General features: G+C 67.3%; 49 protein-coding genes (1 of these 49 cut by a window edge). 23 read left to right on the forward strand and 26 right to left on the reverse strand.

The window, feature by feature from the left end; all coding sequences use genetic code 11:
• The 7 genes from ROA7023_RS04120 to ROA7023_RS04150 form a co-directional block, all read right to left on the reverse strand.
• Positions 1–566, reverse strand: partial view of a FadR/GntR family transcriptional regulator gene (locus ROA7023_RS04120; protein ID WP_159458437.1) — the 5' portion only. 181 nt of this gene lie to the left of the window's left edge; the window shows 566 of its 747 coding nt (coding positions 1–566); its start codon is at positions 564–566; the stop codon falls past the left edge of the window.
• Positions 556–1428, reverse strand: coding sequence for an SMP-30/gluconolactonase/LRE family protein (locus tag ROA7023_RS04125; protein WP_085877751.1), 873 nt, complete (start codon positions 1426–1428; stop codon positions 556–558). The genes ROA7023_RS04120 and ROA7023_RS04125 overlap by 11 nt, the downstream gene beginning before the upstream one ends.
• Positions 1425–4016, reverse strand: a complete 2592-nt coding sequence (locus tag ROA7023_RS04130) for an ATP-binding cassette domain-containing protein (protein ID WP_085877752.1) — start codon at positions 4014–4016, stop codon at positions 1425–1427. The genes ROA7023_RS04125 and ROA7023_RS04130 overlap by 4 nt, the downstream gene beginning before the upstream one ends.
• Positions 3997–5085, reverse strand: coding sequence for a substrate-binding domain-containing protein (locus ROA7023_RS04135; RefSeq protein WP_085877753.1), 1089 nt, complete (start codon positions 5083–5085; stop codon positions 3997–3999). Before ROA7023_RS04135 ends, ROA7023_RS04130 begins: the two co-directional genes overlap by 20 nt.
• A gap of 57 nt (positions 5086–5142) precedes the next feature.
• Positions 5143–6105, reverse strand: coding sequence for an ABC transporter permease (locus ROA7023_RS04140; RefSeq protein WP_085877754.1), 963 nt, complete (start codon positions 6103–6105; stop codon positions 5143–5145).
• Positions 6102–7274 carry a galactonate dehydratase gene (gene dgoD / locus ROA7023_RS04145; RefSeq protein ID WP_085877755.1) on the reverse strand — a complete coding sequence of 391 codons (1173 nt, stop codon included), beginning with the start codon at positions 7272–7274 and terminating at the stop codon, positions 6102–6104. Before dgoD ends, ROA7023_RS04140 begins: the two co-directional genes overlap by 4 nt.
• A gap of 287 nt (positions 7275–7561) precedes the next feature.
• The gene (locus ROA7023_RS04150) at positions 7562–7801 is read right to left on the reverse strand and encodes an accessory factor UbiK family protein (protein WP_085877756.1); all 240 of its coding nucleotides are present in this window, start codon (positions 7799–7801) and stop codon (positions 7562–7564) included.
• A gap of 101 nt (positions 7802–7902) precedes the next feature.
• Between ROA7023_RS04150 and lgt the strand changes: the two genes are divergently transcribed.
• The 5 genes from lgt (at position 7903) to ROA7023_RS04175 (ending at position 11990) form a co-directional block, all read left to right on the forward strand.
• Positions 7903–8793, forward strand: a complete 891-nt coding sequence (gene lgt / locus ROA7023_RS04155; protein ID WP_085877757.1) for a prolipoprotein diacylglyceryl transferase — start codon at positions 7903–7905, stop codon at positions 8791–8793.
• Positions 8790–9848 carry a class I SAM-dependent methyltransferase gene (locus ROA7023_RS04160; protein WP_085877758.1) on the forward strand — a complete coding sequence of 353 codons (1059 nt, stop codon included), beginning with the start codon at positions 8790–8792 and terminating at the stop codon, positions 9846–9848. The genes lgt and ROA7023_RS04160 overlap by 4 nt, the downstream gene beginning before the upstream one ends.
• Positions 9845–10600, forward strand: a complete 756-nt coding sequence (gene pgeF / locus ROA7023_RS04165) for a peptidoglycan editing factor PgeF (protein ID WP_085877759.1) — start codon at positions 9845–9847, stop codon at positions 10598–10600. Before ROA7023_RS04160 ends, pgeF begins: the two co-directional genes overlap by 4 nt.
• 143 nt (positions 10601–10743) lie before the next feature.
• Complete coding sequence (locus ROA7023_RS04170; RefSeq protein WP_085877760.1) at positions 10744–10923, forward strand: hypothetical protein; 180 nt, start codon at positions 10744–10746, stop codon at positions 10921–10923.
• Positions 10924–11207: 284 nt separating this feature from the next.
• A complete protein-coding gene (locus ROA7023_RS04175; RefSeq protein WP_085877761.1) occupies positions 11208–11990 on the forward strand; it encodes a Hint domain-containing protein in 783 nt (260 codons plus the stop codon).
• Positions 11991–12014: 24 nt separating this feature from the next.
• Here the strand turns inward: ROA7023_RS04175 and ROA7023_RS04180 are convergent, their stop codons facing one another.
• The gene (locus tag ROA7023_RS04180) at positions 12015–12515 is read right to left on the reverse strand and encodes an Lrp/AsnC family transcriptional regulator (RefSeq protein WP_085877762.1); all 501 of its coding nucleotides are present in this window, start codon (positions 12513–12515) and stop codon (positions 12015–12017) included.
• Between the two features lie 166 nt (positions 12516–12681).
• Between ROA7023_RS04180 and trxB the strand changes: the two genes are divergently transcribed.
• The 3 genes from trxB (at position 12682) to ROA7023_RS04195 (ending at position 17430) form a co-directional block, all read left to right on the forward strand.
• Positions 12682–13677 carry a thioredoxin-disulfide reductase gene (gene trxB / locus ROA7023_RS04185; RefSeq protein ID WP_085877763.1) on the forward strand — a complete coding sequence of 332 codons (996 nt, stop codon included), beginning with the start codon at positions 12682–12684 and terminating at the stop codon, positions 13675–13677.
• A 274-nt stretch (positions 13678–13951) separates the two neighbouring features.
• Entirely contained in the window at positions 13952–15664 is a 1713-nt protein-coding gene (locus ROA7023_RS04190; RefSeq protein ID WP_370739199.1) for a bifunctional sulfate adenylyltransferase/adenylylsulfate kinase, read from the forward strand.
• Positions 15665–15831: 167 nt separating this feature from the next.
• Positions 15832–17430, forward strand: a complete 1599-nt coding sequence (locus ROA7023_RS04195; protein WP_085877765.1) for a mucin-associated surface protein — start codon at positions 15832–15834, stop codon at positions 17428–17430.
• 62 nt (positions 17431–17492) lie between these two features.
• Here ROA7023_RS04195 and ROA7023_RS04200 read toward each other — a convergent pair whose 3' ends face one another.
• Positions 17493–18215, reverse strand: coding sequence for a GNAT family N-acetyltransferase (locus ROA7023_RS04200; RefSeq protein WP_085877766.1), 723 nt, complete (start codon positions 18213–18215; stop codon positions 17493–17495).
• Positions 18212–19990, reverse strand: coding sequence for an aspartate--tRNA ligase (gene aspS, locus ROA7023_RS04205; protein WP_085877767.1), 1779 nt, complete (start codon positions 19988–19990; stop codon positions 18212–18214). Before aspS ends, ROA7023_RS04200 begins: the two co-directional genes overlap by 4 nt.
• A gap of 223 nt (positions 19991–20213) precedes the next feature.
• On the opposite strand from aspS, the gene ROA7023_RS04210 reads away from it, so the two are divergent.
• Positions 20214–21512, forward strand: a complete 1299-nt coding sequence (locus ROA7023_RS04210) for a glycosyltransferase family 87 protein (RefSeq protein WP_085877768.1) — start codon at positions 20214–20216, stop codon at positions 21510–21512.
• Between the two features lie 55 nt (positions 21513–21567).
• On the forward strand, positions 21568–24897 hold the full coding sequence (carB, locus tag ROA7023_RS04215) for a carbamoyl-phosphate synthase large subunit (RefSeq protein WP_085877769.1): 3330 nt from the start codon (positions 21568–21570) through the stop codon (positions 24895–24897).
• A 22-nt stretch (positions 24898–24919) separates the two neighbouring features.
• Here carB and ROA7023_RS04220 read toward each other — a convergent pair whose 3' ends face one another.
• Together ROA7023_RS04220 and ROA7023_RS04225 are read right to left on the reverse strand one after the other, a co-directional pair.
• Entirely contained in the window at positions 24920–26287 is a 1368-nt protein-coding gene (locus tag ROA7023_RS04220; protein ID WP_085877770.1) for a sialate O-acetylesterase, read from the reverse strand.
• Complete coding sequence (locus tag ROA7023_RS04225; RefSeq protein WP_085877771.1) at positions 26287–26544, reverse strand: spike base protein, RCAP_Rcc01079 family; 258 nt, start codon at positions 26542–26544, stop codon at positions 26287–26289. Before ROA7023_RS04225 ends, ROA7023_RS04220 begins: the two co-directional genes overlap by 1 nt.
• 190 nt (positions 26545–26734) lie before the next feature.
• Here ROA7023_RS04225 and ROA7023_RS04230 point away from each other — a divergent pair, with 190 nt between their 5' ends.
• Both ROA7023_RS04230 and ROA7023_RS04235 read left to right on the forward strand, forming a co-directional pair.
• Entirely contained in the window at positions 26735–27853 is a 1119-nt protein-coding gene (locus tag ROA7023_RS04230; protein WP_085877772.1) for a beta-ketoacyl-ACP synthase III, read from the forward strand.
• A 71-nt stretch (positions 27854–27924) separates the two neighbouring features.
• Entirely contained in the window at positions 27925–28524 is a 600-nt protein-coding gene (locus ROA7023_RS04235) for a thymidine kinase (protein WP_085877773.1), read from the forward strand.
• Here the strand turns inward: ROA7023_RS04235 and ROA7023_RS04240 are convergent.
• The 5 genes from ROA7023_RS04240 to ROA7023_RS04260 all read right to left on the reverse strand — a co-directional run bounded on the left by ROA7023_RS04240 (position 28521) and on the right by ROA7023_RS04260 (position 35266).
• Positions 28521–29120: a nicotinate-nucleotide adenylyltransferase gene (locus tag ROA7023_RS04240; RefSeq protein WP_085877774.1), complete on the reverse strand. Its 600-nt coding sequence runs from the start codon at positions 29118–29120 to the stop codon at positions 28521–28523. The two genes, ROA7023_RS04235 and ROA7023_RS04240, sit on opposite strands and share 4 nt — an antisense overlap.
• Positions 29121–29159: 39 nt before the next feature.
• Complete coding sequence (locus tag ROA7023_RS04245; RefSeq protein WP_085877775.1) at positions 29160–29978, reverse strand: TolB family protein; 819 nt, start codon at positions 29976–29978, stop codon at positions 29160–29162.
• 29 nt (positions 29979–30007) lie between these two features.
• On the reverse strand, positions 30008–31621 hold the full coding sequence (locus tag ROA7023_RS04250) for a glycoside hydrolase family 43 protein (protein ID WP_085877776.1): 1614 nt from the start codon (positions 31619–31621) through the stop codon (positions 30008–30010).
• A gap of 63 nt (positions 31622–31684) precedes the next feature.
• Positions 31685–32719: an L-glyceraldehyde 3-phosphate reductase gene (mgrA, locus tag ROA7023_RS04255; protein WP_085877777.1), complete on the reverse strand. Its 1035-nt coding sequence runs from the start codon at positions 32717–32719 to the stop codon at positions 31685–31687.
• A gap of 102 nt (positions 32720–32821) precedes the next feature.
• Positions 32822–35266, reverse strand: coding sequence for a methyl-accepting chemotaxis protein (locus tag ROA7023_RS04260; protein WP_085877778.1), 2445 nt, complete (start codon positions 35264–35266; stop codon positions 32822–32824).
• A 306-nt stretch (positions 35267–35572) separates the two neighbouring features.
• On the opposite strand from ROA7023_RS04260, the gene ROA7023_RS04265 reads away from it, so the two are divergent.
• The gene (locus ROA7023_RS04265; RefSeq protein ID WP_085877779.1) at positions 35573–37456 is read left to right on the forward strand and encodes a putative bifunctional diguanylate cyclase/phosphodiesterase; all 1884 of its coding nucleotides are present in this window, start codon (positions 35573–35575) and stop codon (positions 37454–37456) included.
• A gap of 144 nt (positions 37457–37600) precedes the next feature.
• Here the strand turns inward: ROA7023_RS04265 and ROA7023_RS04270 are convergent, their stop codons facing one another.
• Genes ROA7023_RS04270 through nthA form a run of 3 tightly spaced genes read right to left on the reverse strand, consistent with a single transcriptional unit; the run spans position 37601 to position 39238 of the window.
• Positions 37601–37942 carry a nitrile hydratase accessory protein gene (locus ROA7023_RS04270; protein WP_143535437.1) on the reverse strand — a complete coding sequence of 114 codons (342 nt, stop codon included), beginning with the start codon at positions 37940–37942 and terminating at the stop codon, positions 37601–37603.
• Positions 37929–38588: a nitrile hydratase subunit beta gene (gene nthB / locus ROA7023_RS04275; protein ID WP_085877781.1), complete on the reverse strand. Its 660-nt coding sequence runs from the start codon at positions 38586–38588 to the stop codon at positions 37929–37931. The genes ROA7023_RS04270 and nthB overlap by 14 nt, the downstream gene beginning before the upstream one ends.
• On the reverse strand, positions 38588–39238 hold the full coding sequence (nthA, locus tag ROA7023_RS04280) for a nitrile hydratase subunit alpha (protein WP_085877782.1): 651 nt from the start codon (positions 39236–39238) through the stop codon (positions 38588–38590). Before nthA ends, nthB begins: the two co-directional genes overlap by 1 nt.
• Before the next feature lie 108 nt (positions 39239–39346).
• Between nthA and ettA the strand changes: the two genes are divergently transcribed.
• From ettA to ROA7023_RS04300, 4 genes are all read left to right on the forward strand, one after another.
• Complete coding sequence (gene ettA / locus ROA7023_RS04285; protein ID WP_085877783.1) at positions 39347–41002, forward strand: energy-dependent translational throttle protein EttA; 1656 nt, start codon at positions 39347–39349, stop codon at positions 41000–41002.
• A 249-nt stretch (positions 41003–41251) separates the two neighbouring features.
• Positions 41252–41458, forward strand: coding sequence for a cold-shock protein (locus tag ROA7023_RS04290; protein WP_085877784.1), 207 nt, complete (start codon positions 41252–41254; stop codon positions 41456–41458).
• A gap of 126 nt (positions 41459–41584) precedes the next feature.
• Positions 41585–42013, forward strand: a complete 429-nt coding sequence (locus tag ROA7023_RS04295) for a BLUF domain-containing protein (RefSeq protein WP_085877785.1) — start codon at positions 41585–41587, stop codon at positions 42011–42013.
• Between the two features lie 497 nt (positions 42014–42510).
• Positions 42511–42717: a cold-shock protein gene (locus ROA7023_RS04300; RefSeq protein ID WP_085877786.1), complete on the forward strand. Its 207-nt coding sequence runs from the start codon at positions 42511–42513 to the stop codon at positions 42715–42717.
• A 45-nt stretch (positions 42718–42762) separates the two neighbouring features.
• Here the strand turns inward: ROA7023_RS04300 and ROA7023_RS04305 are convergent, their stop codons facing one another.
• Together ROA7023_RS04305 and ROA7023_RS04310 are read right to left on the reverse strand one after the other, a co-directional pair.
• Positions 42763–43374: an SOS response-associated peptidase gene (locus ROA7023_RS04305; protein WP_085877787.1), complete on the reverse strand. Its 612-nt coding sequence runs from the start codon at positions 43372–43374 to the stop codon at positions 42763–42765.
• 1 nt (position 43375) lies between these two features.
• On the reverse strand, positions 43376–44056 hold the full coding sequence (locus tag ROA7023_RS04310; RefSeq protein ID WP_085877788.1) for an arylesterase: 681 nt from the start codon (positions 44054–44056) through the stop codon (positions 43376–43378).
• Between ROA7023_RS04310 and ROA7023_RS04315 the strand changes: the two genes are divergently transcribed.
• The 4 genes from ROA7023_RS04315 to ROA7023_RS04330 all read left to right on the forward strand — a co-directional run bounded on the left by ROA7023_RS04315 (position 44055) and on the right by ROA7023_RS04330 (position 49339).
• On the forward strand, positions 44055–44747 hold the full coding sequence (locus ROA7023_RS04315; RefSeq protein ID WP_085877789.1) for an ABC transporter ATP-binding protein: 693 nt from the start codon (positions 44055–44057) through the stop codon (positions 44745–44747). The two genes, ROA7023_RS04310 and ROA7023_RS04315, sit on opposite strands and share 2 nt — an antisense overlap.
• Positions 44744–47272, forward strand: a complete 2529-nt coding sequence (locus ROA7023_RS04320; RefSeq protein ID WP_085877790.1) for an ABC transporter permease — start codon at positions 44744–44746, stop codon at positions 47270–47272. Before ROA7023_RS04315 ends, ROA7023_RS04320 begins: the two co-directional genes overlap by 4 nt.
• Entirely contained in the window at positions 47269–47862 is a 594-nt protein-coding gene (locus tag ROA7023_RS04325) for a gamma-glutamylcyclotransferase family protein (protein WP_085877791.1), read from the forward strand. The genes ROA7023_RS04320 and ROA7023_RS04325 overlap by 4 nt, the downstream gene beginning before the upstream one ends.
• Before the next feature lie 70 nt (positions 47863–47932).
• The gene (locus ROA7023_RS04330) at positions 47933–49339 is read left to right on the forward strand and encodes a hypothetical protein (protein WP_085877792.1); all 1407 of its coding nucleotides are present in this window, start codon (positions 47933–47935) and stop codon (positions 49337–49339) included.
• A gap of 309 nt (positions 49340–49648) precedes the next feature.
• Here the strand turns inward: ROA7023_RS04330 and gltX are convergent, their stop codons facing one another.
• Positions 49649–50968: a glutamate--tRNA ligase gene (gltX, locus tag ROA7023_RS04335; RefSeq protein ID WP_085877793.1), complete on the reverse strand. Its 1320-nt coding sequence runs from the start codon at positions 50966–50968 to the stop codon at positions 49649–49651.
• A gap of 60 nt (positions 50969–51028) precedes the next feature.
• Here gltX and ROA7023_RS04340 point away from each other — a divergent pair, with 60 nt between their 5' ends.
• Both ROA7023_RS04340 and ROA7023_RS04345 read left to right on the forward strand, forming a co-directional pair.
• Complete coding sequence (locus ROA7023_RS04340) at positions 51029–51421, forward strand: metallopeptidase family protein (protein WP_085877794.1); 393 nt, start codon at positions 51029–51031, stop codon at positions 51419–51421.
• A gap of 62 nt (positions 51422–51483) precedes the next feature.
• A complete protein-coding gene (locus ROA7023_RS04345; RefSeq protein ID WP_085877795.1) occupies positions 51484–52431 on the forward strand; it encodes a 1-phosphofructokinase family hexose kinase in 948 nt (315 codons plus the stop codon).
• Between the two features lie 38 nt (positions 52432–52469).
• Here the strand turns inward: ROA7023_RS04345 and ROA7023_RS04350 are convergent, their stop codons facing one another.
• The 3 genes from ROA7023_RS04350 to ROA7023_RS04360 form a co-directional block, all read right to left on the reverse strand.
• On the reverse strand, positions 52470–52898 hold the full coding sequence (locus ROA7023_RS04350; protein WP_085877796.1) for a DUF1801 domain-containing protein: 429 nt from the start codon (positions 52896–52898) through the stop codon (positions 52470–52472).
• 349 nt (positions 52899–53247) lie between these two features.
• Positions 53248–53943 (reverse strand): hypothetical protein, encoded by a 696-nt coding sequence (locus ROA7023_RS04355; protein WP_143535438.1) that lies wholly within the window; start codon positions 53941–53943, stop codon positions 53248–53250.
• A gap of 702 nt (positions 53944–54645) precedes the next feature.
• On the reverse strand, positions 54646–56304 hold the full coding sequence (locus ROA7023_RS04360; protein ID WP_085877798.1) for an NAD+ synthase: 1659 nt from the start codon (positions 56302–56304) through the stop codon (positions 54646–54648).
• Between the last annotated feature and the right edge of the window lie 173 nt (positions 56305–56477).

Here is a 56477-nt window from a genome sequence, read left to right on the forward strand (position 1 = left end):
GCGTCGATGATGCTCTCGAACTCTTGCAGCACGGGATTGCCCGAGGCCATCAGGACCGCGTAGTGAAACGCCGCATCCGCATTGACGCAGGCCTCCATGTCGTCGGGCAGCGAGGCGCTCATGATCGCCAGGGCGCGTTCCATCTCGGCCAGGTCGGCCGCGCTCGCCCGGACAGACGCGAGGGCGGCGGCCTTCGGCTCCACGATCCGGCGGGCCTCCAGCAGATAGGCGAGAAAGGCGGTATCCGGCCCGTTCGCCAAGCTCCAGCGCACCACGTCGGGGTCGAGCCTTCGCCATGTGCTGGGGTCGGTCACGCGGGCGCCGGTGCGGGTGCGGACCTCGATCAGGCCCTTGTCGCTCAGCACCCGCATCGCCTCGCGCACCGAGGACCGGCCGACGCCAAGCTCCTGGCCGAGATCCGCCTCGATCGGCAGGCTGTCGCCCGGCTGGAAGCGCCCCTTGACGATATCGAGCGCGACCGCCTCGACGACGACCTGGTGCAGCCCGCGCCGGGCGCTCTTGGCGCCGACGCCGCGGACGCGACCGCCTTGTCGATCAGCCGGCAAATCGTGTCTCTGGCAATCCCGCCACCCCGACATCGAGCGCCAGCAGAGAGCCCGCCCAGGGCTGGTCCGCGAGGGTCCGTTGATCGAGATCCCAGATCGCCGTCGTGACATAGAGCGTTTTCAGGTCGGTCCCTCCGAACATGCAACTCGTCGGTTTCTGCACCGGAAGATCGACCACGCGGTCCACACTGCCGTCCGGCGCATAGCGCACGAGCCGCCATCCATCCCACTGAGCATTCCACATAAAGCCTTCCGCGTCGATTGTGGAACCGTCGGGCTGGCCCGGCTGGTCATGGGTCGTGGCAAAGACCCTGCGGTTGCCGATGGCCCCGCTGGCCGCGTCGTGGTCGTAGACCCAGATTTCCTGCTGCAGGGTGTCGGCGAAATAGAACAGGCGGTCATCGGGGCTCCAGCACAGGGCGTTGGAAATGCCGACGCCGGTCTCCATCCTGTGCACCGTGAGGTCGGGATCGAGCCGGTAGAGCGACGCGGTCCGGTTGCTGAGGGAATCGTCCATGGTTCCCGCCCAGAACCGACCCCTGCGGTCGACCTTTCCGTCGTTGAACCGGTTGCCCGGCAGGTCCGCCTCGGGCCGCGCGATCCAGTCGACGGCGCCGGTCTCGAGATCATAGAAGGCGAACCCGCTGGCAAAGGCGCAGACCACGCCGCCGCCCTCGCGCAGGGCGAAGGACCCGATGCGCTCGGGCAGGGTCCAGACCCTGATCTCGCCGCTGGGCTGGTGAAGCCGTTGCAGAAGCCGGCCCTCGATATCGACCCACCAGAGCGCCTGGCTCCGCGGATCCCATACCGGCACTTCACCCAGCGTGTTCTCGGCCTTCGCGGCCAGTCTGACCTCGGTCATGGCGGATACCTCCCGGACGGTTTGGAGCGGTTGAAACGGATCAGCCGTCGCGCGGCCCCGGCCATGGCGGCCCGGCGATCCGGCGACCGCAGGCCGTGAAAGCCCACGGCGGCCAAGGTCAGCACCCCGGTCCAGACATATTGCCAATAGGCCGAAACATAGAGCTGGTTGAGCACGTTCTGCATCAGGATGATCAGAAGCGCCCCGATCAGGGTGCCGACCGCCGTTCCGACCCCGCCGAAGACGGAGGTGCCGCCGACCACGACCGCCGTCACCGTGGCCAGCGTGAAGGTCGTGCCGGCCTGCGGATCGCCCGAGCCGATCCGCGCCGCGATCATCAGCCCGGCGACCGCCGCCATCAGCCCCGAAAAAAGGTAGGCCCCCGCCCGAAGCCGGCCCGACCGGATGCCGGCCGCCCGGGCGGATTCGTCGCTGGCGCCAGCGGCGTAGAACCGCGCCCCCAGCCGGCCGCGCAGCAGCAGGATCTCGACCGCGACATAAGCCGCGATGGCGAGCGCGAAGGCGAGGGGTACCATCATCACGCGCTCGTTGATCGCCGAGGCGACCTCGGGCGAGACGCGGCCCCCCGGCGACGGCCGCACGATCAGGGCCGCGCCCTGGACGATGGAGAATGTCGCCAGCGTCGCCACAAGGTCGGGGATCCGGAACACCGTGATCAGGGTCGCGTTCATTGCCCCCACCGCAAGGCCCGCGCCCAGGCAGATCGCGATGCCGACGCCGGCCGGAAGGGCACTTTCGGGCGACAGGACGAAGGAGGCCACGGCCGTCACCAGGCTGATCGTCGGGCCGATGGACAGGTCGATCCCGCCGAGCAGGATCGTCGCCATCTGCCCGAGCGCCGCGATCGCCAGCGGGGCCGCCTGCCCACCCATGGAGGCAAAGTTGCGCGGGGTCAGGAAGTAGGGCGCGATCACGCTGGCTACCGCGACGATCACCGCCACGAGGCCCAGCAGCAGCAACGCGGGCAGATAGCGCATCAGAAGCGGCCGACCGGGCCCCTGGACCCTGCGCCTGGCTTCGGTCCGGTCCGCGCCGGCGCCGCCGCCGCTCACGGCCTGGCGGATCACGCTTTCCTCGGTCGCCTGGGCCGAGGGGATTTCGGCCACCGCCCGGCCCTCGGAAAAGACCACGATCCGGTCGGTCAAGCCGATCAGCTCCGGCAGGTCGGAGGACAGCACCAGCACCGCCGCGCCGCCCTCTGCCAGCCGGCGGACCAGGGCATAGATCTCCTGTTTGGTCTCGACATCGACGCCCTGGGTCGGCTCGTCCAGAACATAGATGTCGGCCGAGCCGATGAACCAGCGGGCAAAGACGACCTTCTGCTGGTTGCCGCCCGAAAGGTTGCCCACCGGCGTCTCGGGGCCCGGCGCCTTGATCTGCAACCGCTGCATCTGGGCGCCGACCGCCTCAAGCTCCTGCCGCCGGTCGATGATGCCGCGCGATGTCCAGCCGCCGATATTGGGCAGCGCCGCGTTCTCGCGGATCGAATGGGGGCCGAACAGGCTCTCGGCGCGCCGGTCGGCGGGGATATAGACCAGCCCCGCGGCGATCGCCTCGGTCGGAGAGGTCGGGTTGACGGTGTGCCCGTGGATGCGGATCTCGCCGCCCCGCCGGCCAAGCCCGAACAGGGCGCGGGCCGCTTCCTGCTGGCCCGATCCCTCGATCCCGCCGAGGCCCACGATCTCACCCGAGCGCAGGGAGAAGCTCACGTCCCGGGCGCCCGCGCTCGAAAGCCCGCTGACATCGAGCACGACATCGCCAAGCTGCGAGGCCCGTGGCGGATAGGACAGACCCATCTCGCGCCCGACCATCATCGACACGATCCGGTCCTCGGTCGCCTCCTCGGCGGTCAGCGTCCCGGTGATGGCGCCGTCCTTCATCACCGTGATCCGGTCCGAGATCTCCTGCACTTCGGGGATCCGGTGCGAGATAAAGACGATGGCCGTGCCCTCGGCCCGCAGATCGGCGAGCACGGAAAACAGGCTCGACGTCTCGGCCGGGGTCAGCGCCGATGTCGGCTCGTCAAGGATCAGGACCCGGGTGTCGCGCGACAGGGCGCGGGCGATTTCCACCTGCTGCAGCTGCGCCCGGGAGAGATCGGTCGGCAGCGCCTGTGGATCGACGTTGGAGCCGATCCGCGCCAGCGCCCGGCGGGCCACCTCGATCATCTTGCGCCGGTCGACCAGCACCGCGCCGCCCGGCTCATGGCCGAGCCCGATATTCCAGGCCACGTCCAGCGTCATGGCAAGGCGCGTGTCCTGCCAGACCATCGCGATGCCGCGCCCGAAGGCGTCCTGCGTCGAGGTCAGCCGGACCGGTTCGCCATCCATCAGGACGGTGCCGCCGTCCGGTGGATGCGCCCCGGACAGGACCCGCATCAGGGTCGATTTTCCCGCGCCGTTCTCGCCGACCAGGGCGTGTATCTCCCCCGGGCGGATCTCGAACGAGATGGATTTGAGGGCGTGAACACCCGGAAAACGCTTGTCCACGCCCTCGACCGCGAGGACGGGCGGCGCCGTTTCCGGCACCGCGCGCGACCCCGCCGCTTCAGGCACTGAAGATGTCACGCAGCTGATCGTCGGTCAGCGATGTGTCGGTGAACACCCCATCGGGCAGATCAGGGCGGATATAATCCTGGTAATTCGCCGCCGTGATGATCTGCGGCTCCAGGATCTGCTGCTTCGGCACCGCCTCGCCCTTGAGCAGGCTGACCGCGGCGCGCATGGCGAAGATGCCCTGCCAGGTCGGTTCGCTCATCAGACCGATGTCGAAGCCGGGGTGGCTCTCCTTGTGCTCGTCGTAGAGCTTCAGCATCCCGTTGTAGTCGTCCCCCGTGACGGGAACCAGGGGCCGGCCCGCGTCGAGCAGCGCCTTGATCGCCCCCGCCCCGACCTGCGCGCCGTCGCACCAGATGCCGTCGATCTCGGGGTAGGCGGCGATCATGTCGGCCATGATGACCTTGGCCCGGTCCTCTTCCCAATAGGCATCGCGGAACGCCAGGACCTCGATCCCCTCGGCCATCGCCTCCTGCGCGCCCGCCCAGCCCGCGGCGGTGTAGGCGTTGCCCGGAAGCCCGCCGAGGGCCACGATCTTGCCGGTGCCGCCCAGCGCATCTGAAAGCCACTTGCCCAGGGACGCGCCCTTCTTCTGCGGATCGGTGCCCACATAGGTCGACCAGTCGGTGCCATCGACGGGCAGGTTGAACGGCGCGGTGACGATCCCCTCGTTCGTCGCGTCCCGCAGGATCGGGGCGACGGCCGAGCCGGAGTTGGCGATCACCAGGATCGCGTCGAACTGCTGGTTGATCAGCCCCTCGATGTCGTTGACCTGCTTGTTGATGTCGCCCTGCCCGTCCACCGTCACGAACTCCGCGATCTCGGGCGTGGCGGCGGCCTCGGCCTCCAGCGCGGCGATGGCCATGGCCCGCCAGGAATTGCCGGAAAAGCCGTTCGAGAAGGCGATGCGGTAGGGGCCATCCTTGGCCATGCCCTGCACCATGTCGCCGACCGGCGTCAGCATCGCGCCCTCCTGCGCCATGGCCGGCAGGATCAGCTGCCCCCCGAGCGCCCCGATACCGAGCGCGCTGGCGCTGCGGGACATGAACCTGCGCCGTGTAAGGTGTCTGTTGCGTTCCATCGTGGTCTCCTCCCTTGATGACTTGCCCCGCCCGGATCGCGCCGGTGTCGCGGGTCGTTACCGTGCCGGCCCCGAAAGCCGCCTGTATGCGATGACCGACAGCACGATGATCGCGCCCTGAAGCACGAACTGGGTGCCCGTCGAGACCCGCACGATATTGGTGAAACTGTTCAGTTCGGTGATGAAGATCGCCCCGCCCACAGTGGCCAGGACTCCGCCGATCCCCCCGGTCAGCGCGGCCCCGCCCACCACCACCGCCGCCACCGAGGTCAGCAGGAACTGGTTTCCGATGCCCAGCGACGGCGAGCCGATATAGGCCGTCAGCAACAGGCCCCCGAAAGCCGCCATCAGCGCCGAAAGCCCGTAGGCGCCGACGGTGACCCGCTCCACCGGTACGCCCATCAGCTTTGCGGCCACCGGGTTCGCGCCGGTCGCATAAAGCCACCGGCCGAAGACCGTCAGCCGCGTCAGCACGAACAGCAGCGCGGCCAGGGCGATCCAGATCAGCGTCGGGGCCGGGATGCCCAACAGCTTTCCGGTGCCCAGCAGCTCGAACGCCGCGGCGGCCTCGCCGCGCGGCGCCCCGCCGGTATAGACCAGCGCCGCCCCGAACAGGATCGAGTTCACGCCCAGTGTCGCCACAAGCGGCGTGATCCCGACGACCACAACCAGCACGCCGTTCAGCAGCCCCACGAGCAGGGCCAGCACCAGGCAGACCGCGACGGCGAGGGGGATGTTTTCTGGCTGACCCAACATGAGGCTGGTCGCGACGATATTGGTCAGGGTGATCAGCCCCGCCTGGCTCAGGTCGATCCCGCCGGTCAGGATGACGATCACCTGCCCCAGGGCGATGACGCCGAGGAAGGACGCCACCTGCAGGATGTTCACCACCTGGCTCAGCTGGAACATCGACGGCGAAATGAGACCCGAGATCCCGTAGAGCAACACCACCGCGATCCACACGGCGCCGAACGACCGCAGGACCCGGCCGACGGCCTGCTGGCGCACCGTGCCGCTCACCAGTCCACCACCGTGCCGTCGTCGAGCACGGCATTCGCGGCATGCTGCACCTCGGGCGCATAGGGGTGGGCGGCGCAAGCGGCCTCGTTGACCTCGACCCCGAGGCCCGGCGCCGTAGGGACCATCCAGGCGCCGTCGACCCGCTCGACCGGTCCGTCCACCACGTCGTCATACCAGGGCACCGCGCCCGTCATCTCTTCCTGGATCAGGAAATTCGGCGTCACCACGTCGAAATGGAGGGCGGCGGCCGAGGCAATGGGCCCCAGCGGGTTGTGCGGGGCTATGGCGATGCCGGCGGTCTCGCACATGGTGGCGATCTTGCGCGCCTCGGCCATGCCGCCGGTGTGGCAGATGTCGGGCTGGGCGATGTGAAAGGCCCGACGCGCGACATGCGGGGCGAACTCGCTGCGCCCGATCAGGCGCTCGCCGGCGGCGATCGGCACCGGAGAGCGCTCCGTCACCTCGCGCATCATCTCCGCATCGCCCGGCTGCACCGGCTCTTCGACGAACATCGGCCGACCCGGCGCCACCGCGTGGATATAGTCGAGCGCGGCCGCCGTGGTGCCGGGCCGCCCGTGGAAATCGAGCATGATCTCCACGTCGTCGCCGACCGCCCCGCGCAGCGCCTCCATCAGCCGGCCGACGTGATCGACCGCCCGCCGGGGCGCGTGCATATGCGTGTAGGGCACCATGACCACCTTCAGCGCCTTGTAACCCTGCGCCACCACACGGGCCCCCAGCTCCGCCAGCTCATCGGGCTGCGTGGTCTCGTAGACCGACCGCATGTCGCCCAGACCCAGGTGGGTGTAGACGGCGACCCGGTCGCGCACCTTGCCGCCCAGCAGACGCCAGACCGGAACGCCAAGCTCCTTGCCAAGGATATCCCACAGCGCCAGTTCGATCGCCGAGATCGCGCTGGTTCCGATCACACCCATGCGCCAGAACCCGTGCTTGTGCATGACCCGGACGGCATTCTCGATGTCCCTGGGGTCGCGGCCGACCATGAGCGGGGAGAGGTCCTCGACCGCCCCCGCGACGGCGCGGGTCTTCCACTCCAGGGTGCCTTCTCCCCAGCCGTACAACCCGGGCTGGTCGGTCTCGACCCTGACAAACAGCCAGTTGCGCATCTGCGCGTTCACCAGCGTCGTCTTGATTGCAGTGATCTTCACGACGGCCCCTGATCCCGATTCCTTTGTTCAGACTAAGGGGAGCCATTTATCAGATCAATGATTCAATTCGCCTGCCCAAGCCGACAGGCGCAAGCGCCGCTGCAAACGACGCCGCCCGCGCCCGAGGACGCGACGCACAGGAAAACCCCGCGGCAAACCATGCCGCGCGGCCGCCCTTCTTCTGGTTGGGAAACATCCTCGGGGGGTGAATTGCGCAGCAAGAGGGGGGCAGACAGCCCCCCTTCGGACCGGTCACACCCGGCGCTCACCCACAGCCTTCGAGGTGGTCACTTCGCTTCGAGCGCCTCGATCCGGGCGCGAAGCGCGTCGTTCTCTTCGCGGGCTTTCTGGGCCATGGCCCGCACGGCCTCGAACTCCTCGCGGGTCACGAAGTCGCGATCCGCGAGCCAGCGGTCGACGACTCCCTTCATCGCGGTCTCGGCCTCTTCGCGGGCCCCCTGCGCCACGCCCATGGCGTTGGTCATCAGTTGCGAGAGGTCGTCGAAAATCTTGCCTCTGGTCTGCATTGTCAGCCTCCGGTCATGTCTTCCTACTATATGGGTCAGCAGGCGGCCCGGCTCAAGTCGCGCCATTGACAATCCCCCCGCACCCCAGCACGACAGGTGCCATGTCGACCGGCCTGCCCTTCCCGGATTTCCTGTCTCCGGACGTCTTCACCCTGCCGATTTTTGGCATGGAATTCGCCCTTCGCTGGTACGCCCTCGCCTATATCGTCGGCATCCTCATCGGCTGGCGCCTGATCGCCGTGGCAGTGGCCCGCGACCGCCTCTGGCGCGGCACGGCGCCGCTCGACCGCGCCCAGGTCGAGGACCTCGTGACCTGGATGATCCTCGGCATCATCCTCGGCGGCCGGCTGGGCTTCGTCCTGTTCTACCGGCCCGACTATTACCTGCAGAACCCGGCCGAAATCCTGATGGTCTGGCAGGGCGGCATGTCCTTCCACGGCGGCTTCCTGGGGGTGGTCGTCGCGGTGATCTACGTGGCCCGCAAGGCCGGCGCCCCGCTGGGCTCGGTGGCCGACCTGTTGGCGATGGCCACGCCGCCCGCCCTGTTCCTGGGGCGCCTGGCGAACTTCGTGAATGCCGAGCTCTGGGGCCGCCCGACGGACCTGCCTTGGGGCGTGATCTTTCCCGGCCCCTACGCGCAGGATTGCCCCGGAGTCGCCGGCCTCTGTGCCCGCCATCCCAGCCAGATCTACGAGGCCCTGCTCGAGGGCACCCTGCTGGGCACGATCCTGCTGATCGGCGCCTTTCGCCGCGGCTGGCTTCGCACGCCCTGGCTTACCACCGGGGTGTTCCTGGCCGGCTACGGCCTGTCGCGGTTCTTCGTCGAACTCTTCCGCCAGGCCGACGCGCAATTCATCACCGCCACCAACCCGATGGGCTACGTCATCCAGGTCGGCGCCTACGGCATTTCCATGGGTCAGGCACTGTCGCTGCCGATGATCGCGGCCGGGCTGGTCGCGATCGCGGCATCGGTGCGCCGCCGGCCGTCATGACCCCGCTCAAGCGGATCCTGCTGCGCCAGATCGCGCTGACCGGCCCGCTGACCCTGGCCGACTACATGGCGCTGTGCCTGTCGCACCCCGAGCACGGCATCTATGCCAGCGCCGATCCCCTCGGGGCGGGCGGGCATTTCACCACCGCGCCCGAGATCACCCAGATGTTTGGAGAGCTGGTGGGCCTCGCCCTCGGGCAGGCCTGGCTCGACCAGGGGGCGCCCGACCGGATCGTGCTGGCAGAGCTTGGCCCCGGGCGCGGCACCCTGATGCAGGACGCCCTGCGCGCACTTGCCCGGGTGCCCGGCTTTGCCGACGCGGCCGCCCTGCATCTGGTCGAGACCTCGCCCGCCCTGCGCCGCGAACAGGCCCGGCGCCTGCCGGGGGCGCAGTGGCACGACCACCTGGCCGGATTGCCCGAGGCGCCGCTCTTTCTGGTGGCCAACGAATTCTTCGACGCCCTGCCGATCCGCCAGTTCCAGCGTGACGGCGACGCCTGGCGCGAGCGGGTGGTGGGCGCGAGCGGCGAGCGCCTGACCTTGGGCCTGACCGCCGCCGCCGCCCTGGCCGAGCTGGAGCATCGGCTGAACGATACCGAGGACGGCCAGATCGTCGAGACCTGCCCCGCCCTCCCCGCCATCGCCACCGAGATCGGACGCCGTGTCGCGGCCCATGGCGGGGCGGCACTGGTGGTCGATTATGGCGACTGGCGCAGCCGGGGCGACACTTTCCAGGCCCTGCGCCACCACGCCCCCGCCGATCCCTTCGCCGAGCCCGGCACGGCGGATCTGACGGCCCATGTGGATTTCGAGGCGCTCGCCCGCGCCGCGGCCCCCGCCGCCCACACGGCCCTCACCCCGCAGGGCGTGTTCCTGGAGCGCCTCGGGATCGCCCAGCGCACCGGGCAACTGGCCGAACGCCTTGCCGGGGACGCCCTGGAGTCGCATCTCGCCGCACACCGCCGCTTGACCCTGCCCTCCGAGATGGGGCACCTCTTCAAGGTAATTGGCCTTTTTCCGGACGGGGCCGCACCGCCCCCGGGGCTGGAGACATGACGCTCGACATCATCACCTCCGACCTTCTCGGTCCCGTGACCCATGGCTTTTTTGGCCGGGCCGGCGGGGCGTCCTCGGGCGTGTTCCGCGGGCTCAACTGCGGCTTCGGCAGCTCGGACCAGCACGAGGCGGTGGCGCTGAACCGTGCCCGCGTGGCCGCGGCGCTGGGCCTGGGGGCCGAGGCGCTGATGGGGGTGCATCAGGTCCATTCCGCCCGGGTCGTCACCGTCGACAGCGGCGACGCGCCTGTCGCAGAGGCCGATGGCCTGGTGACCCGGACCCCGGGCCTCGCCCTCTCGGTGCTGACCGCCGATTGCCAGCCCGTGCTTTTCGCCGATGCCGAGGCCGGCGTGATCGGCGCGGCCCATGCCGGCTGGCGCGGGGCGCTCGACGGCGTGCTGGAGGCCACCGTCGACGCCATGGTCGCGCAGGGAGCCCGGCGCGAGGCCATTGTCGCCGCCATCGGACCCACCATCAGCCAGCGCGCCTACGAGGTCGGGCCGGAGTTCCTGGACAGCTTCATGGACGAAGACCCGGGCCACGCGCGGTTCTTTGCCCAGGGCAAGGGCGACCGGCTGCAGTTCGACCTGCCGGCCTTCGGCCTTTCCCGACTGCGCGAGGCCGGCATAGCCGACGCGGCCTGGACCCGCCATTGCACCTATTCCAACCCGGAGAGGTTCTTCAGCTACCGCCGCAGCGTCCACCGGCGCGAGGCCGACTACGGCCGCCTGATCGCCGCCATCCGCCTGTAGGCTGCGGCGTTTCCTGGGCGGCCACAATCCCTACCATGCGCCCCCAAAGTTGCCCCCGACCCGCCCAATTCCTGACGTCCCGGCGCTGTTCTCTACGGGTCGATGGGCCCTGGCGCCCGACGATGGCAAGAGGGGGCCACAGTATGAAGAACCGCACCAAGGTCATTGACCGCATCCGCTCCGAAGCCGACCGCACCGGCGTCAGCCTGCCCTGGGAACGGGGCGCACGCCGCGCGGCGATGATCGCGCGGCGCCGTGCGACAGGGCTGGGGACCGTCCGGATCCGGGACCTTGCGCGGACGGCGCAGGGTCTGAACGCCTGAAAGGCCGGCGCGGGGCCGAGATACACCCAAAGACCCGGCATCGGCGCGGCATCCGAAACATCCGGGCCCGATTCGGCCCACTGTCCCTCGAATTATGGCAAATCTGTTGACCCCGCCGGGACAGTTCCGGCCGTTCCCGCGCCATTGTCGGCGAAACCTGGCCCCAAGCCGGGCCAATTTGACCTGGCCGGCGGGCTCCTGCGAGAAAGAGACACCTCAGAAACTATCATCTGACGTTGTCGGTGGGGGCCGACGGACGATGTGACCAACCGCAAGGTGATCGCATGACCATGACCCCTGCCCAAGCGCATCGGGCTTCCGGCACCGCCAGCTTTCGTGTGCAACGCGCCTCCTCGGCAGAGATACGGCCCGCCCGCACCCTTATGCGAAAATACGATGTCACCTGGCTCGACCAGGCCGGCAACATCCACGACCTGAGCCGCGCCGCCCCCGCCATAGCCGCCTTCGAGGACGCTTTCGCCGCCTTCGCCCGCGGCACCATCGTCTCGACGGAACACGGTCCCGTCGCGGTCGAGGATCTGCTGCCCGGCGACCGGATCAAGACGGTGGAGGCCGGTTTCCAGCCCCTGCTGTGGCGCGGTGCGACGACGCTGGTGCCCCGCGCGGCCGGCCAAGCGCCGCATATGGGGTCCCTGACCCGGATCGCGGCGGATGCGCTGGGGGTCGGGCGGCCGATGCCGGACCTCGTGCTGGGGCCCAAGGCGCGGACCTACCACCGGTCCCAGGCGGCCCAGCGCCTGACCCGCGCCGACGGCGCCTTCCTGCCGGTGCGCGACCTGATCGACGGCTGCAACGTGATCGAACTGACCCCCATGAGCCCGGTGCAGGTGTTCCACCTCGGGCTGGCGGGGCATCACCGGATCCTCGCCAACGGGGTGGAGCTTGAAAGCCACCACCCGGGCACGCTGCACGACCTGGCCCTGCGCGGAGAGACGCTGGAGCTCTACATGTCGCTGTTCCCGCACATGGGCGATTTCGCGTCCTTCGGCCCGGCCCGCTATGCCCGCCTGCGGATGTCGGATCTGGAGATGGTCGGCGTCGCCTGAGCGGCGCGACGCCGCGACGCGGCCCTAGGCCTGACGCGCCAGCCGCTCCTCGAGCACGTCGAAGGGCACGCCCGGCTCGCCCTTGCCCTGGCGGATCACCAGCGATGTCTTGACACTGGCCACGTTCGGCGCGGCGGTCAGATGCTCGGTCAGGAAGGTCTGGAAGGTGCGCAGGTCGGGCGCCACGCATTTGAGGATGAAGTCCACCTCGCCGTTCAGCATGTGGCATTCGCGCACGAGCGGCCAGCCGCGGCACCGCTCCTCGAAGGCGGACAGGTCGGATTCGGCCTGGCTCATCAAGCCGACCATGGCAAAGACCTGCACCTCGAAGCCAAGCTCTCGCGGGTCGACATCGGCGTGGTAGCCGCGGATGTAGCCCTGCTCCTCGAGCGTGCGGACCCGGCGGAGGCAGGGCGGCGCCGAAATGCCCACCCGCTTGGCCAGCTCCACATTGGTCATCCGTCCGTCGGCCTGAAGCTCGGACAGAATCATGCGATCAATCGCGTCTAGACGCGTGCCCGGCATCCGGACCTCCCTGATTTTCGGTTTCATACGCGAGGCGGCTGGCTGGCGCAATAATATTTCACCAGTGCGCAATTTTCTTGCAGTTTGAGGAGGTGCCGACACGGGGTTTCATCACGCTCGGACAATCCCTATATCCCAAGGCCTGTCACGTCGGAAGGGGTCCAGAATGTCCACGACTCGCCACACCAAAGTCCTCATCATCGGATCGGGCCCCGCGGGCTATACTGCGGCCGTCTACGCCAGCCGCGCGATGCTGGAGCCGCTGCTTGTCCAGGGGCTTGAACCCGGCGGGCAGCTGACCACCACCACCGAAGTCGAGAACTGGCCCGGCGACACCGAGGTGCAGGGCCCCGACCTGATGGTCCGGATGGAGGCCCATGCACGTGCCATGGGCACCGATATCGTCAGCGACATCATCACCTCGCTGGATCTGTCGCACCGGCCCTTCACCGCGCAAAGCGACAGCGGCACCGTCTACACCGCCGACGCGGTGATCCTGGCCACCGGGGCCCGGGCCAAGTGGCTGGGCCTGCCGACCGAGGACAAGTACAAGGGCTTCGGTGTCTCGGCCTGCGCGACCTGCGACGGCTTCTTCTACCGCAACCAGGAGATCGTGGTGATCGGGGGCGGCAACACGGCCGTGGAAGAGGCGCTGTTCCTGACCAACTTCGCCTCGAAGGTCACGCTGGTCCACCGCCGGGATGAGCTGCGCGCCGAGCGCATCCTGCAGGACCGCCTGATGAAGAACCCTAAGATCGAGCCGCTCTGGTTCCACCAGCTCGAGGAAGTCATGGGCGAGGACAGCCCCCTCGGCGTGACCGGCATCCGCGCGAAGAACGTCAAGACCGGCGAGATCAAGGAGATCCCGGCCAAGGGCGTCTTCATCGCCATCGGCCACGCCCCGGCGAACGAATTGGTTAAGGACCAGCTCGAAACGCACATGGGCGGCTACGTGGTGACCCAGCCCGATTCCACCGCGACCTCGATCCCGGGCGTCTTCGCCGCCGGCGACCTGACCGACCACAAGTATCGCCAGGCCGTCACATCGGCCGGGATGGGCTGCATGGCCGCGCTTGAGGCCGAGCGTTTCCTGGCCGGGGTGGGTGAGCACGAAGCGATCCCCGCCGACGTGGCGCAGGTCGTCTCCGCCGAGGCGGGCTGAGCCACTGCCCCGCCTTGCTCGGCGGGGCCACCGAGGCTTGTCTTGTTGCTGCGGCGCAACAAGCCCGCGGTAAGTTGACGTCAGGGCAGGAAGACCGCGCCGCGTCGGAAATGCTGCAAAGCAGCATTTTCCGAGGACTATGCGTCGGGCAGGTGCCCTGCACGGCCGCGCTAGCTGCCATGCGCCGTCAGATTTCCCGCTTATCCCGCTTGAAACCTTTCGCGATACAGGTCTAGGACCGCCGCAACAGCCATTGGACAGAGCGCGTATGAACATGCCCATTACAAACCTAGCCCCGATCCCCGAGCTCTATGTTTCCTACGAATCGTCGCAGAAGCTGAAGGTCGAGGCCGCTGACCTCACCTCCTGGGACATGACGCCGCGCCAGATCTGCGATCTGGAGCTTCTGATGAACGGCGGGTTCAACCCGCTCAAGGGCTTCCTGAACGAGGCCGATTACGACGGCGTCGTCGAGAACATGCGCATGGCCGACGGCACCCTCTGGCCGATGCCGATCACCCTCGACGTCTCCGAGAAATTCGCCGAAACCGTCGAGCTCGGCCAGGACATCGCCCTGCGCGACCAGGAAGGCGTGATCCTCGGGACCATGACCGTGACCGACAAGTGGGTGCCGAACAAGTCGCGCGAGGCCGAGAAGGTCTTTGGTGCCGACGACCAGGCCCACCCGGCGGTCTATTACCTGCACAACCAGGCAGGCTCGGTCTACCTCGGCGGCCCCGTCACCGGCATCCAGCAGCCGGTGCACTACGACTTCCGCGCCCGCCGCGACACCCCGAACGAGCTGCGCGCCTTTTTCCGCAAGATGGGCTGGCGCCGCGTCGTGGCCTTCCAGACCCGCAACCCGCTGCACCGCGCCCACCAGGAGCTGACGTTCCGCGCGGCAAAGGAAGCGCAGGCCAACCTGCTGATCCACCCGGTCGTGGGCCTGACCAAACCGGGCGACGTCGATCACTTCACCCGCGTGCGCTGCTACGAGGCGGTTCTGGACAAGTATCCGGCGTCGACCACCACCATGTCGCTGCTGAACCTGGCCATGCGCATGGCCGGCCCGCGCGAGGCCGTCTGGCACGGCCTGATCCGCGGCAACCACGGCTGCACGCACATGATCGTCGGCCGCGACCACGCCGGCCCCGGCAAGAACTCCGCGGGCGAGGATTTCTATGGCGCCTATGACGCGCAGGATCTCTATCGCACCTACCAGGACGAAATCGGCGTCGAGATGGTCGATTTCAAACATATGGTCTGGGTCCAGGAACGGGCCCAATACGAGCCCGCCGACGAGATCGAGGACCGCGACAACGTCACGATCCTCAACATCTCGGGCACCGAGCTGCGCCGCCGTCTGGCCGAGGGCCTGGAGATCCCCGAGTGGTTCTCCTTCCCCGAGGTGGTCAACGAGCTGCGCCGCACCCGGCCGCCGCGGGCCCAGCAGGGCTTTACCGTGTTCTTCACCGGCTTTTCCGGCTCCGGCAAGTCGACCATCGCGAACGCGGTCATGGTCAAGCTGATGGAGATGGGCGGCCGTCCGGTGACGCTCCTGGATGGTGACATCGTCCGCAAGAACCTCAGCTCCGAGCTGGGCTTCTCGAAGGAGCACCGCGACCTGAACATCCGCCGCATCGGCTATGTGGCTTCCGAGATCACCAAGAACGGCGGGATCGCGATCTGTGCGCCCATCGCGCCCTATGCCACGACCCGCCGGGCCGTGCGCGAGGACATCGAGGCTTTCGGCGCCTTCGTCGAGGTCCATGTCGCGACCTCCATCGAGGAGTGCGAAAAGCGCGACCGGAAGGGTCTCTACAAGCTGGCCCGCGCCGGCAAGATCAAGGAATTCACAGGGATTTCCGACCCCTACGATGTGCCCGAAAGCCCAGAGCTGCGGCTTGAAACCGAAAGCGTGGACGTCGACAATTGCGCCCACCAGGTCATCCTCAAGCTCGAAAGCATGGGTCTGATCGCGGGCTGACGTCCCGAAAATCGGCCAATGAACATTGCGCGGGCCGCTCCTCCATCGAGGGGCGGCCCGTTTTATGTGCGCAACATTGTCGCACCCAACCCAAGGTCACAGACAAGGATTTCTCGCGTTTCAGGGGACCGGCGTTACCCTCTCCCCGTTTTCATCGGAAGTTCGTCATGTCCTTTCGCTCTGCCTTCCTGTCCTCTCTGGCCATCGCGCTTGCGCCGGCTGTCGCGCTGGCTTGCACGCCTTACGCCCCGACCGGACTGCTGGTTTTTCCGGACTCGCCTTTCCTGCAGTCTTCGCCCGGCGGTTCGAGCTCGACCTTCAAGATCACGGTGCGCGATGTCTTTGGCGTTCCGATCCTGCGCACATCCTCCACCGGCCCGGAGATTTGCCGCGGGGCCGCCTGCATCGGCCAGGAGATCACCACGGATGTGATCTTCGTGGACGCCAAGTCCGCCTCGTTGCGCGACATGGACGGGACCATTGTTCTTGGCTGTTTCGATACCGCGAATCCCGGATCCGCGGGAAGTAGCCCGCCCGCGGGATCAGGAGGATCGACAGGTTCGGACGACGCAGGCGGTGCGGCGGAGCCCGAAGAGACCCCGGATACGGACGAAACGGACGACCCCACGGAAAGTGACCGAAACAGCTCAACCGGCGGGTCCGACAGTGACGAGGACAGCGGCCAAGAGGACGAAATCACGGCACCCGGCGACGATGCCGACCAGTTCGAATACGATACCGAGAGCGATGATCCCGCGCCCGAAAAGACAGCGGAAGAGCGGCGGAACGAGCGTCTGTTGCGTGAAGCACGGCAGGCGCGGGAGCGCCGGGTGCGCCTTGAGGTCGAGGCGCTCGAGAGATCCAGAAGCATTCGGCTGCTGACACCTGCCTTCCAGCGCGAGATTTATGGCATTGAACCGGTCGACGTCTTCTTTTCGCGCCCCACGCCGCCCGCACCGGACGCGGGTGATCTTGCCGGCGCCGGCAGCGTGCAGCGCAACGCGCCGGATTTCGACTTCGGCCTGACCGTCTCCACGCGAAACAGCCCCGGACAGGCGGGCGCCTCGCCGTTCGGAGCCGTTTTCCTTGTGCGTCACAGCAGCTATTCGGGCGATCTGGACGGCGGCGCCACGGACCTTGGTGTCGGCCTGGATTTCGGGCTTGGGGACAGCACCCGCGTCATGGTGGTCTACGAGCTTTCCAGCGCCAATCTCTACAGCGACGACGCCGACCTGCAGATATACGAGACCACCCCGGGGGTGAGCCTTTCGGTTGTCCACCAGCGGGAGAATATGCAGGTCTCGGGCTTCCTCAGATATGGCAGGCCCGACTACGAGATCGAGGGCGAGACGGCCCGCACCACCCGCCTGACGGCAGGGGCACAGGGCAGTGTCGAGTTCGCCCTGGGCGCCGCGCGGCTGACGGCCCTCTCATCGGTCGCCCTCGCGCGCGAAGACGGCTTTGTCATTGATCTGCCAAGCAGCCGCCATGATGCGCCGACCCTGGATCAGCGCAACGCAAGCGTCGGCGCACGGCTCGACCTGCCGGAGCTTGAGGGCGGGATCACGCCCTATGTCTCCGCCGAAGCTGTCTGGGTGCAGTCCGAAACAGAAAACGGGACGGTCGAAGACACGGGCCACAGGGCGGGCTTCGGCATGGTCGCGCAAGACGGTCCGATGTCCCTGAACCTTGACGTTTCACTCGGCGAGGTCTTTGAAGGGGTTTCGTCGGTCAGCGTGTCGATGGGCTATCTGATCCGGTTCTGACCTTCGGGATCCGCGGACGCCAAGGCCGTGCAGGCAAGAAGGAGGCATCCAAGCAGGCCCTCTCAGGCCGACCTTTCGCCCGGGGGATGGCGATACGACAATGCCGGGTCCCTCTGCACCAGGATCGACCCTGTAAGCGTCGCCAGGCTGGTGCGCTGGCGACCATCCGCGCCAAAATTGTCCGGGTTGAGCCAGGCCTCAAACGCGGCCTCCAGCGCCGGCCATTCACCGTCGATGGCCGCTAACCAGGCGGTGTCGCGATTGCGCCCCTTTACCACCGCGGCCTGGCGAAAGATCCCCTCGTAGGACAGGCCGAAGCGTTGGGCGGCCCGGCGCGAGCCCAGGTTGGCCGCGTCGCATTTCCATTCGAACCGGCGATAGCCCGCCTCGAACGCCCATTTCATCAGAAGATAGATCGCCTCGGTCGCCTCGACGGTGCGCTGCAGGCGGGGGGCGAAGGTGACCCAGCCCACCTCGATCGTGCCGGCCTGCGGCGTGATCCGCATCAGGCTGAGCGTGCCGCCCAGCCGCCCGTCGCGCATCCGCACGGCATAGTGCAGCGGGTCCGGCAGGATCCGCGCGGCCTCGACCCAGGCGGCATAGCCGGCCTCGGCCTCGAACGGGCCGACGGGCAGATAGCGCCACATCGCGCCCTGCGCGTCCTCGCGGTGGGCGGCGTCGAGGCCCGGGACATGGGCCGCCGTCAGCGGCTCCAACCGGGCGTGGCGTCCGGCCAGTGGCACCCGGGCGGGCCAGGGCGGCGGCGTCCAGCCTGCGATGGTCATTCCTCGGGCGGGAGCACGCGCAGGCGCAATTCGCGCAGCTGCTCGTTCGTGGGATCCGAGGGCGCCGCCATCATTAGGTCTTCGGCGCGCTGGTTCATCGGGAACATGATCACCTCGCGGATATTCTGTTCGTCCGCCAGCAACATTACCATCCGGTCGATCCCCGCCGCACAGCCACCGTGGGGCGGCGCGCCGTACTGGAACGCGTTGACCATGCCGCCGAACCGCTTGCGCACCTCGGCCTCGTCATAGCCCGCAAGCTCGAACGCCTTGATCATCACGTCCAGCTTGTGGTTCCGGATCGCGCCCGAAATCAGCTCGTAGCCGTTGCAGGCCAGGTCGTATTGATAGCCCAGAACCTCCAGCGGATCGCCCGACAGCGCCTCGAGCCCGCCCTGGGGCATCGAGAAGGGGTTGTGCGAGAAATCCACCGCGCCGGTTTCCTCGTCGGCCTCGTACATCGGGAAATCGACGATCCAGCAGAAGGCGAAGCGATCCTTGTCGGTGAGTTTCAGCTCCTCGCCGATGACGTCTCGCGCCTTGCCGGCGACCCGCTCGAAGGCGGCCGGCTTGCCGCCAAGGAAGAACGCCGCATCGCCCACGCCAAGGCCGAGCTGCTCTCGGATCGCCTCGGTGCGCTCGGGGCCGATGTTCTTGGCCAGCGGGCCGGCGGGTTCCATCCCGTCGGCACCATCGCGCCAGAAGATGTAGCCCATCCCCGGCAGGCCCTCCTTCTGGGCGAAGGCGTTCATCCGGTCGCAGAACTTGCGCGACCCGCCACCGGGGGCGGGGATCGCGCGAATTTCCGTGCCGTCCTGCTCCAGCAGCTTGGCGAAGATGGCAAAGCCCGAGCCGCGGAAATGATCCGAGACCACGTCCATCTTGATCGGATTGCGCAGGTCCGGCTTGTCGGTGCCGTACCATTTGGTTGCGTCCTTGTAGGAGATCTGCGGCCAGTCGGCATCGACCTTGCGGCCGCCGCCGAACTCTTCGAACAGGCCCTGAATCACCGGCTGGATCGTGTCGAACACGTCCTGCTGCTCGACGAAGGACATCTCCATGTCGAGCTGGTAGAAATCGGTGGGCGAGCGGTCGGCGCGGGGATCCTCGTCGCGGAAACAGGGCGCGATCTGGAAATACTTGTCGAAGCCCGACACCATGATCAGCTGCTTGAACTGCTGCGGCGCCTGGGGCAGCGCGTAGAACTTGCCCGGATGCAGGCGCGAGGGCACCAGGAAATCGCGAGCGCCTTCGGGCGACGATGCGGTGATGATCGGCGTCTGGTATTCGCGGAACTCCTGCGCCCACATCCGCTTGCGGATCGAGGCGACCACGTCCGAGCGCAGCTTCATGTTCTCCTGCATGACCTCGCGGCGCAGGTCGAGGTAGCGATAGCGCAGGCGCGTTTCCTCGGGGTATTCCTGATCGCCGAAGACAATCAGCGGCAATTCCTCGGCCTTGCCCAGAATTTCCAGCTCGCGGACATAGACCTCGATCTCGCCGGTGGGGATCTTGGGGTTCACAAGGCTTTCGTCCCGCGCCTTCACGCTGCCGTCGATGCGGATGCACCATTCGGAGCGGACCTTCTCAAGCTCGGCGAAGGCCGCCGAGTCGCCGTCGCACAGCACCTGGGTGACGCCGTAGTGGTCGCGCAGGTCGATGAAGAGGACGCCGCCGTGGTCGCGCACGCGGTGGACCCAGCCCGACAGGCGCACGGTATCGCCCACGTTGCTCTTGGTCAGATCGGCGCAGGTGTGGCTGCGAAAGGCGTGCATGGCGGGTCCTTTTCGGGGGCAATTCGGGTGTGCCGATTGACCCAATCCCCCGTTGGAAGTCAACCCGGAGAGCGGAAGACGCGGCGCCGACCTGCCCCTCTTGGCCTGCGTGCCCGGTCAAATCCGCGGCAACAATGGCTTTGCGCACGGGCCGCGCCGGGCTAGGCTGCGCCAAACGACGCGGAAAGCCGCGCAGAGCAGACAACAGCAGCAGCCCCCGCCCATGAAGCATCCCGCCTATTACACGGTCGTCGTCTTCGCAGCCTTCACCGCGGCGTCCTGGATAATGTTCGCCTCCGCGCCCTCGCCGGACCTGCGGGCGACCTGGATCGCAGGGCATTTCTTTTCGCTGGGGATGCAGGATCAGGTCTACGCCGGCAACACCGCCTATTTCACCATGCTGCCCAGCCAGAGCTGGCAGAGCTATCTCGACGGGATCGGTCACGACGGCGCGGCCTATCCCTTTGTCTATCCGCCGCTCTGGGCCGCGGTTGCCGCGTGGATCGTGCCCCATGTCCCGTTCGAGGCGGCCAAGGCGGTGGCGCAGATCGCCAATCCGCTGCTTATGGTCGGGATGGTCTGGCGCGCGTCGCGGATGGTGCGCGACAGCGATGTCTCGGTGCCGATGATGTGCCTCGTGGGCGCCGTGGCGTTGCTGCTGTCACTGCCGGGCGGCGCGGCGCTGGAACAGAACCAGCCGCAGATCCTGGTGAGTTTCCTGCTGGTGGCGGCCATCGAGCGTGCCCGGGCCGGCGCGCCGCTGACGGCCGGTGCGGCGCTGGCGCTCGCCGCCTCGATAAAGCTCTACCCCGCCCTGCTGGTGGTGGCCTGGATCGCCGGCGGCCGCTGGCGCGAAACCGGCGCCTTTGCCGTCGCGGGCGTGGCGCTTGGCGGCGCCTCGGTCTGGCTGGCCGGCTGGCCGATGCACGCGGCCTTCCTGGCCGAGATCGACACGATCCGGCAGTCGGTCATCATCACCTACTTCACCTACGGCATCGATCCGATCATCGCATACTGGTTCTTTCCGGACGACCTGCACCGCGTCACTGCGCTCGGGGGTGAGGGTGCGCGCAGCTATCTGGTGCTGCAGAAACCCGCGCTCTGGACCATGATCTCGTCGGTCGCACTGGTGACGATCCTCGCGCTCACGGCCTGGTGGTTCCGCACCCGCAGCCGCGACGGCGAACCGGCGGATGTGCTCGCCTGGCCCATCCTGCTGATCGCGCTGACCTTTGTCTCGCCGCTCGCCTGGGGCTACCACTACCTGCCCGCGCTGGCATTCCTGCCGCATCTGCTGGACCGCTTCGGTCTGCGCCACGGCCTGGTGATGATCCTGTTGGCAGTGGCGCCGCTGACATTGCAGGCGCTGGAGCTGGCGCTGCGGGCCCCGCCGGGGGCGAACCTGCCGGTGTTGATCGGCAGCTTCGCGATGCTGGGCCTTGCCGCGCTCTATGCGGTGTCGATCCGCCTGCGCGGTCACCAGCCAGAGCGCCCCTTGCACGCACCCCCTGTCTCTCTATAACCCCTGCAGATTTGCTCCGGGCAGGACGACTCGGAGGAACGACCAGGGGACGGGCATGCCAAAGAGAACCGATATCAAATCCATCATGATTATCGGGGCAGGGCCCATCGTCATCGGGCAGGCCTGCGAGTTCGATTATTCCGGGGCCCAGGCCTGCAAGGCCCTGCGCGAAGAGGGCTATCGGGTCATCCTCGTGAATTCGAACCCGGCGACGATCATGACCGACCCCGGGCTGGCCGACGCCACCTATATCGAGCCGATCACCCCCGAGGTCGTCGCCAAGATCATCGAGAAGGAGCGGCCCGACGCGCTGTTGCCGACCATGGGCGGGCAGACGGGGCTCAACACCTCGTTGGCGCTGGCGGACATGGGCGTGTTGGAAAAGTTCAACGTTCAACTGATCGGCGCCAATCGCCAGGCCATCGAAATGGCGGAAGATCGCAAGCTCTTCCGCGAGGCGATGGACAGGATCGGCCTCGAGAATCCCAAGGCGACCATCGTTTCGGCGCCGAAGAAGGCGAAGGGCTATGACCTGAACGCCGGCGTCGCCGAGGCGCTGGAGGCGCTTGAACACATCGGCCTGCCGGCGATCATCCGGCCCGCCTATACCCTCGGCGGGACCGGCGGCGGCGTGGCCTACAACCGCGAAGAATACATGCATTACTGCCGGACCGGGATGGATGCCTCTCCGGTCGGGCAGATCCTGGTGGACGAGTCCCTGCTGGGCTGGAAAGAATTCGAGATGGAGGTGGTGCGCGACCGCGCGGACAATTGCATCATCGTCTGCTCGATCGAGAACGTGGACCCCATGGGCGTCCATACCGGCGACAGCATCACGGTCGCCCCTGCCCTGACGCTGACCGACAAGGAATACCAGGAGATGCGCAACGGCTCCATCGCCGTGCTGCGCGAGATCGGGGTCGAGACCGGAGGGTCGAACGTCCAATGGGCGATCAACCCCGAGGACGGCCGCATGGTGGTGATCGAGATGAACCCGCGGGTGTCGCGGTCCTCGGCGCTCGCGTCCAAGGCGACCGGCTTTCCGATCGCCAAGATCGCGGCCAAGCTGGCGGTGGGCTATACGCTCGACGAGCTCGACAACGACATCACGAAAGTGACACCCGCCTCTTTCGAACCCACAATCGATTATGTGGTCACCAAGATCCCGAGGTTCGCTTTTGAAAAGTTTCCGGGTGCCAAGCCCGAGCTGACGACAGCGATGAAATCGGTCGGAGAGGCGATGGCCATCGGCCGGACCTTCCACGAGTCGATGCAGAAGGCGCTGACCTCGATGGAGACCGGCCTGAGCGGCTTCGACGAGATCGACATTCCCGGCGCACCGGACGTGGCCGCGATCACCAAGGCCCTGTCGCGGCAGACCCCGGACCGCATTCGCGTCATCGCGCAGGCCATGCGGCTGGGGCTGACCGATGACGCCATTCACGCGGTCACGATGTTCGACCCCTGGTTCCTGGCCCGCATCCGCGAAATCGTCGACGCCGAGGCTGGCATCCGCAAGGCCGGCCTGCCGGTCACCGAAGACGCCTTGCGCAAGCTCAAGATGATGGGCTTCACCGACGCGCGCCTCGCGACACTGACCGGGCGCGACGAGGACCAGGTGCGCCGGGCCCGTCTGCGCCTTGGCGTGACGGCCGTCTTCAAACGGATCGACACCTGCGCGGCAGAGTTCGAGGCCCAGACCCCCTACATGTACTCGACCTACGAGACCCCGGCGATGGGCGACGTGGAATGCGAGGCGCGCCCCTCGGCCGCCCGCAAGGTGGTGATCCTGGGCGGCGGACCGAACCGGATCGGCCAGGGGATCGAGTTCGACTATTGCTGCTGCCACGCCTGTTTCGCCCTGACCGAACAGGGCTACGAGACGATCATGGTCAATTGCAATCCCGAGACGGTCTCGACCGATTACGACACGTCCGACCGGCTCTATTTCGAGCCGCTGACCTTCGAGCACGTGATGGAGATTCTGCGGGTCGAGTTGGAAAATGGCAATTTGCGCGGGGTGATTGTCCAGTTCGGCGGCCAGACTCCGCTGAAATTGGCAAATGCGCTGCATGATGCCGGTATCCCGATCCTGGGCACGACCCCCGACGCCATCGATCTGGCCGAGGACCGCGAGCGGTTCCAGACCCTGGTCGACAAGCTGGGCCTGAAGCAGCCGCGCAACGGCATCGCCTCCACCCGCGAGCAGGCGTTGGCGATCGCCGAGGACATCGGCTTTCCGCTGGTGATCCGGCCGTCCTACGTGCTGGGCGGCCGCGCGATGGAGATCGTGCGCGACATGTCCCATCTCGAACGCTACATCCGCGAGGCCGTCGTCGTGTCGGGCAAGAGCCCGGTGCTGCTGGACAGCTATCTGTCGGGCGCGGTCGAAGTCGACGTCGATTGCCTCTCGGACGGCACCGACGTGCATGTGGCCGGCATCATGCAGCATATCGAAGAGGCCGGCGTGCACAGCGGCGACAGCGCCTGCTGCCTGCCGCCCCATACGCTCGCGCCCGACATCATTGCCGAAATCACCCGCCAGACCGGGGCCCTGGCCCGCGCCCTGCACGTGGTCGGGCTGATGAACGTGCAATTCGCTGTGAAGGACGGCGAGGTCTACCTGATCGAGGTCAACCCGCGGGCCTCGCGCACCGTGCCCTTCGTCGCCAAGGCCACCGACAGCGCCATCGCCTCGATCGCCGCGCGCCTGATGGCGGGAGAGCCGCTATCGAACTTTCCGCTGCGCCCCCCCTACCCCGAGGCAGAGGACCCGATGACCGTACTGCCGCTGGGCAATCCGTTCACCCTCGCCGATCCCAAGACGCCGTGGTTCTCGGTCAAGGAGGCCGTCCTGCCGTTCAACCGCTTCCCCGGCGTGGACACGATCCTGGGCCCCGAGATGCGCTCCACCGGCGAGGTCATGGGCTGGGCCCGCGATTTCGCCCGGGCCTTCCTCAAGGCGCAGATGGGCGCGGGCGTCGTCCTGCCCGAAACCGGGACGGTGTTCATCTCGATCCGCGACAGCGACAAGACGCAGGACATGCTCGAAGCCGCCCGGATCCTTGTCACCATGGGTTTCCGGATCATGGCCACCCGCGGCACCGCTAGCTGGCTGGAGGACCACGGGATCAGCGCCCAGGTCGTGAACAAGGCCTACGAGGGCGGGCTGACCATCGTGGACCGCCTGAAGGACGGCCATGTGGACCTGGTGTTCAACACGACGGAGGGCGCCGCGGCGGTGGAGGACAGCCGCTCCATGCGGGCCGTGACCCTGGCGGACAAGATCCCCTATTTCACCACCGCCGCGGGGGCCCATGCCGCGACCCTGGCCATGCGCGCCCGCGACGACGAGGAGATCCGCGTCCGCGCCCTGCAGGGCTAGGTCCCACCGTCACGCGCCACCGTCACGCGGCGATCGACACAGTGGTCGTGATGATATCGATCTCGCCGATCACGCTGAGTCGCCGCAGACCGATCAGCCGCTCGGTGATGCAGCGGGCCGCCGCGACACCGCGCAACCGGTTGGCCGAGCCGGAGAAATAGAGCGCCTCTGCCGGCGTGCCGGGGTTGGGTCGGGTGCCGTCGCCCCAGCCGTCGTCCCACGGCTCGTGCACCACGAAGGGCGTCGCGGCCAGGCCCAGGCTGTCCTGGTCCAGCGCCGCTTCGGCCATCCGCCAGGACGGCGGAACCGAAGCAGGGTTCGCCCCCGAAATGACGATCGGCAGGTCGGGCGCCCCCAACCCGGCCCGCAGCGCCGGAATCAGGTGGTTGCGCAGGGCCGCCTGGTAGGCATCGACGGCAAAGGTATCGAGCACCTCGGCCTCGCCGCCCGACCAATATGCGCAGACGACCCGGTTCTGCGCCGGGTTCAGCGCGACGGCGGCCTGGGCGTCGGCCAGCGCCTGCGAGAACAGGTCCGCCGCGCCGGTCAGGGTGTTGGACGGATGCCAGCCCGCGCGGGCCCCGTCCGACACGGACGCGGCCCCGGGATCAAGCAGCCTGCCCCCCGCCCGCGCGACCGGCAGCAGCAGCAGCCGCCGCCCTGGCGCGAGCGCGGTCTCGGCGTAGCGATGGGCGAAGGCGAGCCCCGGTCCCAGGCCGGCATTGCGCTGCCGGTGCTGCAGCGGCGCGGTGGCCGAGACGATCTGGCCATCGGCGACCACGTCGACCAGCGCGTGCGGCACGTCGATGTCCGGATCGGCCCGTTCGCCGCACCATTGCCCGGTCATGTTGGCGCCGCCCATGAGCAGAACGATATCGTGCCCCGGCTCTGCCGCGACGAGGGACAGGCTGATGCCGGTGACCTCGATAGAGCTGCTGCCGCCCTGGCACTCGACGGTCAGATGGGACCGGTCCGCACCAAGGGTCAGCTCGGCAGACCACCACCCGTCGCTTTGCACGTAAACCGAGGCGATATCCGGCCCGAGGCGCAGCCGCGCCCCGCCCTCGCCCCGTTGACGCCATGTCAGCTGCAGGCGGCTGCCCGCGGGAATGGACTGGGCCAGTGGGTGGCGCATGGATTGCGTCGTCGCCGAGGTCGGAAAGGACATCCAGCCGTTCGCGATGACGGGTGCGCCGGCCATCGTCTCCCACCCCGACGGGTCGGTCATGTCGCCGGCCGCGGACGAGAGGTAGCTGACTTCCGGCGGCTCATAGGCCGGCATCATGCCGGCAAGGGTCCCGTAGATGCTGGTGAGGTCCTGCGCGAGCGGCAACAGCGGCGGACGCTGGGCCACGGCAAAGGTTTCAATTCCGCAGCCCAGGCCGATCATCAGTAAAGACCCACGATGCCGGCCGCGTCCGTCCCCGTGGCCCAGATCCGCTGGGCCCGGACCGGAAACACCCCGCCCGCGGCGACGAAGATGACGGCTTCGGACCCGTCGACGGTCGTGATCCGGACATGGCCCGCCGTGGTCACGTTGATGCCACGGGTCGCGACGGCCAGGTCCGCGCTGTCATCGGGGGTCACCGCGAAAACGCTGGAAGCGGGCGCATCGAGGCCCGGGATCGTGGTCTTGAAATGGTCCATGGGTCTGTCCTTGTGTTTGGCCGGGGCGGGCCCCGGAGGTCGGCTGATCGACGGGCACCCTAGCGCCGCCGTCTCTACAGCCGGTAAGGCCGCCGCTCGGCGATCCGGGCCCTCGCGCAACGGGCGGCTGGCAAGTCTGGACAATCCGCCACTTTCCAATCAGATTCGCGGGTCACGGGAGACGACCGACATGCACCAAGTAGCCCTTACCGGAACCGGGGTTTTCACCCCGCGCGAGAAGATCACCAACGACGAGCTTGTCGCGGCCTTCAACGCCCATGCCGACCGGTTCAACGCGGCGCATTCCGACGAGATTGCCGCGGGCAGCATCGAGGCGAAACCGCACAGCTCGTCGGAGTTCATCCTGCAGGCCTCGGGGATCGAGAATCGCTACGTCATGGACAAGGCCGGCACGCTGGATCCCGACCGGATGTTCCCGAAGCTGCCTGCGCGGCCGGACGACACGCCCTCGCTGATGGCCGAGATGGCGGTGGCCGCCGCCCGCGACGCGCTGGACGCGGCGGGCCTGCCGGCCTCGAACGTCGATGCGATCCTGTGCGCCGCCTCCAACCATGAACGCGCCTATCCCGCGATTGCGGTCGAAATACAGCAGCTTCTCGGCGCCGGCGGCTTTGCCTACGACATGAACGTCGCCTGTTCCTCGGCCACTTTCGGGATCCAGAGCGCCGCCGACATGATCCGCGCAGGCTCGATCCGGGCCGCGCTGGTGGTGTCGCCCGAGATCACCTCGGCGCATCTGGAATGGCGCGACCGGGATTGCCACTTCATCTTCGGCGACGTGGCGACGGCCGTCCTGCTGCAACGGGCGGAGGACGCGACGGGGCCGCATTTCAGGGTTCTGTCCACCCGGCTGGCGACGCAGTTTTCAAACAACATCCGCAACAACGACGGCTTCCTGCGACGCACCCGCGACCAGATGGAGGACCGCCGGGACATGCAGTTCATGCAGAACGGCCGCAAGGTCTTCAAGGAGGTGCTGCCATTGGTGTCAGCCCACATCGCCGATCATCTTTCGGACGCGGGCGTGTCCGCCGGTAGCCTGCGCCGCCTGTGGCTGCACCAGGCGAACAAGACGATGAACGACTACATCGGCCGCAAGGTCCTCGGCCGGGTGCCCGAGCCCGGCGAACAGCCCAACATCCTGCAGGATTACGCGAACACGAGCTCGGCCGGCTCGATCATCGCCTTCGCGCAGCACCAGGACGGGCTCTCCGCCGGCGACATCGGCCTGATCTGTTCCTTCGGGGCGGGCTATTCGGTGGGCTCGGTCCTCGTCGAAAAGGCCTGAAGACCGCCGACGGGGCCGGCCCTTTCCAAGGGTTGCATCCCGGCGCCCCCTCGGACTAACTCGCCCGCGCGATGGCCAAGCTCTATTTCCACTACTCGACGATGAACGCCGGCAAATCGACCGTGCTGCTTCAGGCGTCCCACAACTATGTGGAGCGCGGGATGGAGACCTATCTGCTGACCGCCGGGTTCGACACCCGCGCGGGCGACGCGCGCATCGCCAGCCGGATCGGGATCGGTGCGCCGGCCAATACCTTCGCCCCCGAGGACGACCTTTTCGCCCGCATCGAAACGCGGCTGCAGGCAGGACCCTGCGCCTGTGTCTTCGTGGACGAAGCCCAGTTTCTGACCGAGGCCCAGGTCTGGCAACTCGCCCGGGCCGTGGATGACCTCGGGGTCCCGGTCATGTGCTACGGGCTGCGGGTCGACTTCCTCGGCAAGCTCTTCCCCGGCTCGGCCGCCCTGTTGGCGCTGGCAGACGAGATGCGCGAGGTCCGCACCATCTGCCATTGCGGTCGCAAGGCCACCATGGTGGTGCGCCTGGGGCCGGACGGGCAGGCCGTGACCGAGGGCGACCAGGTGCAGATCGGCGGGAACGAAAGCTATGTCTCCCTGTGCCGGCGGCACTGGCGGGTGGCCACGGGCGACGGGCCGCCGCCCGCACCGGACTAGCCCCAGCGCCCCGCTTCACGAATCCGGCTGGACGAGGCATCGGACATGGGCAGGTTCACGAAGCACCACGCCGGCGCCGCCGCCCCGCCCAGCGCCTGGGATTGCCGGGCCGGGATCCGGTTCTGACGGTAGGTCCGCGCGGCCTTCGACAGCCGCGCCGAGATCCGGTCGCCGGGCCGGGCGAGCACGCCGATCGGGACAGAGCCGATGATCTCCTCCCATTCCTGCCAGAGGTGAAACTGCGCGAGGTTGTCCGCCCCCATGAGCCAGACGAACCGCACGCCCGGGTAGACGGCACCTAGCGCGGCGAGTGTCTCGGCGGTGTAGCGAGTGCCCAGGACCGCCTCGAGCCCGGTGATCCGGACCCGCGGATGCTGCATGATCTGGTGCGCCATGGCGATCCGGCGGTCCAGCGGTGCGGGCCCGCGGGCCTTGAGCGGGTTGCCGGGACTTACCAGCCACCACACCTGATCCAGGCCGAAGCGGCGCAGCGCCTCGCGCGTGATCCGCACGTGGCCGCCGTGGGCAGGGTCGAACGACCCGCCCAGAAGGCCGATCCGCTGCCCCGCGAGGGCCGGAGGGAAATCATGTCGCATCCTGCGCCCCATGCTGCGCACCGCGCGCCAATGCAAGCCTCAGGGCACGTAGCGCATGAACGCGAACAGGGAACTGTCGGGCGCCCAGCAGGGTACGTTGATCGTCCCCTGCCCCCCGTGCAGCCGGGTCAGGATACGCCCTTCTCCGCCGTTCCCGTCCATGATGTTGAGCGTCACGTCCAGGCCGCCGGGATGGCCCTGGGTGCCCGGCGCATAGGCCAGCCAGACCACATGGGCGCCGTCGGGCGACGGATGGGGAAACCAGTCGACCGTCTCGCCGTCGGTCATCCGCTCCGGGTCGGAGCCGTCGGGGCGGATGCGCCACAGGTCGACCTGGCCGCTCCGCTCGCCGTTGAACCAGATCCAATCCCCGTCGGCCGAAAAATCGGGGCCGTCGATGTGATCGAACGCGTCACAGACCAGCGTCTCGCGCCCGCCTTCTGCCGGGCAGCGATAGATCTTGACCTTCCGGTCCCCCCTCGCCGCGGCATAGACGAGCGTCGTGCCATCGGGAGACCAACCGTGCCACCAGGACGGCTGCGCCCGGGTCACCTGGTGCGGGGTGCCGCCGTCGATGGGCAGCGTGTAGATGCAGCTTTTGCCGTGTCGGGTGCTGTCCGAGATGACCAGCCGCGTGCCGTCGGGGGAGATTCCGTGATCGTTGTTGCACTTCACGGCAAAGCCCGTATCGATCTCGTGAAGGTCCGGCGCCGAGAGCGGAACCCTGTAGATCCGGCCACGCCCGTTGACGATGAGATAGCCGGCCGGATGCCAGTTCGGCGCCTCGATAAGCCCTTCGTAGGTCAGGATCTTCTCGGTCCGGCCTTCGGTGTCGCAAAGGCACAACTCGCTTTTCATCCTGTGGTCTCCGTTTGTTCGGTGCCAGATTATTCGCGAATAATCTGGTCCCGGCCCGACCCGTAGCGGAAGCGGTCGAACCGGGCCTCTCTGCCATGGCCGGTCAGGTCCATCGCGAACATGCCGACGAAGGCGCCCGTGAAGGAGGCGTGCTCTCCGCGGCCGCCTTCGTCGGAGATCACGCTTGCGTCCAGGACCGGGCCGATCGGCTGCCAGGCACCGCCCTGGCGCCAGTAAAATTGCTGGGTCGCATGGTCCACATCGACCCGCAGTTCGACCGGTCCGTCCGCGATGCTCAACGGGGAGCCGGGCGATTGCAGGGTGCCGTCGGGCCAATCGCCGGGACATGACCAGACTGTCAGGACCCGGCCGACCCCGGGTTCATGGGTCAGGACGCAGACGTGAAATTTCGACCGGTTGTAATACGTCGTCAGCCCCGCCGCCTGCTGATAGGAGGTCGGGTCGAACGCCAGGCCGGTCTCGGCGGAATGGACGAAGTGCTCCTGCCGGCGCGCGACGAGGGCCTGTTCGAACCAGCTGCCGATGCTCTCTCGTCCGATCAGAACAAGGGCCCCGTCCTCCGTTCGGAAGATGCGCTCGCTCTCGGGCGTTCTGAGCCACTGGAACTCCGCCGGCAGCCCGGCGGCGAAATCATGCTCGACGGCCTCGTCGGCGCCGACCGTTGCCGGCCCGAGCGATGGCACGGCGGTCCGCGCGATCGTCCCCTCGGCATCCAGCCACAACCAGTCGTCGCGCCAGATCACCTTTTCAAGGCCGGTCTCGCGCCCCATCGGACAGAAGCGCCCCTGCCCGTCCGGTCCGGGCATTGGACGGCCCATCAGGAAGGAATGGTAGTGGTCGCCCCAATGCGTCTCGACGTATTGGCCATGACCGGTGCGCTGGATCGGCCCGTCGCTCGCTTCCGCGCAGAGCAGATGGCGGCCGGGATGGGTCTCATAGGGACCGCGAATGTCCCGGCTGCGGGCGTGGGTCACGGCGTGCTCATAGCCGGTCCCCCCTTCGGCCGTCGTGAGATAATAGTAACCGTTTCGCTTGAAGAGATGCGGCCCCTCGGTCATGCCCTTCGGGCTGCCGTCGTAGATCCGGGTCATCTCGCCCACGAACCCCGCCTCCGGTGACCATTCCTGAAGCAGGATCCCATCGAAGCTGCTGTGCGCGGGATTGGCACCGGTGCCCGGGCCGCGATGGTTCCATTGCAGGACCAGGAACCATTTGCGGCCGTCGTCGTCGTGGAACAGCGAGGGATCGAAGCCGTGCGAGCCGGCAAACCACGGATCCTGCCACTCTCCGTCGACCTCGGGGCAGCAGGTGATGTAATTATGCGCATCCTTGAAGCTGCCATCGAGCCGTTTCACGTCGGTATACACCAACCAGAAACGCTCTCCGTCGTGGCTCAGGCAAGGTGCCCAGATGCCGCAGCTGTCGGGATTGCCGCGCATGTCGAGCAGGCTCGCACGGTCCAGCGGGCGGGCAACCAGCCGCCAGTTGACCAGATCGCGGGAGTGGAAGATCTGCACGCCAGGAAACCACTCGAAGGTGGACGTAGCGAGGTAATAGTCCTCGCCGACCCGCAGGAACGACGGATCCGGGTTGAAGCCCCGGAGCACAGGATTTTCAATCATTCGCGTCGTCCCGGTCCTTGGTTTCCGGAAATTCCGGGCCCGGGGTCCGCCCGCCGTCCCATCTCAGCCCTCGAGCTCGGCGGATTGAGCCCAGAGGTTTATCTGTTCCTCGTCGGCGTATTCGTCGATCAGCGCCAGCTCCTCCGCAGAGAACTCCAGGTTTCCGACCGCGCCGGCGCAATCGACGACCTGTTCGGGCCGGGAGGCGCCGATGAGCGCGGAGGTGATGCCGCCACCGCGCAGCACCCAGGCGATGGCCATCTGGGCAAGGGACTGGCTGCGGCCCTCGGCGATCTCGTTGAGCTTGCGGATGTTCTCGCGGGCACGGTCCGACAGCATGCCCTTGTCCAGCGACTTGTCCTGCGCGGCGCGGCTGTCGTCCGGCACGCCCCCAAGGTATTTCTTGGTGAGCATACCCTGCGCCAGCGGCGTGAACGCGATCGAGCCCACGCCCAGGTCTGCCAAGGTGTCCTTGAGACCGTCCCGCTCGACCCACCGGTTCAACATGTTGTAGCTCGGCTGGTGGATGACACAGGGCGTGCCAAGGTCCTTCAGGATGCCGACGGCCTCGCGCGTCCGCTGGCTGTTGTAGGACGAAATCCCGGCATAGAGCGCCCGGCCCGACCGGACGATGTAGTCCAGCGCCCCCATCGTCTCCTCCAGCGGCGTGTCGGGATCGAACCGGTGCGAGTAGAAGATATCCACGTAGTCCAGACCCATCCGCTTGAGGGACTGGTCGCAGGACGCGATCATGTATTTGCGCGACCCCCACTCGCCGTAAGGCCCGTCCCACATGGCATAACCCGCCTTGGAGGAGATGATGAGCTCGTCCCGGTAGGGGGCAAGATCCTCGGCGAGGATCGAGCCGAAGGCATGCTCGGCCGCGCCCGGGGGCGGTCCGTAATTGTTGGCGAGATCGAAGTGGGTGATCCCGTGATCGAAGGCCGCCTGGCAAATCTCACGCTTCGTCTGGTGCGGGAAATCATGCCCGAAGTTGTGCCAGAGCCCCAGGCTGACGGCGGGCAGCTTCAACCCCGAGGCCCCGCATCGTCTGTATGACATGCGCTCGTAGCGGTCTTCCGCAGCAACGTATTCCATGAATGGCTCCCTGTGCGCCGGACGCCGCGGGTGGGCGAAATCGTTTTCGGGCACGGAAGACCATTCGCGCGACATTGTCAAACGGTCGTAGCCGGCATTCGGTCAGAAGTTCTGCCAGATGCTGTCCTCGCCCGAGATCACGACCGGCCGGGCGACGACATCGGAGCGCCGTTCGATGGGCGGGTACGGGGCGGAACGGACCCGCCGGTCGGGGCCATCGAATTCCAGCGTGGGCGCGACGACCTCGGGCGGGGGCACGATGTCGGCCGAGGCATCCGGTGCCTCAGGTTGGCTATGCCGGTCGGGCATGCCCGCCCCCGCATTCCGCGGCAGTCGGAAATGGCGCATCAGATCCTGCAGAGCCTTGGCTTCTACTTTCAGGCTCTGGCCCGCGGCGGTCACCTGTTCGGCCATCGCGGCGTTCTGCTGGGTCACCTCGTCGAGCTGGGACACGCCGGAATTGACCTCGGTCAGCCCGCTCGCCTGTTCCTGTGCCCCCGCCGTGATCTGCGAGATCAAATCCGCGATCGTGCCGACGCTGCCAACAATCTTCTCGAGCGCCTCGCCGGCATTGCCGACAAGCAGGACTCCGTCCTCGACATGAGCGGCGCTCTCGCTGATCAGCTGGCGGATTTCCTGGGCGTTCTCCGAGGATCGCTGGGCCAGCGATCGCACTTCCGTCGCGACGACAGCAAAGCCCTTGCCCACTTCGCCGGCCCTGGCCGCCTCGACACCCGCGTTCAGCGCCAGCAGGTTGGTCTGGAAGGCGATATCCTCGATCACGCCGATGATCAGGTTGATCTTCTTCGAGGATTGCTCGATCTGGCTCATCGCACCCACTGCGTCGCGGACCACGGTGCCGCTCTTTTCCGCCTCGCTACGGGCGGCGACGACGGTTCGTTCCACCTCGGCCGCATTGGACGCGGCTTCCTGGACGGATTGCGAAAGCTCGTCCATGGCCGCCGCCGTTTCCTGCAACGCCGCCGCCTGGGTTTCGGTCCTGCGCGACAGGTCCGAATTGGCCTCGGCCACATCCGCGGAGCCGCCCGCGATCTTCTCAGCGTTCAGCGTCACGGACTGGATGATCTCGCAGAGCGTCTCCACCGTGCTGTTGAAATCGGACCGCAAGGGCTCCAGGTCCGGCGCGAAGGGCTGCCGGATGGTGCTGTCGAGATCGCCGGTGGAGAGCGAATTGAGCGCCTCGGTCAGCTCCTCCATCGCCCTGGCGCGATCCTCGGCCTCCGACCGGCGCACGGCTTCGACCTCTTCGGCGGAGGCGAGACGGTCGGTCAGGATCACCAGCTGGCGGGCAATGTCCCCCAACTCGTCGGGCCGCAGGGCCCCTTCGATCTCGCTTTGATACTCCCGCGCCTCGATGCGTTTGACCGCGCGGACCAACCCCTTGATCCGGCGGATCAGGCCCCGCGTCTGTAGCGCCGAGAGGATCCCGACGATGACGGCCACCGCGGCCAGCTGCCAGAGCATGGACCGCAGCAGGGCCTGCCGTTCCGCCGTAGCCTCTTTCGCGTCGATCTCCGCCACAAGCCCCCACTCCGCACCGGGGACGGTCGCGCCCGTGCCCAAGCTTATCACCTCGGCCCCGTTCAGCCCCGGTCCGACCACCAGGCCCGCGTCGTCGCGCCCGAGGCTTGCCGCGACCTGGGGCAGGGCCGCCACATCGGGCGCGGCCACCGGGCCCTCGGCATTCCGCGAGACCGTCACCACGGCGCCGTCGTCGCTGACCAAATACATGACGCCGGTCTCCCCGAGGGCCGGGACATCCGACAGCAGGGCCGAGATCGGCCCCGGGTCGATCGCATAGACGAGCACGCCCAGCGGGTCGCCGCTCATCGCCAGCACCGGGGCCGCGAAATAGGCGATCTGATCCCCGCGCCGCGCCGGATCGGGGCCGAAGCCCGAGAAGGTGACGCTGCCTGCCTCCCCCTCTGCCGCAGCGGCGAAGGCCGCACCGAGACGGGTCCCGGCGAAGGGCTCTTCGTCCAGGTTCGCACCGAATTCACCCGTCTTGGCAACGGAATAGATGACCCGGCCCGAGGTGGAGACCAGCATGAGGTCGCGAAACCCGCCGTCCCGGACAATCGCGCGCAGGCCCGGATGCAGGCGGGCATGGGTGCTGGAATAGAAGGACTCGTCATCCGCCTGGTCGAGAGCGGCGCGCTCGTCGACCGGGTTCGGGTTTTCGTCCTGGTAGGCTCGGCGCAGATCCGCTGCGGCGGTCTCTCCCCCGCTCTGCCATGCACCGAAGAACTGCCCGAGGGCGATCTGCATCGCGGAACCGGCCGCCTGGGTCGCGACCGAGGACCTTACCCCGTCAACCCATGCCACCAGGCTTTTGGAACGTTCGTCCAGGACCGTCTCCAGGATCCGCTCCTTGTAGCGGTCCATCATCGCGGCCGCCTGGAAGAACCCTGAAATGACCAGGGCCGCCGCCAACACGATGCCGACGCCGGCGTTGACCAGAGGCAGTTTGCGCGACAGGCGCATGCCGCGCAGGGGCGGCGTGTCGGTGATGGACGGCTCGGGCATCGCATGCCACCTCTCTCTCGGGAAACGCAGTTCGATCGTCCCCGCCTTTGACCCAGATGGATTAACCACAGGCTAATTTCGCGGAGCGCGTTTCTTCCGCGCCGCAGGATGCGCCCCGTCGAGAATCTCATTATTTTCATTTCTTATCATGGTCTTGAAGGATTCTTGACCACTGTTCGCCCTGCGCGAAAAATCCGTAAAATTCGCTTCGGATCGTGCTGTGATGGCCAACAGACGTTTACCCCCACCTAACTACCGAAGTCTAAGGTGCCGCGGAGTTGACCCTAGCGACACCGACGGAGGCGCATGTCAGTTCTCATTCTGAGCATACTTGTCCTGCTCGCCTGCACCGCCGCGGTGTCGGCGCTCGCCGTTCAGCAAACAGGGTCGTTGCGGGAGGCTCGAAGGGACCTGAAGGGTACGCGAGAGGACCTTGTCCGCCAATTGCGTGAGGCCGAACATTTCCGGATGGCTGCAGAACACGCTGACGACGGCATTCTGATCCAGGCCATGAACGGCATCGTCATCTGGCCGAACCCCGCCTATTGCCGGATCATGGGGCTGCCGCGCACGGCGATCATCGGCCGCAATCCGCTGGAATTCGCGCTGCCGCCCGAGGACGAGCCCGACGAGGCGACGATCCGCAACTTCAGGTACAACCCCAAGGATCCGGACTTTCAGAGACTTCAGTTGTTCCGCAACCGCCGGGCGGACGGAACGCTGTTCTGGAACCAGATCAGCGTCTCCTTCCGGCGGAGTGCAAACGGGCGCGAAAACGCCATCCTTGTCTGTCGCGACGTGACCGAGCAGATCGAGCGGGAAGAGCGATTACGCCGCGCAGGCAGAGAGCTGCGCTTTCGCGCGACCCACGATACGATGACCGGCCTTGCCAACCGGACCGAGCTTCTGCGCGTGGGCGACCAGGCACTCACCACCGCGCGGCAAGAGCAAACCCACACCGGGATGCTGCACATCGACCTCGATAAATTCAAGGAAATCAACGACACACACGGGCATGCCGCCGGCGACCAGGTGCTGGTCCACGTCGCTGGGCTACTCAAGACCGGGGTACGCGAGGGGGATCTCGTCGCGCGGGTCGGCGGCGATGAATTCGTGGTGGTCTGCCCGGGCCTGTCCGAATTGCGCGAATTGCGGCGCATCGCAGACGAGCTGATCGAGCGGGTCTGCACGCCGCTCTACTGGAACGATCGCCACCTGACCTGCGAGGCGAGCATCGGCGCAGCCCTGTCGTCCAACGACACGGTAGAGGCCGATACCTTGCTCCAGCACGCCGACTTCGCGCTCTACGAGGCCAAGCGCCAGGGTCGCAACCGGGTCGCGGTCTACGACGAGGCGCTGCATGAGCGTCAAATGAGCGAACAGCGCCGCGCGGGGGAATTGCGCGAGGCGATCCAATTCGAGTCGCTCGAGACCCATTTTCAGCCCAAGCTGAACCTCAGCACCGGCCGCATCGCCGGCTTCGAGTCGCTCGTCCGCTGGCGCCACCCGACCGAGGGGCTGATGCCGCCGGGGTCCTTCCTGAAAATCGCGGGTGATCTGGGGATCATGGCCGACGCCGACCTCAGCTCGATGACGCGCGCCCTCGAGATGAAGCATTACCTGGACTGGTCGGGGCACGGGGGCCTCGACATCGCGTTCAACGCCTCCACGGACCTGCTCCTGCACCCCGACTTCCTGAAACTGCTGATCGGCGGGGTCGAGGATCGCGGAATCAACCGGTGCGAGGTCACGATCGAGGTGCTCGAGACCACGGTGCTGGGCGACCGGTGGCACGAGACGCCACAGGCACGGGTGATTGCGGACCTGGCAAATTCCGGTTTCCGGGTCGTGCTGGACGATTTCGGGACCGGCTATGCCGGATTGGCGCACCTTGCGAGCCTGCCCGTCAACGGCGTCAAGATCGACAAGTCCCTGATCGACGGCATGCTGGACAACCCGACCAGCGGCAAGATCGTCAGGGCGATCATCGACCTCTGCCGCGAACTCGGCCTGGACATCGTGGCCGAAGGTGTCGAGTCCGCCGCCGTCGCAGACCGGCTCGGGTCGCTCGGCTGCATGGTCCTGCAGGGCTACTGGCTGGCCCATGCCATGCCGGAGGGAGAGGTCCTGCCGTGGCTGAGCGCCCGGGAAGGCGCCGACGCCAACCGGGACGGCCGGGCCTCGGCGTGATCCCTCCGTCGCCGGCACCCTATGCGGTCGGCTGATCCGTCAGCCTTCGGGGCTCGGCTCACCCAACCGAGCCGTCTATGGCCGGAGCCAGGTGCGGTCGGTCGATCCAACAATCGACGATGCCCGCTTCGACCGGCTGTTTCGTCAGTCGACGACGCCCAGCTTGACCGGCTGCCCGTGCGGCGTGGCCCGGTAGGCATCGGCCCAGGCCTCCTTCCGACGGCGCAGATCGTCAGGCGTCAGGACCGTCGTCGCGACGGTCAACGCCTCCAGCGCCTCGAGGGCCGCGCCGTAATAGGCTGCCTCTGTATCCTCGGCGCCCGCGCCTTCGGCCCGCGCAAGGGCGCCGCCCAGGGCCTCGGCCCAGTCCGCCGCGGTGATCCGGCCGGAGAGGACGAGCGCCTCGGCCATTGCCAGAACCTGCGCATGCCAAGGCTCCGCAAAGACCGGGCCGCGCGGCGCGAGGAGGTTGTCAGGCCGGAACAAGGTAGGGCTCCCAGAGGTCGAGCAGGACGGTGTCGCGCGGGTCGGCGGTGCCTCCCCACAGTTCGGGTGCGGTGAAGGCGACGGTATAGAGGTGCCGCCCTTCTTCCAGACCCTCAGCCGAAAGATCCGCATAGATGTGCCCGCCGTGATGCGCGGTCACCGTGCCGACTGCGCCGCGGGCATAGGCCGGCAGCCGCGTGTGACCGGGCGACCCGTGCCGCAGGGTCCGGACCCTCTCTCCGACCTCGAAGGCCGGCGGTTCGCCCGGATCGGCGTCGAAGAACGCCTCGTTCGCGCGGACCGCCTCGACCGCGTCCTCGACGCTCCAGATCCTGGCGGTTCCGGGACCTTCCGGCGTCGCGTCGGCGGCCCTGACGACCTCGTCAAGGCTCACGCCGCCGTCCCGCACCAGGACGCAGAGGCTCTGAATGCACCATTTCTCGAAATAGGGCACAGCGTGGTAGACAGCGGGCGGCAGCAGTTCGAGCGTGTGACGCCAGGCGTCGATACTGCCGCCCATCGCTCCCTTGTCCGATGTCTTGGACAGGGCCCATTGACGCCGCTCCCACTCGTGCCGGAACGGCGGCGAGGTTACGTCGATCGGGCCGAACCCCTCCTTGCCGCCAAGATCATGGGGGCCGTCCATCAGCCCGGTCCGTCGGTGTCCGGCAGCGCCAGGTCCCGTTGGGTGCCGATCATGGCGTTGCGGGTCACCAGCGCCGCGAGCCTGTCTTCAGGCCATCCCTCGGTGCCGGCGGGGCGCTGGGGAACCACGAGATAACGAAGCTCGGCCGTGCTGTCCCAGACCCTGACGCCGACGGCCTCGGGCAGGGTGACGCCGAACTCGGCCAGCACCTTGCGCGGTTCGCGCACTGCCCGCGCCCGATAGGCCGCCGAGCGATACCAGATCGGCGACATGCCGAGCAAAGCGAAGGGATAGCAGGAGCAGAGCGTGCAGACGACCAGGTTCTGCACGCTGTCCGAATTCTCCACCGCCTTCAGGTGGCCGGTGGCATGGCCCTCATACCCGAACTCGCGCACCGCCATGCCGGCATTGTCCAGCAGGCGCTGCCGAAAATCGGGGGCCACCCACGACCGGGCCACGACCTCGGCCCCGCGCTTGGGCCCGATCCGTTCGGAATAGGCCTCGATCCAGGCATCCAGCGTCTCTCGCGCGACATAGCCGCGTTCCACCGCAAGGCTCTCCAGCGCCTTGACGCGCAAGGCGGGATCGGGGGGCAGATGCGAATGCAGCTCCCGGTGGATATGCGCGGTCTTGTCCCGGTCGAAGGCCATGGATCAAGCTTGCACCCGCCTCCCAATGCGGTCAACCGCCGCCGATTGCACGTGGGCCGGGCTTTGGATACATGGGCGTCAAACCCCTTCACCCGCAGGAGCCCCCGCATGGCCAGCTACCAGTACGTCTATCACATGGACGGCGTTTCCAAGACCTATCCCGGCGGCAAGAAGACCTTCGAGAACATCCGCCTCAGCTTCCTTCCCGGCGTCAAGATCGGCGTGGTCGGCGTCAACGGCGCAGGCAAGTCGACGCTGCTGCGCATCATGGCCGGCCTCGACAAGGACTTCACCGGCGAGGCCTGGGCCGCCGAGGGGGCCCGCGTCGGCTACCTGCCGCAGGAACCGACCCTCGACGAGACCAAGACCGTCCGCGAGAACGTGATGGAAGGCGTGGCCGCCAAGCAGGCGATCCTCGACCGCTACAACGAGCTTGCGATGAACTATTCCGACGAGACCGCCGAAGAGATGGCCACGCTTCAGGACCAGATCGACGCGCAGGATCTCTGGGATCTCGATGCCCAGGTCGACGTCTCGATGGAGGCGTTGCGCTGCCCTCCCGACGATGCGGACGTGTCGACCCTGTCGGGCGGCGAGCGGCGCCGGGTGGCACTGTGCAAGCTGTTGCTCGATGCGCCAGAGATGTTGCTGCTGGACGAGCCGACCAACCACCTGGATGCCGAAACGATTGCCTGGCTGCAAAATCACCTGATCGCCTACAAGGGCACGATCCTGGTCGTGACCCACGACCGCTATTTCCTCGACGACATCACCAGCTGGATCCTGGAGCTCGACCGGGGCCGCGGCATGCCCTACGAGGGCAATTACTCCGCCTGGCTGGAGCAGAAGGCCAAGCGGCTGGAGCAGGAATCGCGCGAGGACAAGTCCAAGCAGAGGACGCTCGAGCGCGAGCTTGCCTGGATGCGCCAGGGCGCCAAGGCGCGGCAGGCCAAATCCAAGGCGCGGATCTCGGCCTACGAGGATCTGGCGAACCAGTCCGAGCGCGAGAAGGTCGGCAAGGCGCAGATCATCATCCCCAACGGCCAACGGCTTGGCGGCAAGGTGATCGAGGTCGAGGGGCTGAAGAAGGCCATGGGCGACAAGCTTCTGATCGAAGACCTGACCTTTTCCTTGCCGCCGGGCGGAATCGTCGGGGTGATCGGGCCGAACGGTGCGGGCAAATCGACGTTGTTCAAGATGCTCACCGGGAACGAAGATCCTGACGAAGGCTCTGTCAGTTACGGCGACACGGTGCAGCTGTCCTACGTCGACCAGTCCCGGGACGCGCTGGACCCCGACGCCACTGTCTGGGAGGAGATTTCCGGCGGCGCCGAGATCATCGTGCTGGGCGACGCCCAGATGAACTCCCGCGCCTATTGCGGCGCGTTCAACTTCAAGGGCGGCGATCAGCAGAAGAAGGTCGGCCTGCTCTCGGGCGGCGAGCGCAACCGCGTGCACATGGCAAAGCTTCTAAAATCGGGCGGCAATGTCCTTCTGCTCGACGAGCCGACCAACGACCTGGACGTCGAGACGCTGCGCGCACTCGAGGATGCGCTGGTCGATTTCGCCGGCTGCGCGGTGGTCATCTCGCACGACCGATTCTTTCTGGATCGGATCTGCACGCATATCCTGGCCTTCGAGGGCGAGGCCCATGTCGAATGGTTCCAGGGCAATTTCGAGGATTATGAAGAGGACAAGAAACGCCGGCTGGGCGTGGATGCGTTGGAGCCGAAACGGGTTAAATTCAAGAAGTTTTCGCGGTAGCCGGGCCACCGCATCGCCCCCTGCAAACGAGCCGTTCCATCAACGACCGCAGGGCGCCGCCGCGCCCTGCGGTCGTTGACTCGAGACTTGCAAAGCGCCGGCAAAACCGTTAGACAAGTATCCGCTACATGATCTTCTCTTCGACCCTTCTGTTTTGCTTCATCGGCTCACAGTCCTCGAACCAGACGTGACCGAGCCGGGCTGCCGCAATGTCGTGGGCAGCAATGCAAACTATGAAGGATTTTTCACATGGCCAAAGGCACAGTGAAATGGTTCAACGCCACCAAAGGCTTCGGCTTTATCGCTCCTGAGACGGGCGGCAAGGACGTTTTTGTCCATATCTCCGCCGTCGAGCGTGCAGGCCTGACCGGCCTGAAGGATGACCAGAAGGTCACCTACGACGTCGAAGCCGGCCGCGACGGCCGCGAGAGCGCGTCGAACCTTCAGCTGGCGTAAGCCGCTTCGCGGGGTGCCCTTCGGGCACCCCGCCCCCCCCCCCCCGGGCAGGACGAGTCAATCGTTGCCCGAATCTTCCCGACATTGTAGGTTTCCAGGCAGCGTACCCGATCGGGAGTATCGCATATGTCCCTGTTCCGTCTGATTTACGTCTCCGTTCCGATAGAGACAGGTGAAGACGTCTACGATTCCATTTTCGAGAGTTCACGGCGCAACAACGGCCAGACCTCGGTGACCGGATCCCTCGTTTATCACGACGCCTTCAACATGCAGGTTCTCGAAGGCCCGCGAAAGCACGTCAGCGACTGCTTCATCCGGATCGCGAGGGACAACAGGCACGGCAATATCCTGATTGTGGCCGCGAAAGACGTCCCGCACCGTCTTTTCCCGGATTGGGCGATGCATCGGCTCAACGCCAAGGACCGGCATTCCGATCTTTTCGCGCGGTATTCCGTGAACGGCCTGTTCGAGCCGCTGTTGCTGTCGCAGACCGCGGTCGAGGAGCTGTGCCGCGGGATTTCGTACCGGGCCACGGCCGACCTCGACAACGCCTGATCCGCACCGACCCGGCTGCCGATGGCGTTGCTATCCGATATCACTCCGGCCGATATCGGCTGACAGGCGGCGGCTTTTGCCTGACCTCGCCCCTGGCACCATACCGTCCCCACAGCGCACCTCGCCAAGGGACACGACCATGACACGCCACACCCAACCAGCCCCGCACCCCCTGCCCCGCCCCACGCCGACGCCGACGGCCGCGCCCGGCGGGTATCGCTTCACCGATTGGGCGGCGATCTGACCCTGCGCACCAGCGGCCGACGCGGTCCGCAGCGCGAAACCGCGCAAGGATTGAGCGATCCTGCCGTTGAAATGAGACTTGCCGCCGGAATCTCTTGAGCGGTCCACGCTCTTGCGCATAGGCTTTTCGGGCTACGTTCGGACAAATCTGCGACCTGGCGCCGGCTCTGCCGGTCCCGGCAAAGCCAAACCCTGACGAGCCGACCCGCTGCATACCGCGAGCGGCACGACGACCAGACTATTGGAGACACGAGATGGCCACCGGCACCGTGAAGTGGTTCAACGCAACAAAAGGCTTCGGCTTTATCGCCCCCGATGGCGGCAGCAAGGACGTCTTCGTCCATATCAGCGCAGTCGAGCGCGCAGGGCTGACAGGCCTGGCCGACAACCAGAAGGTCACCTTCGACATCGAGGCCGGCCGCGACGGACGCGAAAGCGCCACGAACATTTCGCTGGCCTGATCGGCGAAAGGCGGGCGGGGCCTGAGGTCCTGCCCGATCCCGGGCTCAGGGCCCGGACCAATCGACATCCCCCGCGGGCCTGACATTCAGCCTCCCGGCGGGCCAGGGTCGCAATAGCGCCGAGGCCTCCGCCTCGGGTCCACTCAGCCAGGTGGCAAAGTCCTTCCTTTCAAGCAGCAGGCCCATGCGATCGTGGATATGCCGGACGTCCTCGGACGGGGCACAGGTGACGGTCGCGACCTGCGGCACCCCACGGCCACCGGGGGCGCGCCAGATGTCGTAGATCGCCGCAAAGGCCAGCAGGCCCCCGTCCTGCGGACTGATCGCATGTGGCGTCTTGCGCCGCACCGCGCCCGTCCATTCGTACCAGCCGTCCGCGGGCACGATGGCGCGGTGCAGGCCGGCGAAGGCGGATTTCTCGAACAGGGTCTCGGACCGGGCGTTGACAATGGTTTCCAGCACGGGCCGGCCACGGGCGTTCTTGCGGCCGGCCGGGATCAGGCCCCAGCGCATGTGCTGGACACCGGTCGCCGTCAGGGTCAGCACCTCCTGACCCGGCGCCATATTGGCGCGTGGCGGGTCTTCGGGCACCCGCGGCACGCCCAGAAAGGCCGCCACCTCGGCCATGGGCCGGGTCAGGAACAGCCGTCCCGGCACGTCAGCGCACGGAGTTGACCAGCTGGAGCACGGCCGGCCCCATCGCCTCGACAATCAGCGCCACGCCGGCCGCGTTGGGATGGATCCCGTCGGCCTGCATCAGGTCTTGCGCCGCGCCCGCAGCATCCCCCTCCATCCCCAGCCCGCCGAAGAACGAAAGGTAGAGCGGCACGTCGAATTCCTCGGCGAGCTCCGGATACATGCTGTCGAACGCGGCCTTGAAGGCGGGGCCGTAGTTGTTCGAGGATTGCATGCCCACTAGAAGCACCTCGACCTCCTTGGCCTCGGCGGCTTCGAGAATACCGCGCAGGTTCTCGCGGCTGACGGCCGGGTCGATCCCGCGCAGGAAATCATTGCCGCCCAGCGTGACGATCATCGCATCGACCTCCGGCGTGAGGGTCCAGTCCACGCGCGAGAGGCCTCCCGCGGTGGTGTCGCCTGAAACGCCGGCGTTGATCATCGAGACATCTGCCCCCTCGGTCCGCAGCCAGGCCTCCATCCGGGGCACGAAACCCTCTTCCTGCGGCAGGCCATAGCCCTGCGTCAGGCTGTCGCCCAATGCAGCGACCGTTACCGTCTCGGCGGCGGCGGCGCTGCCGACACTCGCCGCCAGCGCGAGGTTGCAGAGCAGGGCAACCGCCCCATATCGAAAGGAACGGATCAGTCCGGAAAAGGTGCCCATGTCAGATACGCTGCTCTCGCTCACCGATGTCTCGTTGTCGCTCTCTGGCAATACCGGACCGGTGGAAATCCTGCACGACATCTCGATGGACGTCGACCGCGGCGAGACGCTGGGGTTGGTGGGGCCAAGTGGGTCGGGCAAATCGTCGCTCCTCATGCTGATGGGCGGGCTCGAGAGCGCCTCATCGGGCCGGATCATGGCGCTTGGCCAGGACTTGACGGCGATGGACGAAGACGCGCTCGCGTTGTTTCGCAGGGATAATATGGGGGTGGTGTTCCAAAGCTTCCACCTCATCCCGACGATGACGGCGCTGGAAAACGTGGCGACCCCGCTGGAACTGGCCGGACGTCGCGATGCCTTCGACCGTGCGGGGGCCGAGCTCGAGGCCGTGGGACTGGGCCACCGGGCGGGCCATTATCCCGGCCAGCTGTCCGGCGGCGAGCAGCAGCGCGTGGCGCTGGCCCGTGCCTCTGCGCCCCGGCCGCGCATTCTTCTGGCCGACGAGCCGACCGGCAACCTCGACGAGACCAACGGCGCCGCGATCATGGACCTGCTCTTCGAGCTGCGCGACCGGCACGGCGCCACGCTCGTCATGGTGACCCATTCGCTGGAGCTTGCCCGGCGTTGTGACCGGGTCGTCCGCCTGCGCGACGGCCGGATCGAGGCGCCACAGGCCCGGGCCGCGGAATGAGCTGGTCAGTTTCGGCCCGGATCGCGCGCCGCGAACTGCGGGGCGGCCTGCGGGGGTTTCGCATCTTCCTGTCCTGCCTCGCGCTGGGCGTGGCCGCGATCGCCGCCGTCGGCAGTGTGCGTAGCGCCATCTCGGCGGGGCTGGAGCGCGAGGGCGCGGCCCTTCTCGGCGGCGACGCCGAGGTGCAGTTCACCTACCGCTTCGCCCGCGAGGAAGAGGCCGCCTGGCTGGACGAGATCGCTGACGCGATATCCGAGACCGTGGATTTCCGCTCGATGGTCGTGGTCGACGGCCGTGCCGAGACCGAGCGCGCCCTGACCCAGGTGCGCGCCGTGGACAGCCTCTACCCCCTCGTGGGCGCGACCGAGCTGGACCCGCCGATGGCGCTGGACACGGCCTTCGCGGGCACCGCCGACCTGCCCGGCGGCGTGATGGAGCGGGTGCTGGCCGACCGGCTGGCCCTTTCGCCCGGCGACACGTTCAAGTTGGGCGAGCAGCGTTTCTCGCTCTCGGCGATCCTCGACAGCTACCCCGACAATTCCGGCGGCGGCTTCGGCCTCGGGCCCCGGACGCTGGTGCTGACGGAGGACCTGGCCGAGAGCGGCCTGATCCAGGAGGGCACGCTTTTCGAGACGCAATACCGGCTCGATCTGCCCGAGGGGGCGGACCTTGCCGCGCTCGACGCCGAGGCGGAACGGCTGTGGCGCGACAGCGGGATGCGGTGGCGCGATGCGCGGGCGGGGGCCCCGGGGATCAGCCAGTTCGTCGACCGGCTCGGCGCGTTCCTGATCCTCGTGGGTCTGTCCGGTCTGGCGGTGGGGGGGGTCGGCGTCTCGGCCGCCGTGCGGGCCTATCTTGCGGGCAAGACCGAGGTGATCGCGACGCTCAAGACGCTGGGCGCGTCGCGGAGCGTCATTTTCCGCAGCTATTTCATCCAGATCGGTGCGCTGACGATCCTCGGCGTGGCGCTTGGCCTGGTCCTCGGCGCGGGGCTTCCGCTGCTGGCTGCGCCGCTGATCGAGGCGCGGCTGCCGATCCCGGCAGCCTTCGCCCTCTACCCCGGACCGCTGCTGGAGGCCGCGCTCTATGGCGTTCTCGCGGCGATGATATTCACCCTCTGGCCGCTCGCCCGCGCCGAAGAGATCCGGGCCGCGACCCTGTTCCGCGACGCGCTGGGCGGCGGGGCCGCGCTGCCCCGCCCGCGCTATCTGCTTGTCACGGCGCTGCTCCTGGCGCTGTTGGTCGGGGCGGCGGTCTGGTTTTCCGGGACCGCCTTCCTCACCCTCTGGACGGCCGGCGGGATAGCCGCGGCGCTCGCCCTGCTGACCCTGGCCGCAGCCCTTGCCCGCTGGCTCGCCCGCCGCAGCGGCCGGGCCGCCCGCGGGCGACCGGCCCTGCGGCTGGCCCTCGGGGCGATCGGGGCGCGGGGCGGAGAGACGACCTCGGTGGTGCTGTCGCTTGGCCTCGGCCTTGCGGTGCTGTCCGCCGTGGGCCAGATCGACGGCAACATCCGGCAATCCATCTCGGGGGAACTGCCCGAGATCGCGCCGTCATACTTCTTCGTCGACATCCAGCCCGACCAGATCGACGGCTTCCGCGAACGGGTCGAGACCGACCCGATGGTCAGCCGCGTCGACAGCGCCCCGATGCTCCGCGGGATCATCACCCGGATCAACGGCGCCCCGGCGATGCAGGCGGCGGACGGCCACTGGGTGGTGCGCGGTGACCGCGGCGTGACCTATTCAGAGGCGGTGCCCGACAACACGCGCCTGACGGCGGGCGAGTGGTGGCCGGCGGATTATGCCGGCCCGCCGCTGGTCAGTTTCGCCGCCGAAGAGGCCGCCGAGATCGGGCTGGCGCTCGGTGACACGATCACGGTCAACATCCTCGGCCGCGACATCACCGCCACGATCGCCAGCTTCCGAGAGGTGAATTTCGATACCGCCGGCATCGGCTTCGTCCTGTCGATGAATCCGGGGGCCCTCGCAGGTGCGCCCCACAGCTGGATCAGCACCGTCTATGCCGAGCCCGAGGCCGAGGCCGCCATCCTGAGAGACCTTGCCTCCGCCTATCCCAACATCACCGCGATCCGCGTCCGGGATGCCATCGACCGGGTGATGGAACTGCTCGCCGGGATTTCCGCCGCCACACGCTACGGGGCGGCCGCGACGCTTCTGACCGGGTTCCTCGTCCTGATCGGAGCGGCGGCGGCGGGCGAGCGCAGCCGGGTCTATGAAAGCGCCGTGCTCAAGACGCTGGGGGCGACGCGGGCGCGGATCCTGTCCAGTTTCGCCCTGCGTTCCGCGCTCCTCGGGCTTGCCGCCGGGGCCGTGGCGCTTGCGGCGGGCATTCTCGGTGGCTGGGCGGTGAGCACTTTCATCATGGACAGCAGCTATGCCGTCATCTGGCCGTCGGCGCTCGGCGTGGTCGTGGGCGGGGTGCTGGCGACGCTCTGCGCGGGGCTCCTCTTTGCGCTCCGCCCCCTCGCAGCCCGCCCCGCGAGCGTGCTAAGAGCCCGGGAATGACACCGAGATTCTTTGGCTACGGCAGCCTCGTGAACCTTTCGACCCATGATTACCCCGACGCGCAGCCCGCGCGGCTGTCGGGGTGGCGGCGGGTCTGGCGGCACGCCACCCTGCGACCGGTGGCGTTCCTGTCGGTGGAACCGGCGCCAGAATCCGAGATCGACGGCGTGCTGGCGCAGGTGCCCGGCGCGGATTGGGCGGCGCTCGACCTGCGCGAACGGGCCTATCGGCGCCAGGACGTGACCCACCATTTCCCGCAGGACGGCGCGATCACCCCCACCGCCGTCTATGAGATCGAGGCCAGCAACCTGGAACCGCCCGATGTGGCCCACCCGATCCTGCTGAGCTATGTCGACGTGGTGCTTCAGGGCTACCTGCAGCTTTTCGGAGAGGCGGGCATGCGGGACTTTGCCCGCACCACGCGAGGGTGGCACGCCCCCGTGCTCGACGATCGGGCCCGGCCGGTCTATCCGCGCCATCGGCAGCTGTCAGGGCAGGAAACGCGCCTCGTGGACAGGCTGCTCGCGGATCTGGGCGCAGAAATTTCCGGGCCCGACGCCTTCGATCTCTCGGGGCTGGTGCGCAGCTGACGGTTTGTCACAATAGTTTTGGGTTCTCCCCCTAGGCCGGGTGTCACACACCAAAGGGGGACTCGTTTCCATGACCATCACCACGTTCTTGCGCAGCGCAACGGCGCTGGCCCTGACGACGGGCGCGGCCTTCGCCGAGGCGCCGGTCCTCGTGACCTCCACCGCCGACAGCGGCGCGGGCAGTTTCCGCGCGGCGCTGGAGACGCTGGCCGACACCGGCGGCCAGATCGTCGTCACGGCCGAGGGCGACATCACCATCGACAGCACGCTGGATTATGCCGGCACGGCGCCGCTCTATGTATTCGGCGCGGGTCAGACCGTCAGGACAGCGGCCAACGCGACGCTTTTTGCGGCCACGGCCGGGGCGGACCTGACGATCAACGGGCTGAATTTCGCGGGCCCGGGCGGGTTCGACATAGAGAACCGTGGCGACATCGACGGGCCGGCGGGCAAGGGCATCTTCGTCGATGTCCGTGATGACCAGCAGGGCTATGTCTCGCTGGTGCTTGAGAATGTGACCGTCAGCGGCGTGGCGAACCACGGCGTGCACGTGTCCGACTGCGACCTTGCCGATGCCTGTGGCGGCGGCGCGGGCGGCAGTGGCGGAGGTTCGGAGGCGTCGATCATCGTGCGGCTCGCCGGCGTGACCATCGACAACGTGGGCCACGGGAAATTCGACGCGGACGGGCTGCGGGTGGACGAACGCGCCGCCGGGTCCATCAATTTCTCGGCGACGGCCTCGACCTTCCGGAACGTGGGCGCCGACGGCGTGGAGCTCGACGACGGCCAGGCCGGCGATGTCCGCGTGATCGTCACCGGGTCGGCCTTCGTCGGGAACGGCGCCTATTGCGACCCCCAGATCCTGGCCGCCTTCATGCCCGACGCGCCCGAGGGCGAATTCGATGAGGGCACGATGCCCGAGGCCGATATCCCCGGTCCGGTCACCGGTGCGCCTGACGATTCCTGCATCGAGCGGGAAGTGGACACCTACGACGACGGCACCGTCGAGGAATACGCGTTCGGCATCGACCTCGACGACGGCTTCGACGTGGACGAGGCGGGCGACGGCAGCGTCGTCGCCACGCTGGCCGACACCACCATATCCCGCAACCTCGACGAGGGGCTGGACCTTGACGAAGAGGGGCCGGGCGGTATCGACCTGGTCCTGATCGACACCGCGGCGAGCGGCAATACCGACGACGGTTTCAAGACCTCCGAGGAGGACGCGGGCGATGTCAGCGGGCTGATGCTCGGCACCTCGGCGGCGGATAACGGCGGCGTCGGTGCCGTGTTCGAGGAAGCGGACGGCGGCGATGTCACCGTGATCGTGCAGGGAAGCATGACGATGGGCAACGACGACGGCGGGACCGGGCTGGAGGTGGTCCAGGAAGACGGGGGCTCCGGCAGGCTTGTGGTTACTAGCTCCGACATCCAGGAGGAGATCGAGGTGGACGGCGTCGATCGCTCGGACATGTAGCGGCGTGGGACCGGTGCGGCAGGGCGTCGTGACGAGCGGTGCGCCGGGATGAGATGGCGCGAGGGGGGCTCTGCCCCCCTTGCCCCCCCGGGATATTTTTGACCAGAAGAAGCATGAGCTGAACTTGAACCGGGAACGCCCGGCTATGGCCGGTGATCTTGCTGCTGGCTCGGATGGGTGCTGCTGCAGGCATGCGCCGGTGGTCCGCATGAAGGCGGCGGTCTGTCATTCGGCAGGATCGGCGGCCTCTGGCCCATGCGCCGGGCCCGTTCGCCGGGTCGGACGCGTTGGAGTAGGGCCGCGGCGGCGTCAGACCCTTGGCTTGACCTGCATGAGGCGCATGACATCGGCCATTTCGGGGCCGCGGGTCATGCCCGTCACCGCATGGCGCAGTGGCATGAACAGGGTCTTGCCCTTGCGCCCCGTCGCCTGCTTGACCGCCGCTGTCCACTCCGACCAAGTCGTCTCGGAATAGGGCGGGTCGCCCAGAAGGCCGAGCGCCTCGTCGACGAACGCCCGGTCCTCATCGGCGATCTGCGCATCGGCGCCTTCGGAGAAAAGGCGCCACCAGCCCTCCATGTCCGCGAGCGTGTCGATATTTTCGCGCACCACATCCCAGAAGACGGGCGCGAGCGGGTCCGGCACGCCGAGGGCGGTCACCTCGGCGGCGACTTCCTCGAACGGGCGCTGGGACAGCCAGCGGTGCGTCAGCGGCACCAGGTCCTGGGTATCGAATTTGGTCGGCGCGGAGCCGAAGCTGGACAGGTCGAACCCGGCGACCACCTCCTCGACGCTCTCGCGCAGTTCCACCGGCTCGGAAGAGCCGAGCCGGGCCATCAGCGACAGGACCGCCATCGGAGCGATGCCCCGGGCCCGCAGATCGCGCAGCGCCAGCGTGCCGAGGCGCTTGGACAGCGCCTCGCCCTGCGGCCCGGTCAGCAGGGAATGGTGCGCGAAACGCGGGACCGTGCCGCCCAGGGCCTCGATGATCTGGATCTGGGTCGCCGTGTTGGTCACGTGGTCCGATCCGCGCACCACGTCCGTGATCCCCATCTCGGTATCGTCGACGACCGAAGCGATCGTGTAGAGCACCTGTCCATCCGCCCGGATCAGCACCGGATCGGAGACGCTGGCCGCGTCGATCGAGATGGTCCCGAGGATCCCGTCCGCCCACTCGATCCGGTCGTGATCCAGCTTGAACCGCCAGTAGCCGCCGCGCTCCGCCCGAAGCCGCGCCTTTTCGTCCTCGCTCAGGTCCAGGGCCGCGCGGTCATAGACCGGCGGCCGGCCCATGTTGAGCTGTTTCTTGCGCTTGAGGTCTAGCTCCGTCGGGGTCTCGAAACACTCGTAGAGCCGGCCCATGCCGATCAGCGTTTCCTTGGCGGCGGCGTAGCGGTCGAGCCGTTCGGACTGACGCTCCACGCGGTCCCATTCCAGTCCGAGCCAACGAAGATCCGCCTTGATCGCGTCCACGTACTCCTCCTTCGACCGTTCGGGATCCGTGTCGTCGATCCGCAGGACGAAGGTGCCGCCAGCCTGTCGCGCGATGGCGTAATTGAACAGGGCGGCGCGCAGGTTGCCGATATGCAGATAGCCGGTGGGTGACGGGGCAAAACGGGTGGTGGTCATGGGGAAACTCCTGTTGTGGGCGCTCTTCCACAACGGGCCGGGTTTGTCCATATCAGGGGGATGGACAGCACAGCCCCCAGCCTCGACGACATCGAAGAGATCGCCCGCCGGACCGTGGAGGGCCTGCCCGAGCGGTTTCGGACCGCGGCCCGCGCTGTGGCCCTGCGCGTCGTGGACTTCGCGCCCGACGACATCTTGCGCGACATGGAGGCGGATCCCTTCGATCTGAGCGGGCTCTACGACGGAATTCCGCTGACGCAGAAATCGGTGATGGACACGCCGCACGGCCCGGACGTGGTCTGGCTGTTTCGCCGGCCGATCCTCGATGAATGGGCCGAGCGGGGGAATGTCACCGTGACCGAGCTGGTGGCCCACGTCACCGTGCATGAATTCGCCCATCACTTCGGCTGGTCCGACGACGACATCGCCCACATCGACCCCTGGTGGGAATGAGCAGCCCTTTTGCGCCATGCGCGGACATGGCATGTTAGCGCCATCATCAGCCGGAGCCCATCATGCGCGACATCCTGACCGTTACCCTGAACCCGGCGCTCGATCTCGCCACCTCGGTCAACCACATCCAGCCGAATGTGAAACTGCGCTGCGCCCCGCCCGATACCGACCCCGGTGGCGGCGGGCTCAACGTCGCGCGGGCGATCCACCAGATCGGGGGGGCGTCGCGCTGCTTCGTGGCGCTGGGGGGGGATACCGGCCAGGCGCTGCTCAAACTGCTGCTGGCCGCGGGGCTGACTCCGGTCGTCCATCCCGCGCCCGGAGAGACCCGGCAGAGCCTCGCGGTCACCGACCTGTCGAACATGGACCAGATGCGCTTCATGCTGCCCGGCCCGGACTGGGACCTTGGCCATATCGACGCCATGCGGACCGCGCTGCGCAAGGCTGCGACGGGCGACGGGTACCTGGTGCTGTCGGGCAGCGGGCCTTCGGGGGCGGCACCCGACCTCTATGCCCGCATCTGCAGCGATTTCGCGGAGACGGAGGAAGAGATCATTCTCGACACGTCTGGGCCGGCGCTGGCGCATCTCGCCGCCGGACAGGCCAAACCGCCCTTTGTCCTGCGCATGGACCAGCATGAGGCCGAGGACCTGGCGCGCCGGCCCTTGTCGTCGCGCACGGACAGCGCCGCCTTCGCCGCGAGTCTGGTCCGGCGCGGCGCGGCGCGTTTGGTGATCGTGGCACGCGGCGCCGACGGGTCGGTCATGGCGCAGGCGGACCGAAAGTTGCACGTTTCGGCCGCCCCGGTGACGGTGAACTCGAAAGTGGGCGCCGGCGACAGCTTCGTCGGCGGCTTCACCCTGGCGCTCGCCCGCGGCGCCTCGGTGGCCGAGGCCATGCGCTATGGCTCCGCGGCGGCGAGCGCGGCCGTCATGACCCCGGGCACCCAGCTTTGCCACCTTGAAGATACCGAGCGGAACCTGCCGGAATGCCAAGTCACCGACCTTTGATCCCGGGCCCAGATTATTCGCGAATAATCTGCCAGCGCTCAGGTTGCCGACACCGGGTGGCGGGTGGCGAGGTCAGCCAGGCCCGCGCGCACGATCTCCTCCAGCACATCCGGGCGCACGTCGGCCAGCTTGTTGATATAGAGGCAGGACTTGCCCAGCTTGTGCTTTCCCAACCGGTCCAGCATCCCTGACATCTCCGCGTAGCCGGGCATCACGTAGACCACGAGGTTCGCCTTGCGCGGAGAAAAGCCGGTCGCCAGGAAGTCGCCCTCACGGCCGCTCTCGTAGCGATAGTGATAGCTGCCGTAGCCCACAAGCGACGGCCCCCACATCCGCGGCGTCCAACCCGTGATCCTGCGAAACAGCGCATCGAGCGTCTGCGCATCGGCGCGGCGCACCGGGTGTTGGACCGACGCGAGGAACGCACTGACGTCGGCATCGGTCGGTTGGGTCTTGTTCTCGGCCATGTTCTCGCCCTCCCTGCCCAGCTTGAAAGCATTTGCCGAGGGTCCCCAAGGCAAGCCGATCCCGACAACATACCTCTTGCCGAGCTTTGGCTGTCAACACCCGCTCAAGTCGTTCGGGAATGCCCGCGCTTCGATCTCGTACCGGGACGCATCGCAAAGTGCACACGCGGCGTCGGTTTCATCGCCTATTCGAGGCGACACGCCCACGGGCGCGTTGTGCGCACGCGCCTGCACACTTGCCGTCTGGCGCGGTGTGTCTTGCAAACGCTGCCCTCGCAGCATGGGCGCGGACAGGCCTCTTTCAGCACAAGGCACGCTCCAGGTCCTGAACACCCTTTCTTGTTGATGCTCAGGCTGTTGTCGGCCGCGTCCTACGCCAGCCGAGCAATCCCAGGAGCCCAAGACTGCCTGCCAACAGCGACAGCGACGCCGGGAGCGACACCACCGATGGCGCATCGGAAAACGCGTCGATTTCGATGATGGCTGTGGAATCATTGCTGGTCTTGGTTTCAAGAAACGAAAATCTCAGATCGGTGACGCCTGTCGCAAGCAATCCGCCGGCGTCGTCGAAGACACGGGTCAGGACGGATTCGCCAAAATCCCCACCTTCGACGCCCAGAATCAGATCGGAAAATAGCGAACCACCGTCCGTGCTGTAGCTGACGTTGTATTTCTGCTCTGCCCGGCTGTCGGTGTTCCAGGAAAATACCCGGAGCTCGCCAAGATCAACGCCGCCCAGTCCGGTGAAGGTAAGCTCCCAGGGGAAAGTGTAAACTGCTGCGATCACTCTCCCATCGGGGTCGAAGTCCGTTTCGCCACTGAGGCCATCGGTCAATCCTCCGATAGCGCCCGCAACAATTGACAAATTGCTGTCCGGAATCGAACCCTGAAGCAGGTCGGCAACGGAAACGGTCACCGGCAGCCCCGTATCGGCAGATACGCCCGACACGTTCGAAACCGTGTCGACCGATGAGACCGTCAAGGCCGCGACGTCAGACGACTGCATCCCGATGGCGATGGCAAGCGCCCCGAACTTTGCGGACATGGCCTTGGCGTTCCCAAACAATTTTCTACCCTCCTCGAGCAGCTGACCGCCTGCATTCCTCAACTGGCATGGGGCTAAGCAAAGTGACTCATGTGTGCTCGCAAAGCAAGCTGCATCGCCCCGCGCGGTGTCCGGGCCCGCGAAACGACCCGAATTTGGGTGGTTGGCGCCGTGAAACTCTTCAGCGCATGCCCGGTGGCCGCTTTTTTCAGCGCAGAGGACAGGGCGCCATCCGGTTCCCGCAGGGTCAGCAGACCGCCGTCCGACCTGAGCTGCGAGTTTCGGGACTCCAATCGCATGCGTTGGTCAAGGTGCAACCTCGGATGATCCAACGGACCTGCACTCGAGACGCGTAGCATCAAACACGGCCTCATACCCGCCACCTGTCCGACGTATGTGAGGGAAGGACGATCCGTCACCAAAGCTTGGGCGCAGCTGGAAAACCCGGGGTCAGACAGGTCCGCAACACCAGTCTCCCCCGATGCCCTGCGTCCGCCGGCCCGTTGGCGCCCCGGCACCGTCCGCCCGATACGTGACTGGCCAGGATCTCTCGATCGTGGCAGTCGCCCGGGGCATCGTCCCTGAAGGCGCCAGCGATGCTGAGAGGCTGATGAGGTATTGGACGCTGCCGGCGCGGATCGGACCCCGCCGATTGGTCACGGACCGATCCCTCCGTGGCCTGTCAGCCTGCGCGCCGACGTCTCAACTCCTGTCGCGCCAGCGGTTCACGATCGGATAGCGGCGATCCAGCCAGAACGCCCGCATCGACAGCCTTGTGCCCGGAGCGGACTGGAACCGCTTGTATTCGCTGATGTAAAGCAAATGCTCCACGCGCCGAACCACCTCCGCATCGTGCCCCTTGGCAACGCAATCGGCGACCGAGGCGTCCCGGTCGACAAGCATCTCGAGAATATCGTCCAGCACCTCGTAGGGCGGCAGGCTGTCCTCGTCCTTCTGATCCGCCCGCAGTTCGGCCGAGGGCGGCTTGTCGATCACGCGCACGGGGATGACCTCCCCCTCGGTGGCGAGCATCCACGGGCGATGCTGCGCGTTGCGCCAGCGACAGATGTCGAACACCCGGGTCTTGTAGAGGTCCTTGATCGGGTTGTAGCCGCCCGCCATGTCGCCGTAGATCGTGGCGTATCCCACGGCGACCTCGGACTTGTTTCCCGTCGTCAGCAACATCTCACCGAACTTGTTCGATTGCGCCATGAGCAGCAGGCCCCGGATGCGCGACTGGATGTTCTCTTCGGTCAGCCCCTCCTCCAGCCCCTCGAACAACGGCGCCAGGGTCTCGGTCACGGCGTCCCGAACACCTGCGATGGGCACGAAATCATACCGGCAGCCAAGGTTGGTCGCGACGGCCTTGGCGTCCTCAAGGGAATGCTCGGAGGTGTATTCCGACGGCAGCATGACACAGCGCACGTTCTGAGGACCGAGCGCGTCACAGGCGATCACGGCCACGGCCGCCGAATCGATCCCGCCGGACAAACCCAGAAGAACCTTGGAAAAGCCTGTCTTGGCCATGTAATCCCGCAGCGACAGCACCATCGCGTGGTAATCCTGCTCCAGGGAGTCCGGGAAGGTCCGGATCTCGCCGGTCTCCGCGCGCCAGCCGTCCGCCTCTCGGATGAAATCCACATGGGCGATCTCTTCCTCGAAGACCACCATGTGCATGGCCAGCGCGCCATGCGGGTTCAGAACGAAAGAGCCCCCGTCGAACACCTGGTCGTCCTGCCCGCCCACGAGGTTGAGATAGACCAGCGGCAGCCCGGTCTCCGTCACCCGCCCGACCATCTGGTTCAGACGGATGTCGAACTTGTCCCGGAAATAGGGCGAGCCGTTGGGCACCACGAGGATCTCGGCACCGCTCTCGGCCATGGCCTCGGCCACGTCGGGGAACCAGGCATCCTCGCAGATCGGCGAGCCCAGCCGGACGCCGGCCACCGAATAGGGGCCCGAGATCCGGCCCCGCTCGAACAGGCGCTCCTCGTCGAAGACGGTATAGTTCGGCAGGTGATGCTTGCGCATGACCGCGTCGATCCTGCCGCCCTGCAGCACGAAATAGCAATTGTGCAGCCGGCCCTCCTCGAACATGGGCCCGCCGATCCCCAACGCGGGACCGTCCGCGCACTCCCGCGCCAGTGCCTCCAGCCGGTCCACGCAATCGGCCACGAAGGCGGGCTTCTGCACGAGGTCCTGAGTCTGATAGCCGCTCAGAAACATCTCGGGCAGCGCAACCATCTGGGCCCCGGCCGCGCGACCGGCCTCCCAGGCCGCGCGGGCCTTGTCCGCGTTCCCGACCAGATCGCCAAGGGTCGCGTTCAACTGCGCAAGCGTCAGGCGGAAACGGTCGGTCATTGCGAAAGGCCCCTGTCAGATCGCCCCCCATGTAGCAGACCCACCGCCAAGGGAAAGCCGCCCATCCCGCCGCAGCGGGCCAATTTTCCCGTGGCGCAACCAACAGCAGACCGGTTGATCATCCGGGCGCCTGCCCGGCCGCAACGGGCATGACGCTGGCCACAGCCGACCGA

It is taken from the genome of Roseisalinus antarcticus (genome assembly GCF_900172355.1).
Lineage (GTDB): Bacteria > Pseudomonadota > Alphaproteobacteria > Rhodobacterales > Rhodobacteraceae > Oceanicola > Oceanicola antarcticus_A.

Excerpts from the sequence above, each read along its gene's own strand:
- carB (WP_085877769.1), top strand. The coding sequence starts at position 21,568 with ATGCCAAAGAGAACCGATATCAAATCCATCATGATTATCGGGGCAGGG.
- ROA7023_RS04150 (WP_085877756.1), bottom strand. The coding sequence starts at position 7,801 with ATGCAGACCAGAGGCAAGATTTTCGACGACCTCTCGCAACTGATGACC.
- nthB (WP_085877781.1), bottom strand. The coding sequence starts at position 38,588 with ATGGACGGCCCCCATGATCTTGGCGGCAAGGAGGGGTTCGGCCCGATC.
- ROA7023_RS04340 (WP_085877794.1), top strand. The coding sequence starts at position 51,029 with ATGGACAGCACAGCCCCCAGCCTCGACGACATCGAAGAGATCGCCCGC.
- ROA7023_RS04360 (WP_085877798.1), bottom strand. The coding sequence starts at position 56,304 with ATGACCGACCGTTTCCGCCTGACGCTTGCGCAGTTGAACGCGACCCTT.
- ROA7023_RS04225 (WP_085877771.1), bottom strand. The coding sequence starts at position 26,544 with ATGGACCATTTCAAGACCACGATCCCGGGCCTCGATGCGCCCGCTTCC.
- ROA7023_RS04220 (WP_085877770.1), bottom strand. The coding sequence starts at position 26,287 with ATGATCGGCCTGGGCTGCGGAATTGAAACCTTTGCCGTGGCCCAGCGT.
- ROA7023_RS04235 (WP_085877773.1), top strand. The coding sequence starts at position 27,925 with ATGGCCAAGCTCTATTTCCACTACTCGACGATGAACGCCGGCAAATCG.
- ROA7023_RS04175 (WP_085877761.1), top strand. The coding sequence starts at position 11,208 with ATGACCATGACCCCTGCCCAAGCGCATCGGGCTTCCGGCACCGCCAGC.
- ROA7023_RS04190 (WP_370739199.1), top strand. The coding sequence starts at position 13,952 with ATGCCCATTACAAACCTAGCCCCGATCCCCGAGCTCTATGTTTCCTAC.
- ROA7023_RS04265 (WP_085877779.1), top strand. The coding sequence starts at position 35,573 with ATGTCAGTTCTCATTCTGAGCATACTTGTCCTGCTCGCCTGCACCGCC.
- ROA7023_RS04315 (WP_085877789.1), top strand. The coding sequence starts at position 44,055 with ATGTCAGATACGCTGCTCTCGCTCACCGATGTCTCGTTGTCGCTCTCT.
- ROA7023_RS04240 (WP_085877774.1), bottom strand. The coding sequence starts at position 29,120 with ATGCGACATGATTTCCCTCCGGCCCTCGCGGGGCAGCGGATCGGCCTT.
- ROA7023_RS04135 (WP_085877753.1), bottom strand. The coding sequence starts at position 5,085 with ATGGAACGCAACAGACACCTTACACGGCGCAGGTTCATGTCCCGCAGC.
- ROA7023_RS04160 (WP_085877758.1), top strand. The coding sequence starts at position 8,790 with ATGACCCCGCTCAAGCGGATCCTGCTGCGCCAGATCGCGCTGACCGGC.
- ROA7023_RS04195 (WP_085877765.1), top strand. The coding sequence starts at position 15,832 with ATGTCCTTTCGCTCTGCCTTCCTGTCCTCTCTGGCCATCGCGCTTGCG.
- ROA7023_RS04330 (WP_085877792.1), top strand. The coding sequence starts at position 47,933 with ATGACCATCACCACGTTCTTGCGCAGCGCAACGGCGCTGGCCCTGACG.
- ROA7023_RS04260 (WP_085877778.1), bottom strand. The coding sequence starts at position 35,266 with ATGCCCGAGCCGTCCATCACCGACACGCCGCCCCTGCGCGGCATGCGC.
- ROA7023_RS04325 (WP_085877791.1), top strand. The coding sequence starts at position 47,269 with ATGACACCGAGATTCTTTGGCTACGGCAGCCTCGTGAACCTTTCGACC.
- ROA7023_RS04125 (WP_085877751.1), bottom strand. The coding sequence starts at position 1,428 with ATGACCGAGGTCAGACTGGCCGCGAAGGCCGAGAACACGCTGGGTGAA.
- ROA7023_RS04310 (WP_085877788.1), bottom strand. The coding sequence starts at position 44,056 with ATGGGCACCTTTTCCGGACTGATCCGTTCCTTTCGATATGGGGCGGTT.
- ROA7023_RS04250 (WP_085877776.1), bottom strand. The coding sequence starts at position 31,621 with ATGATTGAAAATCCTGTGCTCCGGGGCTTCAACCCGGATCCGTCGTTC.
- ROA7023_RS04230 (WP_085877772.1), top strand. The coding sequence starts at position 26,735 with ATGCACCAAGTAGCCCTTACCGGAACCGGGGTTTTCACCCCGCGCGAG.
- ROA7023_RS04295 (WP_085877785.1), top strand. The coding sequence starts at position 41,585 with ATGTCCCTGTTCCGTCTGATTTACGTCTCCGTTCCGATAGAGACAGGT.
- nthA (WP_085877782.1), bottom strand. The coding sequence starts at position 39,238 with ATGGCCTTCGACCGGGACAAGACCGCGCATATCCACCGGGAGCTGCAT.
- lgt (WP_085877757.1), top strand. The coding sequence starts at position 7,903 with ATGTCGACCGGCCTGCCCTTCCCGGATTTCCTGTCTCCGGACGTCTTC.
- ROA7023_RS04345 (WP_085877795.1), top strand. The coding sequence starts at position 51,484 with ATGCGCGACATCCTGACCGTTACCCTGAACCCGGCGCTCGATCTCGCC.
- pgeF (WP_085877759.1), top strand. The coding sequence starts at position 9,845 with ATGACGCTCGACATCATCACCTCCGACCTTCTCGGTCCCGTGACCCAT.
- ROA7023_RS04320 (WP_085877790.1), top strand. The coding sequence starts at position 44,744 with ATGAGCTGGTCAGTTTCGGCCCGGATCGCGCGCCGCGAACTGCGGGGC.
- mgrA (WP_085877777.1), bottom strand. The coding sequence starts at position 32,719 with ATGGAATACGTTGCTGCGGAAGACCGCTACGAGCGCATGTCATACAGA.
- gltX (WP_085877793.1), bottom strand. The coding sequence starts at position 50,968 with ATGACCACCACCCGTTTTGCCCCGTCACCCACCGGCTATCTGCATATC.
- ROA7023_RS04355 (WP_143535438.1), bottom strand. The coding sequence starts at position 53,943 with ATGTCCGCAAAGTTCGGGGCGCTTGCCATCGCCATCGGGATGCAGTCG.
- ROA7023_RS04350 (WP_085877796.1), bottom strand. The coding sequence starts at position 52,898 with ATGGCCGAGAACAAGACCCAACCGACCGATGCCGACGTCAGTGCGTTC.
- ROA7023_RS04245 (WP_085877775.1), bottom strand. The coding sequence starts at position 29,978 with ATGAAAAGCGAGTTGTGCCTTTGCGACACCGAAGGCCGGACCGAGAAG.
- ROA7023_RS04170 (WP_085877760.1), top strand. The coding sequence starts at position 10,744 with ATGAAGAACCGCACCAAGGTCATTGACCGCATCCGCTCCGAAGCCGAC.
- ROA7023_RS04180 (WP_085877762.1), bottom strand. The coding sequence starts at position 12,515 with ATGCCGGGCACGCGTCTAGACGCGATTGATCGCATGATTCTGTCCGAG.
- ettA (WP_085877783.1), top strand. The coding sequence starts at position 39,347 with ATGGCCAGCTACCAGTACGTCTATCACATGGACGGCGTTTCCAAGACC.
- ROA7023_RS04300 (WP_085877786.1), top strand. The coding sequence starts at position 42,511 with ATGGCCACCGGCACCGTGAAGTGGTTCAACGCAACAAAAGGCTTCGGC.
- ROA7023_RS04200 (WP_085877766.1), bottom strand. The coding sequence starts at position 18,215 with ATGACCATCGCAGGCTGGACGCCGCCGCCCTGGCCCGCCCGGGTGCCA.
- trxB (WP_085877763.1), top strand. The coding sequence starts at position 12,682 with ATGTCCACGACTCGCCACACCAAAGTCCTCATCATCGGATCGGGCCCC.
- aspS (WP_085877767.1), bottom strand. The coding sequence starts at position 19,990 with ATGCACGCCTTTCGCAGCCACACCTGCGCCGATCTGACCAAGAGCAAC.
- ROA7023_RS04210 (WP_085877768.1), top strand. The coding sequence starts at position 20,214 with ATGAAGCATCCCGCCTATTACACGGTCGTCGTCTTCGCAGCCTTCACC.
- ROA7023_RS04290 (WP_085877784.1), top strand. The coding sequence starts at position 41,252 with ATGGCCAAAGGCACAGTGAAATGGTTCAACGCCACCAAAGGCTTCGGC.